This is a genomic window from Calditrichota bacterium (genome assembly GCA_013112635.1).
GTDB lineage: Bacteria > Calditrichota > Calditrichia > Calditrichales > J004 > JABFGF01.
On record JABFGF010000002.1, the window covers coordinates 115,343 to 173,013 of the forward strand.

At 36.5% G+C, this 57,671-nt stretch carries 52 protein-coding genes (2 of these 52 running past the window's edge); 24 read left to right on the forward strand and 28 right to left on the reverse strand.

Annotation, left to right across the window (positions count from 1 at the left end; genetic code table 11):
• Nucleotides 1-893: the 5' portion of a sodium/solute symporter gene (locus HND50_05670; GenBank protein NOG44698.1), read on the reverse strand. 607 nt of this gene lie to the left of the window's left edge; only the first 893 of its 1,500 coding nucleotides appear in the window; it begins with the start codon at nt 891-893; the stop codon falls past the left edge of the window.
• Between the two features lie 206 nt (nt 894-1,099).
• On the opposite strand from HND50_05670, the gene HND50_05675 reads away from it, so the two are divergent.
• A complete protein-coding gene (locus HND50_05675; GenBank protein ID NOG44699.1) occupies nt 1,100-1,462 on the forward strand; it encodes a response regulator in 363 nt (120 codons plus the stop codon).
• A gap of 12 nt (nt 1,463-1,474) precedes the next feature.
• Nucleotides 1,475-1,837: a response regulator gene (locus HND50_05680; GenBank protein NOG44700.1), complete on the forward strand. Its 363-nt coding sequence runs from the start codon at nt 1,475-1,477 to the stop codon at nt 1,835-1,837.
• Nucleotides 1,838-1,936: 99 nt separating this feature from the next.
• On the opposite strand, the gene HND50_05685 is transcribed toward HND50_05680, so the two are convergent.
• The gene (locus tag HND50_05685) at nt 1,937-4,102 is read right to left on the reverse strand and encodes an RNA-binding transcriptional accessory protein (GenBank protein NOG44701.1); all 2,166 of its coding nucleotides are present in this window, start codon (nt 4,100-4,102) and stop codon (nt 1,937-1,939) included.
• Nucleotides 4,103-4,347: 245 nt separating this feature from the next.
• On the opposite strand from HND50_05685, the gene prmC reads away from it, so the two are divergent.
• The 4 genes from prmC to HND50_05705 all read left to right on the forward strand — a co-directional run bounded on the left by prmC (nt 4,348) and on the right by HND50_05705 (nt 10,580).
• On the forward strand, nt 4,348-5,226 hold the full coding sequence (gene prmC, locus HND50_05690; protein NOG44702.1) for a peptide chain release factor N(5)-glutamine methyltransferase: 879 nt from the start codon (nt 4,348-4,350) through the stop codon (nt 5,224-5,226).
• Nucleotides 5,219-5,551, forward strand: coding sequence for a hypothetical protein (locus HND50_05695; GenBank protein NOG44703.1), 333 nt, complete (start codon nt 5,219-5,221; stop codon nt 5,549-5,551). The genes prmC and HND50_05695 overlap by 8 nt, the downstream gene beginning before the upstream one ends.
• Nucleotides 5,552-5,639: 88 nt before the next feature.
• Nucleotides 5,640-7,841: a ribonuclease R gene (gene rnr, locus HND50_05700; protein NOG44704.1), complete on the forward strand. Its 2,202-nt coding sequence runs from the start codon at nt 5,640-5,642 to the stop codon at nt 7,839-7,841.
• Nucleotides 7,842-7,961: 120 nt separating this feature from the next.
• Nucleotides 7,962-10,580, forward strand: coding sequence for an LPS-assembly protein LptD (locus HND50_05705; protein ID NOG44705.1), 2,619 nt, complete (start codon nt 7,962-7,964; stop codon nt 10,578-10,580).
• A 16-nt stretch (nt 10,581-10,596) separates the two neighbouring features.
• On the opposite strand, the gene HND50_05710 is transcribed toward HND50_05705, so the two are convergent.
• The 3 genes from HND50_05710 to HND50_05720 all read right to left on the reverse strand — a co-directional run bounded on the left by HND50_05710 (nt 10,597) and on the right by HND50_05720 (nt 13,280).
• A complete protein-coding gene (locus HND50_05710; protein NOG44706.1) occupies nt 10,597-11,211 on the reverse strand; it encodes a hypothetical protein in 615 nt (204 codons plus the stop codon).
• Between the two features lie 11 nt (nt 11,212-11,222).
• Nucleotides 11,223-11,693, reverse strand: a complete 471-nt coding sequence (locus HND50_05715) for an RNA polymerase sigma factor (protein ID NOG44707.1) — start codon at nt 11,691-11,693, stop codon at nt 11,223-11,225.
• Between the two features lie 336 nt (nt 11,694-12,029).
• Complete coding sequence (locus HND50_05720; protein NOG44708.1) at nt 12,030-13,280, reverse strand: DUF1460 domain-containing protein; 1,251 nt, start codon at nt 13,278-13,280, stop codon at nt 12,030-12,032.
• 146 nt (nt 13,281-13,426) lie between these two features.
• Here HND50_05720 and serC point away from each other — a divergent pair, with 146 nt between their 5' ends.
• Complete coding sequence (gene serC, locus HND50_05725) at nt 13,427-14,509, forward strand: 3-phosphoserine/phosphohydroxythreonine transaminase (protein NOG44709.1); 1,083 nt, start codon at nt 13,427-13,429, stop codon at nt 14,507-14,509.
• A gap of 100 nt (nt 14,510-14,609) precedes the next feature.
• On the opposite strand, the gene HND50_05730 is transcribed toward serC, so the two are convergent.
• The 5 genes from HND50_05730 to HND50_05750 form a co-directional block, all read right to left on the reverse strand.
• A complete protein-coding gene (locus HND50_05730) occupies nt 14,610-15,983 on the reverse strand; it encodes a hypothetical protein (protein NOG44710.1) in 1,374 nt (457 codons plus the stop codon).
• Nucleotides 15,984-16,245: 262 nt separating this feature from the next.
• On the reverse strand, nt 16,246-18,066 hold the full coding sequence (locus HND50_05735; GenBank protein NOG44711.1) for a hypothetical protein: 1,821 nt from the start codon (nt 18,064-18,066) through the stop codon (nt 16,246-16,248).
• A gap of 6 nt (nt 18,067-18,072) precedes the next feature.
• Entirely contained in the window at nt 18,073-18,795 is a 723-nt protein-coding gene (locus HND50_05740; protein ID NOG44712.1) for a hypothetical protein, read from the reverse strand.
• Nucleotides 18,796-18,952: 157 nt separating this feature from the next.
• Nucleotides 18,953-19,510: a GNAT family N-acetyltransferase gene (locus tag HND50_05745; GenBank protein ID NOG44713.1), complete on the reverse strand. Its 558-nt coding sequence runs from the start codon at nt 19,508-19,510 to the stop codon at nt 18,953-18,955.
• Nucleotide 19,511: 1 nt separating this feature from the next.
• The gene (locus HND50_05750; GenBank protein NOG44714.1) at nt 19,512-20,093 is read right to left on the reverse strand and encodes a flavodoxin family protein; all 582 of its coding nucleotides are present in this window, start codon (nt 20,091-20,093) and stop codon (nt 19,512-19,514) included.
• A gap of 134 nt (nt 20,094-20,227) precedes the next feature.
• On the opposite strand from HND50_05750, the gene HND50_05755 reads away from it, so the two are divergent.
• From HND50_05755 to HND50_05765, 3 genes are all read left to right on the forward strand, one after another.
• Complete coding sequence (locus HND50_05755) at nt 20,228-21,709, forward strand: HAMP domain-containing protein (protein NOG44715.1); 1,482 nt, start codon at nt 20,228-20,230, stop codon at nt 21,707-21,709.
• Between the two features lie 28 nt (nt 21,710-21,737).
• The gene (locus HND50_05760; GenBank protein ID NOG44716.1) at nt 21,738-23,066 is read left to right on the forward strand and encodes a sigma-54-dependent Fis family transcriptional regulator; all 1,329 of its coding nucleotides are present in this window, start codon (nt 21,738-21,740) and stop codon (nt 23,064-23,066) included.
• A 249-nt stretch (nt 23,067-23,315) separates the two neighbouring features.
• Complete coding sequence (locus HND50_05765) at nt 23,316-23,942, forward strand: energy transducer TonB (GenBank protein ID NOG44717.1); 627 nt, start codon at nt 23,316-23,318, stop codon at nt 23,940-23,942.
• 104 nt (nt 23,943-24,046) lie between these two features.
• Here the strand turns inward: HND50_05765 and HND50_05770 are convergent, their stop codons facing one another.
• The gene (locus HND50_05770; GenBank protein ID NOG44718.1) at nt 24,047-25,108 is read right to left on the reverse strand and encodes a trypsin-like peptidase domain-containing protein; all 1,062 of its coding nucleotides are present in this window, start codon (nt 25,106-25,108) and stop codon (nt 24,047-24,049) included.
• A gap of 68 nt (nt 25,109-25,176) precedes the next feature.
• On the reverse strand, nt 25,177-25,797 hold the full coding sequence (locus HND50_05775; protein ID NOG44719.1) for an MBL fold metallo-hydrolase: 621 nt from the start codon (nt 25,795-25,797) through the stop codon (nt 25,177-25,179).
• A 146-nt stretch (nt 25,798-25,943) separates the two neighbouring features.
• Here HND50_05775 and HND50_05780 point away from each other — a divergent pair, with 146 nt between their 5' ends.
• Together HND50_05780 and HND50_05785 are read left to right on the forward strand one after the other, a co-directional pair.
• Nucleotides 25,944-27,074, forward strand: coding sequence for a hypothetical protein (locus HND50_05780; GenBank protein NOG44720.1), 1,131 nt, complete (start codon nt 25,944-25,946; stop codon nt 27,072-27,074).
• An 8-nt stretch (nt 27,075-27,082) separates the two neighbouring features.
• Nucleotides 27,083-27,448 (forward strand): cupin domain-containing protein, encoded by a 366-nt coding sequence (locus HND50_05785; protein ID NOG44721.1) that lies wholly within the window; start codon nt 27,083-27,085, stop codon nt 27,446-27,448.
• A 3-nt stretch (nt 27,449-27,451) separates the two neighbouring features.
• On the opposite strand, the gene HND50_05790 is transcribed toward HND50_05785, so the two are convergent.
• Nucleotides 27,452-27,964 carry a DinB family protein gene (locus HND50_05790; GenBank protein NOG44722.1) on the reverse strand — a complete coding sequence of 171 codons (513 nt, stop codon included), beginning with the start codon at nt 27,962-27,964 and terminating at the stop codon, nt 27,452-27,454.
• A gap of 196 nt (nt 27,965-28,160) precedes the next feature.
• Here HND50_05790 and HND50_05795 point away from each other — a divergent pair, with 196 nt between their 5' ends.
• The 4 genes from HND50_05795 (at nt 28,161) to HND50_05810 (ending at nt 31,358) form a co-directional block, all read left to right on the forward strand.
• Nucleotides 28,161-28,706 carry a hypothetical protein gene (locus tag HND50_05795; protein NOG44723.1) on the forward strand — a complete coding sequence of 182 codons (546 nt, stop codon included), beginning with the start codon at nt 28,161-28,163 and terminating at the stop codon, nt 28,704-28,706.
• A 9-nt stretch (nt 28,707-28,715) separates the two neighbouring features.
• A complete protein-coding gene (locus HND50_05800) occupies nt 28,716-29,189 on the forward strand; it encodes a TlpA family protein disulfide reductase (protein NOG44724.1) in 474 nt (157 codons plus the stop codon).
• A gap of 198 nt (nt 29,190-29,387) precedes the next feature.
• Nucleotides 29,388-30,572, forward strand: coding sequence for an anhydro-N-acetylmuramic acid kinase (locus tag HND50_05805; GenBank protein ID NOG44725.1), 1,185 nt, complete (start codon nt 29,388-29,390; stop codon nt 30,570-30,572).
• A gap of 108 nt (nt 30,573-30,680) precedes the next feature.
• Nucleotides 30,681-31,358, forward strand: coding sequence for a hypothetical protein (locus HND50_05810; GenBank protein NOG44726.1), 678 nt, complete (start codon nt 30,681-30,683; stop codon nt 31,356-31,358).
• A 1-nt stretch (nt 31,359) separates the two neighbouring features.
• On the opposite strand, the gene HND50_05815 is transcribed toward HND50_05810, so the two are convergent.
• The 7 genes from HND50_05815 to HND50_05845 form a co-directional block, all read right to left on the reverse strand.
• The gene (locus tag HND50_05815; protein NOG44727.1) at nt 31,360-33,063 is read right to left on the reverse strand and encodes a S8 family serine peptidase; all 1,704 of its coding nucleotides are present in this window, start codon (nt 33,061-33,063) and stop codon (nt 31,360-31,362) included.
• A gap of 204 nt (nt 33,064-33,267) precedes the next feature.
• Complete coding sequence (locus HND50_05820) at nt 33,268-33,642, reverse strand: hypothetical protein (protein ID NOG44728.1); 375 nt, start codon at nt 33,640-33,642, stop codon at nt 33,268-33,270.
• Between the two features lie 22 nt (nt 33,643-33,664).
• Complete coding sequence (locus tag HND50_05825; GenBank protein NOG44729.1) at nt 33,665-34,660, reverse strand: hypothetical protein; 996 nt, start codon at nt 34,658-34,660, stop codon at nt 33,665-33,667.
• A gap of 266 nt (nt 34,661-34,926) precedes the next feature.
• On the reverse strand, nt 34,927-36,663 hold the full coding sequence (locus HND50_05830; GenBank protein NOG44730.1) for an AarF/ABC1/UbiB kinase family protein: 1,737 nt from the start codon (nt 36,661-36,663) through the stop codon (nt 34,927-34,929).
• A 129-nt stretch (nt 36,664-36,792) separates the two neighbouring features.
• Complete coding sequence (locus HND50_05835; GenBank protein ID NOG44731.1) at nt 36,793-37,407, reverse strand: hemolysin III family protein; 615 nt, start codon at nt 37,405-37,407, stop codon at nt 36,793-36,795.
• Nucleotides 37,408-37,508: 101 nt separating this feature from the next.
• Nucleotides 37,509-37,925 carry a hypothetical protein gene (locus HND50_05840; protein NOG44732.1) on the reverse strand — a complete coding sequence of 139 codons (417 nt, stop codon included), beginning with the start codon at nt 37,923-37,925 and terminating at the stop codon, nt 37,509-37,511.
• Between the two features lie 58 nt (nt 37,926-37,983).
• The gene (locus tag HND50_05845) at nt 37,984-38,409 is read right to left on the reverse strand and encodes a hypothetical protein (protein ID NOG44733.1); all 426 of its coding nucleotides are present in this window, start codon (nt 38,407-38,409) and stop codon (nt 37,984-37,986) included.
• A 340-nt stretch (nt 38,410-38,749) separates the two neighbouring features.
• Between HND50_05845 and HND50_05850 the strand changes: the two genes are divergently transcribed.
• A complete protein-coding gene (locus HND50_05850) occupies nt 38,750-39,880 on the forward strand; it encodes a hypothetical protein (GenBank protein ID NOG44734.1) in 1,131 nt (376 codons plus the stop codon).
• On the opposite strand, the gene HND50_05855 is transcribed toward HND50_05850, so the two are convergent.
• The 5 genes from HND50_05855 to HND50_05875 form a co-directional block, all read right to left on the reverse strand.
• Nucleotides 39,881-40,066, reverse strand: coding sequence for a hypothetical protein (locus HND50_05855; GenBank protein ID NOG44735.1), 186 nt, complete (start codon nt 40,064-40,066; stop codon nt 39,881-39,883).
• A 17-nt stretch (nt 40,067-40,083) separates the two neighbouring features.
• On the reverse strand, nt 40,084-41,694 hold the full coding sequence (locus tag HND50_05860; GenBank protein NOG44736.1) for a GMC family oxidoreductase: 1,611 nt from the start codon (nt 41,692-41,694) through the stop codon (nt 40,084-40,086).
• Nucleotides 41,695-41,772: 78 nt separating this feature from the next.
• Nucleotides 41,773-42,477, reverse strand: a complete 705-nt coding sequence (locus HND50_05865) for a hypothetical protein (GenBank protein ID NOG44737.1) — start codon at nt 42,475-42,477, stop codon at nt 41,773-41,775.
• Nucleotides 42,452-43,996 carry a hydroxymethylglutaryl-CoA reductase gene (locus HND50_05870; GenBank protein ID NOG44738.1) on the reverse strand — a complete coding sequence of 515 codons (1,545 nt, stop codon included), beginning with the start codon at nt 43,994-43,996 and terminating at the stop codon, nt 42,452-42,454. The genes HND50_05865 and HND50_05870 overlap by 26 nt, the downstream gene beginning before the upstream one ends.
• A gap of 182 nt (nt 43,997-44,178) precedes the next feature.
• The gene (locus tag HND50_05875; protein ID NOG44739.1) at nt 44,179-45,816 is read right to left on the reverse strand and encodes a T9SS type A sorting domain-containing protein; all 1,638 of its coding nucleotides are present in this window, start codon (nt 45,814-45,816) and stop codon (nt 44,179-44,181) included.
• Nucleotides 45,817-46,087: 271 nt separating this feature from the next.
• Between HND50_05875 and HND50_05880 the strand changes: the two genes are divergently transcribed.
• From HND50_05880 to HND50_05890, 3 genes are all read left to right on the forward strand, one after another.
• The gene (locus tag HND50_05880) at nt 46,088-47,212 is read left to right on the forward strand and encodes a glycerate kinase (GenBank protein NOG44740.1); all 1,125 of its coding nucleotides are present in this window, start codon (nt 46,088-46,090) and stop codon (nt 47,210-47,212) included.
• Nucleotides 47,213-47,407: 195 nt separating this feature from the next.
• On the forward strand, nt 47,408-48,820 hold the full coding sequence (locus HND50_05885) for a hypothetical protein (GenBank protein ID NOG44741.1): 1,413 nt from the start codon (nt 47,408-47,410) through the stop codon (nt 48,818-48,820).
• 314 nt (nt 48,821-49,134) lie between these two features.
• On the forward strand, nt 49,135-49,704 hold the full coding sequence (locus tag HND50_05890) for a DUF3365 domain-containing protein (GenBank protein NOG44742.1): 570 nt from the start codon (nt 49,135-49,137) through the stop codon (nt 49,702-49,704).
• A gap of 3 nt (nt 49,705-49,707) precedes the next feature.
• Here the strand turns inward: HND50_05890 and HND50_05895 are convergent, their stop codons facing one another.
• The 3 genes from HND50_05895 to HND50_05905 all read right to left on the reverse strand — a co-directional run bounded on the left by HND50_05895 (nt 49,708) and on the right by HND50_05905 (nt 54,271).
• A complete protein-coding gene (locus HND50_05895) occupies nt 49,708-51,783 on the reverse strand; it encodes a hypothetical protein (GenBank protein ID NOG44743.1) in 2,076 nt (691 codons plus the stop codon).
• Between the two features lie 72 nt (nt 51,784-51,855).
• Nucleotides 51,856-53,595 carry a chloride channel protein gene (locus HND50_05900; GenBank protein ID NOG44744.1) on the reverse strand — a complete coding sequence of 580 codons (1,740 nt, stop codon included), beginning with the start codon at nt 53,593-53,595 and terminating at the stop codon, nt 51,856-51,858.
• Entirely contained in the window at nt 53,582-54,271 is a 690-nt protein-coding gene (locus HND50_05905) for a PTS transporter subunit EIIA (protein NOG44745.1), read from the reverse strand. The genes HND50_05900 and HND50_05905 overlap by 14 nt, the downstream gene beginning before the upstream one ends.
• Nucleotides 54,272-54,511: 240 nt before the next feature.
• On the opposite strand from HND50_05905, the gene HND50_05910 reads away from it, so the two are divergent.
• From HND50_05910 to HND50_05925, 4 genes are all read left to right on the forward strand, one after another.
• Entirely contained in the window at nt 54,512-55,630 is a 1,119-nt protein-coding gene (locus HND50_05910) for an isocitrate/isopropylmalate dehydrogenase family protein (protein NOG44746.1), read from the forward strand.
• Nucleotides 55,631-55,755: 125 nt separating this feature from the next.
• Nucleotides 55,756-56,130 (forward strand): hypothetical protein, encoded by a 375-nt coding sequence (locus HND50_05915; protein NOG44747.1) that lies wholly within the window; start codon nt 55,756-55,758, stop codon nt 56,128-56,130.
• A gap of 7 nt (nt 56,131-56,137) precedes the next feature.
• Nucleotides 56,138-57,058 carry a hydroxymethylglutaryl-CoA lyase gene (locus HND50_05920; protein ID NOG44748.1) on the forward strand — a complete coding sequence of 307 codons (921 nt, stop codon included), beginning with the start codon at nt 56,138-56,140 and terminating at the stop codon, nt 57,056-57,058.
• 144 nt (nt 57,059-57,202) lie between these two features.
• On the forward strand, nt 57,203-57,671 hold the 5' portion of the coding sequence (locus HND50_05925; GenBank protein ID NOG44749.1) for a CoA transferase. It continues 728 nt past the right edge of the window; only the first 469 of its 1,197 coding nucleotides appear in the window; the start codon lies at nt 57,203-57,205; its stop codon lies beyond the right edge, outside the window.

Genomic DNA, 57,671 nt, shown 5'->3' on the forward strand with positions numbered 1-57,671 from the left:
AATAGCGCAAATTGTAAAAAGACGATTACGCCGCTGGCAACAATTGCTTTCTGGCTGTCACGTAAGGTTTTGGTTGTAAGCAACCGCTGAACTATTAGCTGATCTGTCCCATGAGAAGCCATCGACAAGAATAACCCGCCAATAACAGCGCCAATAAATGTGTATGGTTTACTAAAAAAATCTGAAAAAGTTGATCCAAAATCAAAATTGAAAACAGATAGCTTGCCAGCCTCAGCAGCCGGAGCCAGGGAAACAGATTCCATTCCCATTAAAATCCAAAGTGCCATTAATGCCCCGCCGACATAAATCCCCATTTGAACAACATCCGCCCAAATAACCCCTTTTACACCGCCGGTATATGTATAAACCAGTGAAACAATCCCAATAATAATTATTGCCAAAACATAGATCTCAAAATTTGACCAGGCTTCAAAATACACTGTGGTTTTAAAAATCAAAGCTAATGGGATAGCTGTAGAAAACAATCGCACGCCATCTGCTGCAATACGGGTTAACAAAAAAACAAGGGATGAATAGCGACGGGTTGTTGCCCCGAAGCGTTGCTCAAGAAATGCATAGGCTGTACTTAACTGACCAGTTTTGTAAGCCGGCAAAAAATAAAGGGCAACCAGAATTCGTGCCACAAGATAGCCAATAGTTAATTGTAAAAAATTAAGATTTGTAAGATATGCCAAACCCGGAATGCTAATAAATGTCAGACTGCTTGTTTCAGCGGCAACAATGGAAAATGCGACAGCCCACCACGGTACGCTGCTTCCGCCCATAAAATAATCTTTGGTCGTTTTTTGCTTACCACCTGTTAACGATCCTATTAAAGCAATCACTATTAAATAAACGATAATTATTGTGACATCTATAGCAGAAATTGACATGGCTTCTCCTTATTTTACAAATCAAGCTAATATAAAAACCAGAAATCAAAGATGAAATTAAACGTTCCAATTTATTTTTCAGATGGAGAAATATTTTAATTTGTCTTTTTTTATCTTTTGAAAAATAAAAACATATTTCTTTTTTAATTTTTTTAATTGCTAGACGAAAACTAATTTCTGATTTTAACCAACGAAAGCCCCCGCATATGCCAAAGAAAGCACTAATCATTGACGATGAAGAAGCTCTAACAGAGATCATTGTTGAAGTTTTGAGCACACTCGATTTTGAAAGTTACCCTGCCATCAGTGGTGAAGATGCCATAAAAATAGCAAACCAGAACGATCATTTCGATTTAATTATTATTGATATGAACATGCCCGGTATGAATGGTGAAGAGACCTACAATAATATTAAAACTGGATTTTCGGATACTCCATTGATATTTATGTCGGGATACGATTTAAGTGAAGAGATGGCGGCAATGAATCTTAAATGTCCAAACATATTTTTGAAAAAACCATTTACAATTGCTGACCTGACCAAAACTGTTTCTCAGTTATTGCCATAACAAAAACTTTCCATGAAAAAGCCTCATGTTTTAATTATTGATAATTTGCAAGAAACAGCTGAATTGATTTCTGAAGTTCTCAGTGCACAAGGTTATTTATACTCTGTGGCCGGTAATGAAAAAGAAGCCTTCGAATTAATTAAAAACTTTGACATAAAGCTTGTTATAATTGATTTTCACATCAAAGGGTTAAGTGGAGCTGAATTATTTTTACAATTACAAAAACGGATGTCAGTTCCTGCTGTTTTGTTTCTCAATGTCTTCTCATACAGCGAAGAATATGATCAATTAGAAATATCAAGCCCCAATGCAATTCTAAATAAACCATTTAGTATTGATGAATTTGTTAAAACTGTTTCTGAGTTACTACCTTAAAAATTATTTTATTTGTCATTCCCGAATGTATTAATCGGGAATCTAAAACAATATTCAGATTCCTGCTGGAAAACATGCAGGAATGACAAAACAAAATAACTACCCCTTTTTCATAGATAAACCAATACGCCCACGTTCCAAGTCAATCGATGTAACACGCACATCAACCACATCACCAACTGAAACAATTTCCATAGGATTTTTTACAAATTTATCGGCCATCTGGCTTACATGAACCAGACCATCCTGTTTAACACCAATATCCACAAATGCTCCAAAATCAACCACATTGCGAACTGTGCCTTTTAGCATCATTCCCTCTTTTATATCTTCCATTTTAAGCACATCGCTTTTAAAGATTGGCTTTTGCAACTCATCACGAGGATCAAGACCCGGCTTGGCAAGATTTTCGAGAATGTCGTCAAATGTGGGTCGTCCAATACCCAAATCCTGTAACAAATTTTCCAATTCCTTTTGTGATTCCTTTACTTTTGCAGGCAGGCTTTTTCCATCCTGGGCAATATCTTTTATGCCAAAATTTTCCATAAGTTTTGCAGTTGCCAGATACGATTCCGGGTGGATTGATGTGTTGTCCAATGCTTCATTTCCATCAGGGATACGCAGAAATCCAGCTGCTTGTTCAAAAGCAATCTCCCCGATACCATCCACTTTTTTGAGATCATTACGATTCTTAAAAATGCCATTACTATCTCGGTGGGAAATAATATTTTGTGCGGTCCTGCTGGTTAATCCGGAAATATGTTTTAATAGTGAAGCAGAAGCCGTATTCAAATTAACACCGACACTGTTCACACAGGATTCTACAACATGGCCAAGAGCTTCTACAAGTCTTCGCTGATTAACATCATGCTGGTATAGTCCAACACCGATACTTTTCGGATCAATTTTTACCAGCTCTGCCAACGGATCGAGCAAACGACGGGCGATGGAGATATTTCCGCGCATGCTGGCATCCAAATCCGGAAACTCCTCTCGCGCAACTTTTGAGGCTGAATAAACCGACGCGCCTGCTTCACTTACAATTATATATTCCACTTTATGGTCTGTCTTTATTTCGCCGATTAGCTCTGCGGCCATTTGTTCTGTTTCGCGGCTTGCGGTCCCATTTCCAATTGCAATTATATCAATATCATATTTCTCAACCATTTTGCGGACAATGCCTTTGGCCTCCATATATTTATTTTGCGGTGGATGCGGATAAATTGTTGTCCCCTCAATATATTTTCCGGTGGTATCAATGACTGCCACTTTAGAACCCGTTCTAAATCCGGGATCAATTCCCATAATTTTTTTCCCACGAACAGGTGGCTGTAGTAAAAGGTTTTTTAAGTTGGTAGCAAAAATCTCGATGGCATGGGCGTCTGCTTTTTCTGATAAGCTGGAACGTACTTCGCGGGAAATGGATGGTGCTATCAAGCGGTTATATGAATCGGCAACAGCCAATTGCATTTGTTCAAAAAAAATGGAGTTTTTATTTTTGATATAAACAGCGGCGATTTCCACATTCATCTTTTCAGAATCAACATCAACATTCACTTTTAAAACAGATTCAGACTCCCCACGATTGATTGCTAAAATACGATGTGGAACAATTTTGCTGATTGCTTCGCTGTATTCATAGTATGCTTCAAAATCTGTGCGACCTTCCACTTTTTTTACGTCGCTACGTAAAATACCCTGGGCAAATGTCAACTCGCGTACAGACTTACGTACATCGGCATCTTCACTAATTATCTCTGCAATAATATCGCGTGCACCCTGCAATGCATCTTCAGCTGATGAAACTTCTTTTTCTTCATTTATATATTCACGCGCAAAATCTTCAGGAATTCCATTGGTTTCTTCCTGGGCTAAAATTAATTCGGCCAATGGTTGCAATCCCTTTTCTTTAGCGATTGTTGCTTTGGTACGCTTTTTAGGTTTATAAGGCAAATACAAATCTTCCAACTCTTGCATCTTACTGCATTTTTCAATTTTTGTTTTTAATTCCGGTGTAAGTTTGCCCTGCTCTTCAATAGAATTAAGAATGCTTTCTTTCCGTGTTTCCAAAGCGCGCAGATAATTAATGCGCTCTTCAATATTTCGTATTTCAACTTCATCAGCAGAACCGGTTACTTCTTTACGATAACGTGCTATAAAAGGAACGGTATTACCATCATCAAGAAGCTCGACTGTATTTTTTACCTGGACGAAATTTATTTTTAGTTCATCTGCAATTATTTGGAACATGGTTTGGTCGGTCATATCAATCCTTATAAATGAAAAGAAAGACCTTCGAGATTTTTAAACCTGAAGGCCGTAAAAAGTATTTAAATTGTGTGCAGAAATTTAAGCAATTGGGTTTTTGATGCAAGATATAGCTGTTCTTTATTGCCACTTTTTTAATTATATTGATGGCTTGTAAAATTTGAATCCTTTTTGGAATGAATCGGCTGTGTCGATTCAGCACTGACACAGCCAATACAATCCACAAAAAACAACAAGTGAAAATGCAAAAACAAAAAACCTGGAAAGTAATCGATCTGCTTAAAACCACTGCAGATTTTCTTAAAAAAAAAGGTATTGAAAATCCCCGTTTAAATGCTGAGAGACTGTTGTCCCATGTTTTAGATATGGAGCGAATAAAACTCTATGTGGAATTTGCACGGCCAGTCTCAAATACGGAGCTTAGCGAATATAGAACCCTGGTTTCACGACGGCTGACAAATGAGCCCCTTCAATATATTTTGGGTGAAACTGAGTTTATGGGATTGCCATTTAAGGTATCGACATCTGTATTAATACCACGCCCCGAAACCGAGATTTTAGTCGAAGAAATTTTTAAATTAAATGATCAAAATAAAAACGTAACAACGGTTTTGGATATTGGTACGGGCAGCGGATGTATTCCCATCAGCCTGGCACATTTTTGGCCGGAAGCGCATTTTACAGGGATAGATATTTCTTCTGACGCGTTAGCAATTGCTGAGGAAAATAAATCCCTAAATAAAAAAGAGAATGTTTCTTTTTTAAAAAAAGACATATTTGGCCATTGGCCCGATGAGAATCTATCAAAACAATTTGATCTCATTGTCTCGAATCCACCATACGTAACTGAAGCAGAAATGAGTGGATTACAAAGCGAAGTAAAAGATTTTGAGCCTGATATTGCTTTAACAGATTTTAGCGACGGACTAAAATTTTATAAACATATTTTTACCCTGGTTAGTGATGGAATTTTAAAAACAAAATTTCTTTTTTTGGAAATGAGCGGATCACAACCGGAAAAAATTGTAGATGAAGCAAAAAAATGTAAGTTTAACTCCGTGGAAGTAATAAAAGATTTAACTGGAATTGACCGCGTTCTAAAAATAAAATTAAATGAGTAATAAAGAAGTCGCCAAAAAATACATTGAATTTTTCTGCAGCGGGGAAATTGAAAAGCTATCTGTGCTCCTGTCTCCGGATCTTTTTTTTAGCGGCACTTTTTTTATTTTTCACTCAGCTAAAGAATATTTAGATAATTTAAGAAAAAATCCACCTGAAAAATGCAATCATAAGATAATAAGTATAACTGAAAATGAAGATTCCATTGCTATCTTCTATGAATACCAAAAACCGGAAAAAACATTACCAGTAGCTCAATTGTTTAAAATAAAAAATCAGAAAATACAGGAAGTGTTATTAGTTTTTGATGGAAGAGTATTAACATAACAAGATGTCTGGTGACTGAGCTTGTCAAAGACACAAATATCAAGTTCCCCTTCGACAAGCTCAGGGAACTCTGAACTAAGGAAAAAAAATGAAAAAAACAGAAATCTCACCAAAAATTCAAAAAGCTATTTTAGCTTTATTAAAAGAAAATGCCGGATCAGCTCTGCCACGCAAACAGATCAGTCATTTTTTAAATATTCGAAAAAAAGAATATCATGTTTTTGAAGCCTCATTAACCGATTTGGTAAGAGAAGGTGTTATCAAAAAAACAAATGGCCACAAATATATGTCCCAGCAAGTCTCTCATTTTAAAGGGGAGCTACGAACGGCACGTGCCGGATTTGGCTTTGTGGTTGTTGAAGATATGGAAGACGATATTTTTGTCTCCCGCAGTAACCTGAACACTGCTTTTGACCGCGACACAGTTGAGGTTCAGCTTTATGCTAAAACGCGCGGGAAAAGACAAGAAGGATTTATTACCAAAGTGCATGAACGTTTTAGAAAACAGGTTGTAGGCACCTACCGCCAAACGGAATATTATAGTTTCGTTGTGCCGGATTCACCAAAAATTTACCGCGATATAGTTGTGCCACAAGACAGAACTTTAGATGCCAAAGATGGCCAAAAAGTGCTGGTAAACTTTGATCAGTGGGATAGCGCTCAACACAATCCCGAAGGACATATTGCTGAAGTTTTGGGTGATGCCGATGCACCCGGTGTTGATATAATTTCTGTAGCTTACTCTTATAACCTGCCAGTTCGTTTTACAGATGACCTTGAAGCTGAAGCAAAAAAAGCAACCGGGCGAATCTTAAAAAAAGACTTGCAGGATCGGCTTGATTTGCGGGACATGGTTTGCTTTACAATAGATCCGATTGATGCCAAGGATTTTGATGATGCCGTTTCCCTTGAAAAACTGGACAATGGCAATGTTAAACTTGGTGTACATATCGCAGATGTAAGCCATTATGTAAAACCTGATTCACCAATTGATAAAGAGGCTTATAAGCGTGGGACAAGCATTTATCTTGTTGACCGGGTTATCCCGATGCTGCCTGAACATTTATCCAATGATTTGTGCAGTCTTAAACCAAATGTAGACCGGATGGCATTTAGCTGTTTTATGGAAATTGATGCGGATTTAAAACTGGTTGATTACCAGGTTGCACCTTCAATTATAAACAGTAACAAACGCTATAATTATGAAGAGTTTCAATCTGATTTTGATATGCAAAAGAAGGTTCCATACCTGGAAACCATAAATGATATGTTTGATCTCAGCAAGCGATTGACACGGCAAAGGTTTGAGGATGGCAGCATTGATTTTGAGACACCGGAGGTTCGATTTATCCTGGATGAAAAAGGCCAGCCCACTGAGGTTATTCCTAAAAAACGGCTTGGTGCACACAGGCTGGTGGAAGAGTTTATGCTGATGGCCAACAAAACTGTCGCTGAACATATCATCAAAATTAGCCCCAAGAAATCGGCACCATTTCCTTTTATTTACCGCATTCATGAAAAGCCTGATCCTGAAAAGATGAATAAGTTTTTCAACCTGCTAAAAGCTTTAAAAGTACCATTTAAACCGGCAAAAAAAATCTCATCAAAATATTTTCAAACAGTCCTTGATAAAATAAAAGGCAAACCGGAGGAAGTAATAATTCGCGAGGTAGCTTTAAGGTCGATGATGAAGGCCGTTTATTCAGAAAAAAATATAGGGCACTTTGGATTGTCTTTCAGAGATTACACACATTTTACATCGCCCATACGCCGCTATCCGGATTTGGTGGTACATAGACTTTTAAAAATGTATGCCACAAATGAAATAAAAAATCCTAAAGGGTTGCGCAAAAATATAAAAGAAATGTGTTTGCAAACATCCAAAATGGAGCGCCTTGCTGTGGAAGCTGAGCGCGAATCAATCAAGCTTAAGCAGTGTGAATACATTAATAAACATATTGGCGATCAGTTTCATGGGATAATTTCCGGCGTTACTGCTTACGGCATTTATGTGGAAATTGAGGAAACTTTTATTGAAGGTTTTGTTCAAATGACCAATATGTCTGACGATTTTTATGTTTATGAAGAAGCAAGCTATTCAATGACCGGACGAAATACCGGAAGGCGCATCAGCCTTGGCGACCAGGTGGAAATAAAAGTGGAGTCGGTTAATCTGGAAAAACGCGAAATTGATTTTATTTTATTAGAAGACCCGGATTTTGAACCTTTAGTGCCGGAAGCAATTGAAAAACCTAAAAACAAAAAAAGACGCCCAAGAAGGAAACGGTGAACAGCAATTGATAAAGCATATTCTTTAACACAGAGGCGCAGAGCAAACAGAGAAAACCTTACGTCATTCTGAACTTGTTTCAGAATCTTAGCTCTAAAGAATGAGATTTCAACTGGAATTATGAAAATACTTTTATTTACCCTTCTAACAATTACATATTTATTCAGCCAGGAGAATCAAGTTTTAAACGATTCCCTTTCCACACTAATGCCCGATTCAATTGCGGTAAATGATTTGGAGATTGCAGACTCTTTGGCGCAAAAACCAAAACCTGCTATTACAGATAAAATACCATATAAAGCGGACCATATAAGCATCAGTGTGGATGGTAACAAAATTTACCTGACAGGGAACGCCGAAATCAATTATCAAAGCCTGAAACTGAATGCCGAGAAAATTACAATCGATCAAAAAAATAATAAGCTTTATGCCAGGGGAGTTCTTGATTCAATTGATGAAAAAGGAAACAAGGTTTTTAAGGGTAACCCGGTTTTTTTAGAAAAAGATCAGGAGCCGATGCGCGGAAACATAATCGAATATGATTTTGAAACCAAGCGCGGCAAAATACAAGTTGGTCGTACAAACATGGAACCCGGCTATTATAAAGGAAGTGACATTTATAAAATCGCCGATAGTACCCTTCTTGTTGAAGATGGCTATTTTACTACCTGTGATTTGCCGGAAGATCCGCATTTTTATTTTCGAAGTGACCAGATGCGTTTAAGGGTTAAAGATAAAGTAGTGGCCCGTCCAATCTATTTTTATATTGCAGATATTCCAGTTGCCGCTTTGCCATTTGGTGTTTTCCCAAATAAAGGCGGTCGTCACTCAGGGATTATAATCCCCAGTTATGGAGAAAGCCGGGTCGGTGGCCGATTTCTTGAGGGACTTGGCTATTATTGGGCACCCAATGATTATTTTGATGCTACTCTGCAAACAACTTTTTATGATAAACTAGGATTCACATTTCGCGGAAATGCCAATTATAAAGTTCGCTATCTTTTAGGCGGATCAGTATCCGGATCATATTTCCCAAAAGATCCATCAAGCGGCCAAAGAAGGGAACGCTGGAATTTTAGATTTAACCACCGCCAAACAATTGACCCTACTTTTACAATCAGCGGAAGCGGTAGTTTTTCCAGTGACAAAGATTTTCGGAGGGATACATCTCCAAGTTTTGCAGACAGGACAAGGCAAAATATAACCTCCAGCCTTAACATAAATAAAAGTTTCAAAGGCACAAAAAACAGCATGTCCATGTCTTTTACACACCAAAAAAACCTGCAGACAGATGAAACAGATTACACGCTACCGCGAATAACTTTCAGCCGCAGGCAAACGAGTATTTATGAAACAATAACAGGTAAACCTCTAGGATCAAAACGCTCCTGGTACCAGGATATTTATTTTTCTTACAGCTCCAATACCTTGCGTAAAGGATCACATAAATTACAAATTACCCAAAACGACTCCCTGCCTGATGATACAACATATGTAGACAAGGTTTCATCCGGCATTCAACACAATTTACGATTCAATTCTCCACAAAAAATATTTAAGTATTTTAGCGTAAATCCCTCTGTTAATTATAATGAAGTCTGGGTTGATGAAATTACTGAGGGTACATTAAACGAAGAAACCAATGCCATAGAAACATCACAGAAAAAAAAATTTGGTGTTCGCCGTACTTTTAACGCCAGTGTTGGTTTGCGAACAAAACTTTACGGTATGTTTGAACCCAATATTGGTGAGCTAAAATTCATTCGCCACATTATTGATCCGTCTATCAGCATGACTTATACACCTGATTTTTCAACTGATCAATATGGCTATTTTAATACAGTTTTAGACACAAATGGGAATATAAAAAAAGTTGATAAATTCCAGCGCTCCCCTTTTGGTGGAACTTCCAGTGGTGAATCACAAAGAATGAATATCAGTCTGGGCAACCTGTTTCAGGCAAAGTTTATTGATGAAGAAGGGAAAGAAGATAAGGTCGATTTTTTCAAGGCTAATTTTTCAACCAGCCATAACTTTCTTGCCGATTCTCTAAAATGGGGGCGGATTAGTTCATCTTTCAGTACAAAGATCTTTGGCCAAAATATTTCTGCACGGGCTACGCACAGTTTATACTCCCTAAGCAAAGATGGTACAAAAGAAGTCGATGAGTTTTTTTTCGAACAGGGTAACCTGCCGCGCCTGATCAGTTTCAACACTTCTTTCGGATACACAATTAACAATAAAACCTTTGCCGCAAAAGAAGACAAGGATAAAAATAAATCGCGACGTGATAAAAGAAATGGTGACAATGCTGAGGATAAAACCAAAGCAGAGATTGACTCGCTTGATGAAGAGAATTTTGGACTTGATGGTTCTCTAAAAAAAGAACGGGACCAGACAAAAAAAATCGAACTGCCCTGGTCAACAACATTTAGGGTTAACTACACGCTGAGACCGGAAAATGAAAATGATCCGGAATCAATCAACCTAACTGCCTCAGCAAATTTTAAATTGACAAAAAACTGGAAAATCCGATGGAACGGTAGTTTTGATCTTGTAGAAAAAGACCTGGTCCATCACTCTTTTAATATCTATCGCGATCTGCATTGTTGGGAGATGTCTTTTAACTGGCAACCGACTCAAAAATATTACAGCTTTCAGATCAATATAAAGGCGCCTAGTTTACAGGATATTAAAGTAACTAAGCACCCAAGTGCAAACACATATAATCGCTACTAAAACCAGTCTCAAACTTTTAAATGCTTAATCTGCGGTTAATAAAGTAATAAACTGTCCAAAGTCCCAACCCAATAAGTCCTAAATAAATTGCAAACAAAGGGTTGTGGCTCCATAACCAGCGTACACCATCATAATTATCCCAAGATACACTTCCAAAAGAAAAAGGCAGCGCAGTAAAAAAGATTGCAAATCCTATAATAACCGGGCGTAACCTTGCCATTTTTTTTGTTTTTTGTAATATTAAATATGCGATCCATAATCCTATCCCGACAACTCCAAAAGATATTGCATAAAGTGGATATTCATTAAATAACCAACGGGTTCCGACATTATTATCCCATGGCACTCCGCCAAAAGAAAAGGGGAGCATTGTAAAGAAAATAGCAAATCCCATAATCAGGGAGCGTACTCTAACCAGCTTTTTAGTTTTTTGGAGCGTTACCATTTCTTCCTCCTTATTTATGTTTTTTATTTCGATCGATTCCAAATAAAGGTTTTGCTTTTTTGCCTCTTCTGCAAATTCCGGATGTTTACTGAAATAGCTTTCTATAATTTTTCTACTGTCAGCGCTTACTTCATTTTCAAAATAAAGAGGCAATAAATCTCGGATAACTTCTTTTGTTATTTCCATTTTTTCCTCCATTAATCTTCTAAATTTTTTAATAATTTTATTCGCCCACGATGAATTTTAACTTTTACCAATGCCAAGCTGATATTTAAAGCTTTGCTTATTTCCTGATAACTCATTCCATTAAAAGAGCGCATAGCTATAGCACTTCTTTCCAGTTCCGGTAATATCTGCAGCGCCGTTAATGTTCTTTCCAAATCAGATTTACTTTCTATATTAGTCGCCAAGTCAGAAGGCTCGATAATTGATTCATCAAGCACTGTTTTTCTTTTATCTGCTTTAACTGATTTTAAATACAAATTCCGGGCAATAGTAAAAAGGTAGGCTTTTACAGTTTCTGTTTTTGTCTCTGTTCGTGCGGTCCACATTCGGATAAATGTTTCAGAGGTAATATCCTTTGCTTCATCATAGTTGGCACACAGCCACAGCGAAAACCTGAAAACATCTTCAGAGTATTTATTATAAACCTGTTTGAAATCCGTCATTTTAGCTTTCATGGCTATAATATACTTTCGAAGGAAAAAAGTTACACATTCTTGCAAAATATGTTTTAAAAACTTTGCTTGCTAGTGGGGTAATTCCATGGGGATTTTGTAAGAAACCAGGAAAGATTTAAATACTTATCACCAACATTTTCAGATAATCGTCCACAACCTTGATGATGATGATAGAAATTGAAAGTGGTAGTTATTAATTCTTTGGGATTGCAGTTTTACCTGATAAAGTAGATCAAATTGTTTATGTGGCCGATACCGGTAATGACAGAATTTTGATGTTTAAAAAATCTAATGATTTATAAACAATCTCTATGCTAAATTTGATTATTGTGGCCTTTGATAATCCTCTTTTACCTGCATAAAAATCATACCAACACGGCTTTTTGAGTTTTTTAAATTGTTTACAACATCTTCAAAACGTTCATCCATAACTTCATTTGTTTTTTGCGAACTACTGGCATGGCGAAAAATGACATTGTCCCATTGATCACGAATAATAATCCCCATATGCGCAGAAATAACCACTGGATTAGTTGTCACAATGGATACGATTTCTCCACCTTTTAAATTATTTTGAATTGCCAATAAATTTTTTGTCGGGATATAATCAACCGAAAATTTTTCCTTTTGAGAAGCCAGTTTAATTTCCTTATCCGAAACGCCATTGTTTTTATAAAATTGTGGCCTGTCGATTGTCTTATTCATTTTACTTGTAAAGCCCTGCCCAACCTTCAAAGTCACGTCATCCAAAAGCCAATCATTATTTGGCAACCAGTCAGCAATTGTAAAATGGTTCCGTGACGTATAGCTAATTTCCCCATTATTGTAACGAATTTTCTGCAGATTATCATACATCTCCGGATAATTATCTGAAATTGCCAAGGCAAGGGTATGCTCACAAAATGTCATACAATCTGTGCGTGCAAAATCAATTGTCGGGTCAGGATCGATTTGGCTGCCGGCCCCTTCACCCAGGTTATAAATCAGATATGGTGTGCCCTTTCCAAGCTCTGAATATTTTTGAATGCGTTCATTTACAGAACTATATTTCTTATTTCCATATTGCATCAAATCCGTAAACTCTGCAGCAACCATTTTATAGGTTGGCTTAATTTTTTCATTTGTATATTGAAATTTATATCGCAATCTCAGCGATTTGGCCATTGTACCCAAAACACTAAACACTCTAATATCTTTAGGGTATTCTTGTATAAAAGGATTGGGTTCATTTGCTTCAATAAATAATTTTATTGATCTGTTTTGAGTACCGGCTATTAAGGCATGGGCAAAAAAGTAGCCATCATGGTAAACACCGTTTGGCAACTTGGTGCCTACAAGCTCCGGAATAAACAAAACGCTGCCAGGTAAAATCAATCGAGGATTTACAGCAATTGTTCGAAACGGGATTTTATTATACAAATTATAGTTTTTATCAAATTCAGTATTCTTAGATGAAAAAAATGAAACACTAAAATTTTCACGATCATTATAAATTGAATTTGGATCAAACATTTTTTTATGATCCTGAGCGTTTAAAGAAGCGATAAAAAAAATCGCCAACAAAATATTTTTCATTAATGACTCTCTATTTGTAATTGTGTTATTTCTGTTTAAATCCATGACAAAATATAAATTAAAAATAAAGTATAAACACACTTCTTTTTGTCTATTGCATTTTTTATATTACAATACAATTTAAATTTAACTGCTCGGAGGAAAAAATGGTTCGTAGAATTCACAATTTTAGCGCAGGCCCAGCAGCGCTTCCCCTTTCTGTTCTAGAAGAAGTCCAAAAAGATTTAGTTGATTACAAAGGAGAAGGCCTCTCCGTTATGGAAATGAGCCATCGCGGCAAGACTTTTGATGGAATAATTGTTGAAGCTCAAAACCTGATGAAGGAATTAATGGGAATTCCTGATGGATACAAGGTTCTTTTTATGCAAGGCGGAGCCAGTCTCCAGTTTGCGACCGTTCCAATGAACCTGCTAGGGGAAGGCCAATTTGCAGATTATATCAATACCGGTGCATGGTCAAAAAAGGCTATCGCAGAAGTAAAAAAATTAGGTTTGCAGCACAATGTAATCGCCTCCTCCGAAGATAAAAATTTTAATTATATCCCAACTGATTTTCATCTTGACAAAGATGCGGCTTATCTTCATATGACATCAAACAACACAATATTTGGAACACAATGGCAAGAATATCCGGATACCGGTGTAATACCTTTGGTTTGTGACATGTCTTCTGATATAAACAGCCGCGTTATTGATGTTAGTAAATTTGCAATGATTTACGCCGGGGCTCAAAAAAATATGGGACCATCCGGTGTGACAATCGTAATTATCCGTGAAGACTTGCTAGAGAAAAGCCCGGCCAATTTACCAACTATGTGCAGTTATAAAATAATTGGTGATAAAGATTCCATGTATAACACACCGCCTACTTTTGGCATTTACATTATAAAACTTGTAATGGAATGGATGAAATCTTTGGGCGGAATTAAAGCTGTTGAAGAGATTAACAAAGAAAAAGGTGCGATACTTTATAATGCTATTGACAGCAGCGATTTTTATCGAGGCACTGTAGAAATAAAAAGCCGTTCCTTAATGAATATTCCATTCCGTTTGCCATCTGAAGATTTGGAAAAACAATTTATTGCTGAAGCTTTAGAAAATGATATTAGTGGAGTAAAAGGACACAGGAGTGTTGGTGGAATTAGAGCATCAACCTATAATGCTGTGCCAATGAATTCTGTTAAGGCCTTGGTTGATTTTATGAAAGAATTTGAGCGTAAAAATGGATAAATAATTTTTGATTATCGATTCCATCACTCAAAATGGTGGAATCGGTTCTCTTAATCATAACCGGTGGCATCGGATTTCCTAATAACCACATTTTTAAATTCTATATTCTCTCTCGAAATGTTTTAGGTTCAACTACTATAATTCTACTTCCTTGAAGTATTAAAGTGTATTTACCATTAGGTGTCGTAAGAAATGAAGAAACACCCCAATTGTTATGGTAGAATCTTAGGTCCTTGGATATATATGTATTATCGCTTAAATCAACAACACCCAAATCATAAGCAGAAGAATTTCTGTTGAGGTAATAAACTATATCCTCTTCATTTTCTCTGTGGCTAAAAGAATTAAATCCTCCGCGAAATATTTTATCTGTGTAGGAATTAATATCGCCATTACTATCAATGATATAACCGTCTTTTTTATAAACCCATGTCACAAATTTCTCGCTATTTTTATCAACCGCTATTTCGCCATAGCTTTCTTCACCTTCCAGTATTGTTTTAAATTGATTTGTCTCAGAATTATAGACATAATAGGGTCTTCCAGTAATTACAGCATTTTTTCTTTTATTAAAACTGTATGGACTTGCGGTATTGAAAGCATCAATAGGTGTGCTAAATTTAGGATGTAAATAAAGCTTATCATTATTTTTGGAATCTAAAAAAGGGTAAGCATACGGAGAACTGCTGTAGCTTGTTTTAAGAATTGCAACACCATTTGACAAAAACGTTATTCTACTAGGTTTATAACATGGAGATATTGAATGGCCTACTGTCATAGGATCAATATGTTTTAACTCATGCCCACTTTCGGGGTCAATCACGCTAATTCTGCTCCCTGTAAAACTCGCAATATATAGATATCCATTATATGGGTTAAAATCAGCATGTCTTGGTTCATAACTTAGATCAATGTTTTTTAAGATTTCCCATTTTTCCGTATCCATTACAGTTATTTGATTTGGATCCTTCCTTAGAAGATATAGTTTAGGAGAGTTGTCTTCAAAAAAAGCATAAATAATTCCAAAATCAAAAACTATTTCTTTATAATAAGTTTTAAAATAGATTTTGGTCTCATAAAGGTTTCCGGCAATATCTGAAACAGAAACATCAAGCCACCATTTTTTCCCAACACTCAAATTATTATAAGACATCGTCAGCAGAGCAGAGTCTCCTGAAAATTGAGGGTTCAAATCAACATATGCGTGGCTTTGACCACTAATATGAAAATCATAATTTAAGATAGGTTCGCTAAACTTTACTGAGATTGGTTTTAAAACTTTATATGATATACTATCTTCAATTATGGAGCTATGCTCGATTGATGGTGCGATGTCGTCATGTATAATATGAGTTATCACCGTATCGCTTGTTCTGTTATATTTGTCTTTAGCATACACTAACAGTTTATTTAATTGATTAGGTTTTAATGATACATCAAAATTAAAATAATTATCTTCAATTTTTTGACTCAACTTTGTCTTTCCACCCTCACAGAAAACAGTTTTATGGCCATTTATTACTCCACTTACCCTGATTGTTTCTTGATTAGTATATTTCTCTGAAGGTAACCGCCAACCACCTTGTTGTAGTTTTAGGCTAGATATTGGTGGTTTTTCAGAATCAGTAGATAACTGACAAGAGAAAAAAATGAAAATATAAAAGATGACTAAATTAGTTTTCCAATTCTTTTTACAACACATAAACTAAATCCTTTTAATATTGAAACACGAAAAACTATTCAACCCTGATGCGATAGCCATTTGTAGATAACAAATAACCATTAACATAATAAAATGAAGTTTCAACCGGAATCATTAATTTTACTTTCTTCTCAAGATTTCCAGTTTGCATATTATAGATTTGAAAGTATCCACCTACGCTATAGCCAGCAATGGATTGATTATTGTTCACAACCTGAATATTAGCCAAAGTATATTCCGTTAAAATATTATTAATGATTTGATTTGTTTCTAGGTCGTATTCTTTAACTTCATTATTATTTGAATAAAAATAGCTGGAACGAATTGGATTAAAACAAAAATACTTTGAATTACCGATTGCCTTTTTTTGAATCAAAGTTCCATTTTCATATTTATGCACCCCGGAATTATGCCATCTTAACAATTGAAATCCATCACGAGCATAAGTTGATGTTAGTAATGGCCAAGGATTTGGCCAACCTTCTCCAATTACTGCTAGCGGCTCCGATTCTTCCGGATTAATAACAAAATACTTATCAGAATAAACTGTAGGGGAAGAGTATGTCATAGTGCTGATATAAAGGAGTCCGCTTGAATTACATGCAATAGCTCCAACCAGAGATTGGTAACCTGTGAAATTTGGTAAGTAATAAGATTCTAAGGTATTTAGTGTTAGCGGATCGAGTTCAGAAAATCTATACTGATCTGTCTTAATAAACGCCTTCGAATTATCTAAAGCAATTGAAAATGTCTCATTCCAGCTTCCATTTCTAACTTTTACAACGGAGAAATTATCAGAGTTAATTAGCGAAAGTTCGTCTGATATTAAATAAATCAATTTCGCATTTTCATTGTAATGTAACCTACTAAAAATCCAGCTATCTATACCAAGCGAAATTGTATCTGATGCTGTAGTGAAGGACCCTTTTCCTTTAGGAACATATTGAACCCGATATTTTACTATATTCCCAAAGCCGAAATTGCTATCAACATAACTGGTATCAGAATTATCGTATAAACTTGCTATAGTTTCCCAATCTGAATGAGAAGGGTTTCCGACTTCCCGCATAACTTTATAATAATTAATAGCATTATAGAATATTGGTTTTGGCCATGTAATTTTCGCCAAATTTTCAGTATTGAGTGTTAAGTTAACACTTGCCTTTGGGTATGAAACCAATGTGTCCGGCCCTTGGTTTGTTTGCGTTTTTGCAGTTAAAGCAATACTGTAATAACGTATACCTGCAATGTAGTCCGGAACATGCCAAAAAAGAGAATCCCGGTGATCAAATTCTTTAACTATATTTTCATCTTGCCACGTACCATAATCGATCACTTCAATTAATTCATAGCGATTAAAATCCGGGCCGTTATATCTTTCCCATTCAAGTCTCAATAAACCATTGTTTGAACGGATTGAAACAAGTTTTACTGGATCAGGGAGCCGATTGTATATTTCAATATAACTATTATGCTCAAATTGAAAAGCCTCAGCATCAAGGTTGCTGGCAAGGCTTTTCCCATCTGTTGAAGTAATTACTTTTGCCTTTAACTCATATAGTCCATCCTCAAAGTTTTCTGTTTCTAAAATAAAAGTACTGTCATTAGAAATTGTTAATATTTCTTTTTTGTTTAAATAGACAGTTATCTGGTAAATTTTCCTATTTGAACTAAATGTAAAATGATTTTCACCCCATATCACCATTGTATCTTGTGAACCCTGCAATGACAATAAAACATTAGTTGGAGTTGGTTGTGGTACATCATGAAAAATTGATCCAGTCGGGTTGTATTTAATTTTGTCGCAAGACAAACACAAAAGTGAAATGATCATGATAATTTTTGTAATGTTCATAATATCCTAATTATTAAAAGCTAAACCAAAAGTTAAGCCGATACGGAACCCACTCCAATCAGAGCCAACTTTTGAGCGATTTCGAAAAAGTAGATAAGATTTATTATTATTCTGATGATGCAAATCTGCCTTATTATCTACTAAATAGTTCAATTCAAGGCGGGTAGTCAAGAATTTTAATTTTAATTGATATGCAACGTACGGTGAAAATCCAAATGATTGTGATTGAAAGTGGTTATCTTCCCAAATACTTTCATCCCAAACAGTCAATAAATCAATTATTTCTAAAGATGAATTTATTAGTAGAAATTTGTTGCCAATCAATAAATCAGCATATTCAGATTTATTAAGGTTGATCTCTAAAAATATGCCATATGTTTCAGCCTCAATCCAGTAATCTGTTTTGTACTCTCCAGAATAATCAATATAACCTGATCGCGCTCCCGTTGAAGAATAATTAAATAATATTCCTACATTAACATTTTTAAAAATAGTAGTTCCAGTTTGAAGCTCAAATGAAAAATATGATGGAAAAGATTTGATCTTTGAAATTGGTACATTAAGCGAAGAACTATTGTAATCGGCGATTTCTTTTTGAACATTTTTTAATTCTGACATGCCATAGGAGGAGTAAAATGTTCCAATCCTAATAGATATATCCTGACCATAAGTAACAATTCCATTGGCTAACAATAAAGCAACAAAAATACTGACTTTGTTTATGATCAAAATTCATTCCTCCATGGCCTAATACTATTAATACAAAACTAAATGATAACTTAAACAATTAAAACTGCTTTTTCAAACAGACTTTTGGCTTTTATATATACAATCTAGTGGGTATTAGTCTCAGATAGATGGGGGTTTACTATTCCGTAAAGGTCTTTTACCAAACTTCCGGACCTGATCTCCATTCAATTGAAAGTGGGCGCTTAATATCCAATTGGGGTGTTTTGGGCAATCTATAAATCATAGCTTGCTCATCTTTCGGACTCTCATAGAGCCGGCCATCCTTACGATAATTTAGCGGCCCTTTCCAAAGCTGCCAACCAAGTTTCAGATAAAAATCTACCGGGTCCGGACATAACCCGCCAATTTCAAATAAATCGCTTTTTGCTACCTTTATTGTTTCTTTCATCAAAGCCGTACCAATCCCCATTTTTTGATATTTTGGGTCTGTTGCAACAGCTTCTATGTACGCTGTGCGCATAGCTTTGTTTTCAGCAACCTGAAGCCACCTTTCAATTATGCATGCATGACCGACAATTACACCTTTATCCCAGACAATAAAGTGAAGCGGATTAATAAATGCCTGAAAATAAATCCGAAGATCCTCTCCAAAAGCCCGCTCACATAGCTCAAATACTTCTTCTTGATCTTGCTTCTTTAAATTGTTTGCAGGGATTATCTGAATTGGCCATTCCAAAGTTTTCTCTCTTTGCATTTTATTTCATTTTACGTGCTAAACCAGCAACCCTTTTGCCAAGCGATTCTGCTTTCTCTAAAAACATTTTATCAACCTCAGAATCATTATTTTTTGCTTTAAAGAGTTCTTCGCTTGTGATGGCAGATGCACCAAAAGCAGAGCGCCAACTATCACCACCAACTACGACCATTCCAAAAACCAACATTGAATGAAGAAGGTTAAGCTGCGTCAATTCTTCACCGGCAGAAATACCGCCTCCACTTACAAATGCCGCCCCGATTTTATCTTTTAATGGAGACCCTTTAAATGGCCAGTTGTTAATAAAACTCTGCATTTCCGGCGCAACATTTGCGTTATAAACCGGGCTGCCCAAAATGATGGCATCTGCTTTAAGCAAATCACTTGTTTTGGCCTTTTCAACAGACACAACTTTAACATGCACATTTTCAATCTTTTTTGCTCCCTGCGCAACGTGTTTGGCCATGGATTTTGTATTTCCTGTTTTACTGAAATAAACAATCAGTACATTTGTACTATCTTGTGCAGGTAATTGATACAAAAATAATAGAAGAAAAATGCCAATCTTGATAAGTTTATTCATAGCTTTTCCATTGTTTAAGTTTCATTTATTTAAACAGTTAGGGATTAATACATAACTTATTAAAAATTGTTATTATAAACTTTTAAATTTTATCTTTGCTTTAAAAACCACAAATCGTTTAGGTCTGCTAAACTATGAACAGCTTAAGTTATAAAATTGGCCTTGGCTATTTCATAATTATAATTCTAAATATCTCGATTGCTATCTTTGCCGTTTATCATATTAACCAGCTAAGCGAGCCTATTGATCAGATTTTAAAGGAAAACTATAGAAATATAAAATCTGCTGAACAAATGAAGGAAGCCCTAACAAGCCAGGAAATGATTCAACTAACAATGGTTGAAAGAGGGATGGATTCTTCCTTAGTAAATAATTTCAGGCATCACAAAACAGAGTTTAATAACTGGCACGAAAATGCTGTTAATGGAATTTCACTACCACGGGAACCGGTAATTCTCGATAGCCTGAAACTGCTTTATTCGAATTATCTTCAAAAATCTGATTCTCTGCAAAACTTTATACTCTGTGATATGACCTACAAAGAATCCAAATCGTATCACTTTATAATTATTTTACCGCTGGCCACAGAAATAAATTTACTCTGTGTGCAAATGAAAGAGCTGAACGAGCAGGCCATTTTTAATGCCGATAATAAAGCAAGGGGTATTTCTTTTCAGGCGAATGCTCTAATCGGAACATTTTCTGTATTTGCGATTTTGTTTAGCATAATTGCCGGGATCTATTTTACGCAGAGCATAATTCGGCCGGTTAATAAAACCACAGAGACCGTTCGCAAAATTCGCAGAGGACAATTTAACCAGAAAATCCCCATCACCACCAATGATGAGATCGCGGAATTAGGAATTGAATTTAACCGCATGACAGACCGACTTGACAAACATATCCGGGATGTTAGCGGCCTGAAAAAGCTGGATCAAATGAAGTCTGATTTTATGTCTACAATTTCCCATGAGTTTAAAACGCCCCTCACTTCCATTAATCTGACCATTGATATTTTGCTAAATCAAAAAGCTGAGCAGTTAAGTTCTCAACAAAAAGAACTTTTAATCCTCGCAAAAGAAGATTGCACCCGACTTACAAATTTTGCACGGGAACTCCTTGAGCTTTCAAAACTTGAATCCGGCACAAAACCGATGCATTTTGAAAAAATAAATATTTCGGATTTAATTGATTTTTCCATGCAACCATTTAAAATAATGCGCGAGCAAAAATCAATTACAATTAATGTGAAATTAAATCCGGTTGATATTGAGCTTAAAGGAGATAGAAATAATCTAAGCCGCGTAATCTCTAATATGCTTGATAATGCCATTAATCATTCAAAACAGGGTGGCAGGATTGATATTTCGGCAAGTCAGGAAAATGATAATTTGCGTTTTTCAATTGCAGACCAGGGAGTCGGAATTCCTGCCCAATCAATAGATTTGGTTTTTGATAAATTTATACAGGTTGGATCGGCGAGAAAGAAAGGAAATATTGGACTTGGGCTGGCAATTTGTAAAGAAATTATTTCGATGCACAAAGGTAAAATTTGGGTTGAAAGTGAACTGGGCAAAGGAAGTACATTTATTTTCACAATCCCATTTGGACTATAAAACTTTTTAATAAATTTCAGGACTTCAAATGACTTTAGAAAAAACAAACATCTTAATTGTTGATGATGAGGCAAATATTTTAAATACCATGGAAATATGCCTTAAAGATGCCGGTTATAAAATTACAACCAGCAACGAACCCCAGAAAGCCATAGAGCTGATCCAGGAAAAAAGTTTTGATATCGCTTTTGTAGATTTGAAAATGGAGCCGCTTAACGGACTGGAAGTTTTAAAGGAAATCAAATTTTGTTCACCGGAAACAACCGTCATAATTATGACTGCTCACGGTTCTGTCGACAGCGCAATCGAAGCAATCAAGCAGGGCGCGTATCATTATTTACAAAAGCCGTTCGACTATCTTGAATTACAGGTTTTTACAGAAAAAACTTTGCAATATCACCGGCTGAAAACGGAAGTTGTTTCTCTGCGGCATGAAGTTGCAAACGTTGAATTTCCCGGAAATATAATTACGCGTAGCAGCAAAATGCGCGAAATGATTTCTTTGGCCGAACAAGTTGCCCAAACCAATTTAAGCGTGTTAATCGAAGGCGAAAGTGGCACCGGGAAAGAATTATTTGCCCAGCTAATTTTTAACGGGAGTGAGCGAAACAAAAAACCTTTTGTAAAAATAAACTGCGCAGCTCTTGCCGAAAATTTATTGGAAAACGAATTGTTTGGGCATGTAAAAGGCGCTTTTACTGGCGCAATTAATGACCGGGTTGGCCGATTTGAAATGGCTAATGGCGGCACAATTTTTTTAGATGAAATTGCCGAACTTTCTCCGGCGTTGCAAGCCAAACTTTTAAGGGTTTTACAAAGTAATGAATTTGAGCGCCTTGGCGAATCTGTTACCAAAAAAGTGGATGTCCGCGTTATCGCCGCAACGAATAAAAACCTGGAAGAAGCCATAAAAGAGGGTGTTTTCCGTGAGGATCTTTTTTATCGCCTGAATGCTGTTCGGTTAAAATTAATTCCTTTGCGTGAACGGCCTGAAGATATTACCCTTCTAACTCATTATTTTATAAAAAAATTTTCCGCGCATAAAGAGGTTGAAATATCATTCGAAGCCTTAAAACTTTTAAGATTAAATCGCTGGAGTGGCAACGTTCGTGAACTTGAAAATACTATTGAGCGCACAGTGTTGCTTTCTCAAAATGAAAGTATTGCGGTCAAAGATCTACCTGGTGAGTTAACAAAATCTGCCAAATCAGAAAGTGAAAAACTCTCACTGGAAGAAGTGGAAAAAAATCATATCAAAAAAATCCTGCACATTTCCAAAGACCTTGCAGAGGCTTCAGAAATATTAGGGATCGATCCTGCTACTCTCTGGCGTAAAAGAAAAAAATATGGTTTATAGGCTTAGCCCTCATAGTGAATTTTTTTCAGAGTCTTTTGTTTATCCCTCCATTTTATTAACTGGAAAATTATTGCATAATTCAAGATCAACTTTATACTTTCTTGCAAAGTTCACGATATATATAATTCTCCAAATTCTATTTAACTACTTCTAAGAATAGTAAAAACAATTGTTTATACCACAAATTCAATCATGGCATTATTATTGGATTCTTTCTAAGCAACTTTTTACAAAACTTAGGAGGAAACAATGTCCATACACAAAGATCAAGATGCCGATTTGCGCTATAAGTATAAACGCCGATTGGAGCTTTCTTTTATATTATCGCTTTCACTGGTTACACTATTATTTTATTCATTCAAAGAAAACAATTCCGGCCCACCACCAATTCCTGACATTCCAGATTTCACAATTGAGGTAGTGAAAATTCCGCCAACCATACAGCACAAACGACCACCAAGACCACCACAGCCAACAATACCAATTGCAAGTGACGATGAAGATTTACCGGAAGATGTCCAGCTTGAGAAGCTATTTGATCCCGAAATTGATTTTGATATTGAGCCGCCTGAACCTGAAGAAGATGAAGAACCATTTACTTTGTGGATGGTTTCTGAAAAACCGGTTTTACTATACAAAGAAGTGCCTTATTACCCAGAGCTTGCTCAAAAAGTCGGGATTGAAGGACGGGTTACCGTAATGGTTGTTATTTCAAAAACGGGAACGGTTTTAAGCGCAACTTTAATGGGCGAGAAAAATATGTTAAGTGATGCTGCAATCGCCGCTGCTTTGAAATGTACATTTAAACCAGCCAAACAATTCGACAAATTTGTCAAAGTAAAAATGACTATCCCTTTCGACTTTAGGTTAAGGTAGTTGGTCCATAAAGCAGCCCTTCCACCTCGGGCTGCTTTTTTTAATAACCAGATACTTATTACCAAGGAAAATCAATTAGGATTAAAAGTATATTTTTAAAAAAATTATTCAGTTGAGGCAGGTTTTTCTGTATTCAAAAACAGGGGACTTTCGAAGCCCTTTTCCTCGAAACGCCCGGAGTTTTCTTCAATAAAATCTTCAATTGCTTCAATTGAAACGGCGTAAGTAAGTCCATAAACAACCTGGCGTGTGGAGTTTAAATAAATTTGTCCGTCATAAGGTCTCTGCATGTCAAGTTCAATTGGTTCAGTTTCCTCATCTGGGCCAAGAAAGTTTATCTTTTGCCCGGCGACGGCAAAAACCATCCCAACCATTTCAAAGTTTGGAATACCATCGCGCACTGCTAAAACTAAACCACCGCTTATTCCGTTATGCATTGAAGCATCTAAAATAAATCCGTTGTTTCTATCTTTATTTGCACGGCCGACTATCGCCGTTGAAACCATCCGTTCTCCACGGGGAAAACCGAACAGATAAACAAATGTCCCGGCTTTTAAATCATTGGCAGCACCTTTGGGGTAGTTAAATTCACGGATATTTACGTGCTGCAGTTTACTATATTTTTTGCCTATAATTGCAATATCTGTGTCTTCATCACTGGCTAAAACCTCATAGTCATTTACTTCAGGAAGTCCTGTAACCGTTAATGTTTGACGAACCTTGTAGTAAACACTTTGCACAAATGGCGTTTTTTTGCCATATCTGTCTAAATAAAATGTTACGATCGTATCCGGGTAATTTACAATATGGGCACAAGTTAACAGAGCAACCTTTTGCTGATCATGAAATATAACCGTTGCTGTTCCTGTTGCAGGGCTATTAAGAAATTTTTCGCGGATTGCTTTTTGCCTTACTAAATCACCATTCAATTCTGATCTGATTAACCCATTTTTCAATGGCAAATCGTAACCTTTGTAACCAGCCATGGCATTAACTAGTTTTACATATTGAGTAATTTCTTCCAAATAACCGGTAGTCGGAATATGTGGAAATTCCGAATCATACTCTCCATCTATTATACGCGTGTTATCACTAACAAAAACAGTTTTTGAGCAACTTAAAACGAAGATTAGCAGCAGCGATAATAATATAAATATATTTTTCATTTAATGATCACCATGCGATTGATTGAGATGTTATACGCAACATGCATCGAAAGTTACTTGCTTAATAACTATTTTAAAAAAGGATTGAATTGTTTTTCACGCCCAATCGTAGTTGAAGGTCCATGCCCAGGATATACAACTGTTTCGTCAGGAAGTGGCATTAGTTTCATTTTGATCGATTCAATTAACTGATCATAATTCCCCATATACAAATCGGTACGGCCAATTGAATCATAAAAAAGCACATCACCAACAATAATGTCTTTTTCAAACAAAAAACAGATGCTGCCAGGGCTATGACCCGGTGCATGTAGTGTTGAAAAAGATAAACCGGCTACATCGTATTTTTGTCCACCTTCAAGAGTATGAGTTACTTTTGGAGGAGATGCAGTATCAATCCCAAACATTTCTCCCTGTTTTTCCAAAGACTCGAGCAAAGGCAAATCTTCTTTTGCAAGATAAAACGGTAAATTGTATTTCTCTTGAACCTGGCTTAAGAATCGAACATGATCAATATGTGCGTGGGTATTAAAAATTGCCTTTGGGGTTAATTTATTTTGATCAAGATACGCGTATATTTTTTCAAGCTCATCGCTTGGATCAATAAGAATACATTCGTTTGAATTTTCCTTGTGAACAATAAAAGTGTTCATTTGGAATGGGCCGATCGTTATAACTTCAATATTCATTTTTTATCCTGTTTCATACTTGTTAAAATATACAAAAAAATCTTAACAATAATCTGTTTAAGATAATTTGAAACGAAATATATTATGGTTTTTTGTAGATTGTCTGCAGAAATAAAAAATTTGCCAATTTGATTCCCGGAGATATTTTGCATTTTATTTTGAAACACAGAATCTTTGCTGTTTTTTTTGTCCTTTTCACTTATTCATTTGTCTCAATTTCAAACCTTTATGCAGATGTAATTGAGCTTGAAGATCAAAAAAAACTATATGGGCAATTGATTTCCATTACCGACGAAATGATTCTTATTGAAACATTCAATAAAGAAAATGCTTTCATAAAAAGTATCTTTCTACCAAGAAACAAAGTTATCAAAATAACAGATGAGTCCGGTACAATTTTGTTTAGTGATAACAAACAAAACATTCTCATCCTGAAGCGTTATTACTCTTCAATAACCAGTAATTGGGAAGAATTAAAAGACCGCATAAAAGGTTCAGCAAACGATACTTTATATTTTAAAGATGGATCAAAAGCAGCTGGTAAAGTTTTAAGCATTACAGATGAATATGTTTTCTCACAAAAAACATCTGATGGAAACTCTGTAGACCCAAAAATTCAAGTGAATAAGTTTCGTCTGAATAAGATAAATAAAATTAACAAGATCAAAGTATTTTTTATTGATGCCCAAAAATCTCACCCAATATTTACAAACAAAGTAAAATATCCTGTTTACAGCATTTCCGGTGGAATTGTTTTGGCCCAAACAAATTACAATCAGTTGCAGGATTTATTTCAGGAGTTCTATGACAAATCGGCTATTTCGTATGAGGCAGAAAAAAGGTTAAGCGCATATTTCGGAGGTCAAATCCAATTTGAAATATTTGTAAAACCCTATCTCTCCATTGGCTATAGCGGATTTTTTTATAGAAATGATGCTATTAATTCTCTCGGAATGAGTATGGCCAATATAAAATACACATTTCACCAAACACTTTTTAGACCATGGTTAAGCTTAGGATTTGCAGGGCATGATTTTAGCAGCGCTGAAAAACCCGGTGAGACAAAATACATTTGGGATACAAGTAAAGGAGCGCCAAGTATGGGGCTTGGTATTGATTTAGGAGATGAACTTGGAAAAGGCTATTATCTCGCGGCACATTATCTGCCATTTGGGAAAGGCACAACCAAAATTAAAGATTCCGATATTACTGTAAACAAAGAGATAGATTTCGCAATTCTTTTATTTTCAATTGGAATGCGATTTAATTTTAACTAAGGGATTTTATGAAAATCGAAAAAGTAAATTTAAATGAAAAACTCAAACAATTTTCAGATTATTGGAATCCAAGGATTGTTGGTGAATTAAATGGACATCAGGTAAAACTGGCAAAATTTCAGGGCGAATTTATTTGGCACACACACGAAAATGAAGACGAGTTATTTATGGTTCTAAAAGGTTCTTTTAAAATGGAATTCCGTGATAAAACCGTTCAACTTAATGAGGGTGAATTTCTAATTGTCCCAAAGGGAGTTGAACACAGGCCCGTGGCAAAAAATGAAGTTTCAGTATTGCTTTTTGAACCCGGCTCAACAATTAATACTGGAAATAACCCGAGTGATTTAACAAGAAATAATTTGGAGAAAATTTAAAAATTAAGACAAATATTTTGAGTGAATTACTTTCATATGGTGAATTACATGACCAATCATAACATGTGCTATTGCCCTTACAGATGCAGGAAAGCCATTTGCCGTTCCGATATTTTGCCACATATCCGGAGAAAATGACCTTAACAGAGCTATTGAAGCTTTGCGCATGTGATAAAATTGTTCTACAAGCTCACTGAGTGTTAAATGGGATTGGTCACTGTTTTTAATATAGTCGTCCTGTTCAAACCCGGGAATCGGTGTGCTGTCTTTTCGGCTGATACGTAAAGCACGATACATAAAAACCAGCTCAACATCTATCAAATGGGCAATAACTTGTTTAATACTCCACTTTCCCTCAGCATAACGATAATTCGCTTTTTCTTCGTCTACCTGTGCTAAAAACTCACAGAACTGATCATTTTGTTTTTCCAATATTTGGAGTATATCCCCATTCGGTACAAGGTCAATATAACCCTGATAGTACTTTGCATATTCTGTTGATGCCGGACGTTCCATGTATTATCTCCCGATTTTATAATTCTTTCCTTTTATAACCTTTTCAATACTCGTGCCAAAAATCATTTAATAAAATAATCACTGCTAATTTTTACAAAAATGAACAGAAATAATATTTTTAAAAACTCATCAACATCTATTTGATGTTTATCCGGCTAATTTTATATCTTCACTTTTAATTTTTTTGGAGCTTTTTTTGTTAGTTCTTACAATATTTTTTGCAGGAACATCCGCCTTCTTTACAGCTTTATTGGAAACAAATATTTGGCTTTCTGCAAATCAGCCTTTGCCTAAGCAGGGTATCAAGCAAGTATTCCCATCACTTCTGGGACCGGTTCTTTTTTCAGTTATATATCTGCACAATCATTTTGTAATACAACTGATATCCGGATTACTTTTTATTTTTATCAGCTTTGCCCAACTTGGAATAATTAAATTTAAAAAGGAATTCGCCTATTATTTTACAGTACATTTTTTACTGATCTGTGCGATCTCAGCGTTAAACGGATTGGCATGGCAACAAGCAGTATGGGGGCCTATAAGTTTTTTATTTCTCACGCCGCCTCTTATTTTTATTAGCAGAAAGCTGTCAAAATTTAGCGGAAAAAGCCGAGAAAATGTGAATGAATTGTTAGAACTTACAGGGATCGTAAATAGTATATTCATTTTCATAATTGGTCTGGTGATTGCTTCAGATCGTGTTAGATTTTTAAAGAAAATTGTAAATTGGATATTTAATTAAGGAGAAAGAATGCGTCGCAAATTTCAAGTTACTGCAATCCTGATATTAAGTTTATTTTTAATTAGCCCATTGTTTGCCGCAAAAGCCAAGGACTTTAAATTTAAAGATTTGAATGGTAAAGAAATTTCATTATCAGATTATAAAGGCAAAGTTGTTTTGGTCAATTTTTGGGCAACCTGGTGCGGTCCATGTATTCATGAAATGCCATCATTGGAAAAACTTAACAAAACTTATAAAGATCAGGGATTCCAGGTTTTAGGATTGACAGTTAGCTCAAAAGAAAAACAAATACCGGCAATTGTTAAAAAAACCGGAGTAACATATCCAATCCTTCTCGATGCCGAGCCTGCTGTTTCTAACTTTGGCGGATTTAATTCAATCCCGCAAACCTTTATAATTAACCGTGAAGGTGAAATTGTAAAAAGAATCGAAGGACCACGTCCATTTGAAGTTTTTGAGAAAGAAATAAAAAAACTGCTCTAAAAAAATGAGAGCTGTCATTCAGAGCAGCCATTTCAATGCAATGAGTCCCATAAAAAAAAATGTATAATCATTTTTGGGGTGCATCACTACCATTTTGCTTGAAAACTTCCAAAATAAAAACCGGATCAAATATTTGATACCGGTTTTTTTATTGCCCCAAAAAACCTAAATTGTGGATTCACAAAAATTAATAATATCATGTCTGCCTTAAAAAACCTACAAAATAAAAAGTGTTTAAATATTTTAGGATTAATGTCTGGTACATCCTGCGATGGTCTGGATATTGCCCTCTTGGAAGTTTGCGGTTCTGCTCAGCAAACCCATTTTAGACTTAAGAAATCCTGCAATGTGTCTTATTCTCGCACAAGAAAAAAAGAGCTGCTGCAGTTCATTTCAAAAAATGAACACACCTTAAAAGAAATAAGCCAATTCAATTTTTATATGGCAGAAGTTTGGTCAGAGCAAATTAAACAATTCCTGAAAAATGAAAATCTTACAGAAAAAGATATTGACCTTGTGGCTAGTCACGGTCAAACAATTTGGCATGAACCTCAGCCAGAAAACTTTTTAGGAGAATCAATTTCGTCAACACTACAAATGGGTGATCCTGGTGTCCTTGCAGCTTTGTTAAAAATTCCGGTAGTTGGTGATTTCCGGGTTGCGGATGTTGCATTGGGCGGACAAGGCGCACCTCTTATTCCTTACTTTGACTGGGTTTTCTTTTCGCAGTTCAAGAAAAACATCCTGGCATTAAATATAGGCGGCATTTCAAATATTACCATTATCCCGGCTAATGGGGATTTTGAAAAAGTGACTGCATTTGATTGTGGTCCTGGAAATATGTTGATCGATTCTGTTTGCCAGAAATTGCTTAACATCCCTTTTGATGAAAATGGCAAGATTGCTGCTTCCGGGAAAAACAACCCGTCCCTGTTTGAATACCTTCAAGAGTTGGATACTTTCGCTAAAATCAAGCCACCAAAATCTACAGGCCGGGAATTATACAATCAGCAGTATGTAAATAAATTAATCGGTTTTGCAGAAACAAGAAAAATTAGCACAAAAGATTTTGTCCATACTTTAACAAAGTACACAGCCTACGCAATTTTTAACAGCAGCCAACAATTTATAAATGGCTCGATTGAGGAATTGGCCATTGCGGGTGGTGGGGCAAAAAATGGATTTCTAGTCAAGTTATTAAAGCAATTTTTTACGGATGTCAAAATAAAACCAACTTCTTTTTATGGCCTGGATGAAGAGTTTAAAGAAGCTATCGGATTTGCCATATTAGCCAATGAAACAATCCGCGGAAAATCATCAAATGTTCCATCGGCAACGGGTGCGAAACACGCAGCTGTTCTTGGTAAAATCTGTTTGGTTTAAACAAAAACATTTCCCACGGATTGCACGAATTGGCACAAAAAAAAATACTTAATAAAACTTCTAAATAAAATCCGTGTTAATTCGTGTAATCCGTAGATTAAAATACATATGAAAACCATTCATTTTTCAGATTCGATAAAAACAAAAATACAATCTTTGCAATTTGGATTGATTGAGGCGAATGGAGTAAAAGTCGGTCCTGCCGGTGAAGGCTTTGAAACTGAGCTTGAAAAGCTGATCGCTGAGTTAAAGGAAAAATTTGCCAACAAGGCTCCTTCCGAAGATCTGATTGTTTCGGCCATTAGGCGCATGTATCGCGAAGTGGGTTGGGAGCCAACCAAATACCGACCTTCCTCAGAAGCTCTGATTCGCCGTCTGATACAAGGCAAAGGATTATACAGCATTAACAATCTTGTGGATTATGGCAATCTTGTTTCGGCACGGTTTCACGTCCCAATGGGTTTGTATGATCTTGATAAGGTACAGGGCGATATTTTTATCGATACGGGGAAAGAAGGGGAAAGCTACGCAGGTATTAGCAAGCCCCAAATTCGGGCAACAGGCAAGATTATTTTAAGGGATGATTTAGGCGTTTTTGGTAACCCGACAGCAGACTCTGCACGGACATCAATTCGGGAAGATACAAAACATGTGTTGGCGGTTTTCTTTTGCCCGGCAACATTGCAGACAAGTTATATCAAAGAAACGATTCAACAATTAGCCAGCTTTTATACAAGGTTTACCACAGAACAAAATGTAACTACACATATCCAAATTGTAGAATAAACTATTTTAAATAAACCAGTTTGCCACTTTTATTTATTTTTCTACCGGTAGCCATATTTTTGCCATCAATGTGATAAAAATAAATCCCACTGGCTTTGAGTAAATTCCCACTAATAATTTCAAACTCCCCGGCGTTGACAAACTTTTGTGGAAATGAATAAACGCGCCTGCCCAAAGCATCATAAACTGTAATCTTTGCACGGCTCAAATTGCTTACATCATAATGTATTTTTGTAGAGCTGGTGAAAAGGCGATTTAGAGATTTTGGAGTTGGTGCTGGAGGTTTAGGCAAAGAATCATTTAGAATATATTCATAAGCCGCCTCAATATTTAAAACACCGTATCCCAAAAGGTTATCCGGATCATTTGCCTGGCTGGCTGTTTTACGTATTGCATCTCGAACTTCAGGCGGTGTAATATCAGGAAATGCCTCAACAAGTAATGCAATTGCACCTGCCGTCAACGGACTTGAAAATGAGGTTCCAGAACCACTTGAAAAAGTTTCATCGTTAGAATATGAAGCCCTGTAAACACCAGTTCCCTGAGCACATACGTCTGGTTTAATGCGCCCATCGGCTGTTGGCCCAAAAGAAGATTGACCCCAATAAGAATCATCTTTATAAACACCGCCAACAGTAATTACAAATTCGCCATCAGCGGGTGCATTTAAAGAATTTGGTACATCAGAACCACCATTATTTCCTGCTGAGTTTACAACGATCATTCCCTTTGCTTCTGCTGTAATTGTTGCCAAGGTAGTTACTGCTGTTTTGCCATCCATATCTTCCCAGGTATACCAGTCACTGTATCCCAAAGAGCTATTTACAATATCGGCACCCATAGCTTCTGCTCTTTCTAATCCAGCCACCCAATTATCTTCTTCAATTTGAATTTCATCAGCATCAATTTCCGTTTTATAAAGCAAGAAAGAGGCATTGTATGCCGCACCAATTAGCATTCCCGGACTGTTTCCACCGACAACAGAAAGTGTCATTGTACCATGCCATCCTTCAGTTGGTTTTGCCGCCGCATCAGCGACATCCGTATCAAGATTTATAAAATCCCATGTATCTAAAACAGTCAAGGAATCAAAAACTTTGTGCGTATTATAGCGGTTAAAACCATCATCTAACATAGCTATAACTACACCCTTACCTGTAAACCCTTTTTCATGCAAAACAGTTACCCCAATTTGTTCAACCTGAGGTTTTGACTTTCCATAATTTAAAGTGTCCTCAGAAAATGCTATTGCAGGTTTTTCGAGAATACTGTTTTCCTCTTTTTTATACTTTTTCTTGTAAGTCTTAACAAGACGGATATTGTCGACAAAATCCAATCCCTTAATTTGCTCAATTTGCTCAGGTTTGATTTTTACACTGACGGCATTTAACCAACGCGAAGTGCTGTTAAATTTTAATGCATAATTTTTTATTTGATCGATATAATCCGGATAAACAGGATAATCGCTAAAAGATACGAAAGGAAAATTTTGCATTTTGCTTCTGCGCTTCACAGCCCTTTCACTCAAATATTCATTTACCTCATAAACAGACAAATCCTTTTCCGGGCCTTTGTCTTTAAAGAAAATCCAAATATTTACACTTCTCCCGGGATTATCATTTATATAATTTATGATAGATCTTTCAACTTCTGCTGAAAAGAGGCTTGCTGTAAATATAAAAATTAAGATCAAAATTGAACGCATCATTATCCTTTTAATTATTGGCGCTTATTTTAAGCAAAAATGATTATAAATCCATAACAAATGAGTAAAGGGTATAAAACAAAAAAAGTTCTGTTAAGTTGAATGCTTTTTCAGAACGGCTTAAAAATAAATAGTATTATGTCACAATGAAAATACATTGTTTCCAAATCAAAATCTGTAATCAGCACATCGGAAGTATAATATTTAGTATGTGCCCAGCCAGGTTATTAAAGAAAGAATAAAAAATATTATCCAGACAAGATGCCTACCATGAGACATAAAAACGGATAAAATTCCACTGAACAAATAGAAGTTTGACATTACCCTGCCAACTATAATAATTGAATCATCAAGAGGACGAAAAGCAAAAACAATCAATAAAACGGCAGAGCTCCAGCTGGCAAGTGTGGCCAGGTGCCAGGCTCCTCGTAGTGTCCGGTTTACAAATTTTTCTGTACCAATATCTGTTTTTAATTCCTTTTGGCGTAAACGTGGCAGAAAAAATCGTTCCCCTAAAAGTGAGTGCGCAAAACCAACAATAAACGCCAGGATTCCTGAGATAAAGAAATATGTGTTCATTATAAATTCGTCCTTTTAAAAATTAAGCCAGCTTATAAACATCTTTCGCAATTTTTAAATAAACATTTTTAATTATCTCTTCATGTTTATTTTTATCATGCAAAGCTGCCATGTTCCACCAACCCGCTTTGTGAAAATCATTCAGGTTCCACCAGCCAATCTGATCCATATGGTCTGCATCAATGGGAAATCTTTTTTGGCGGATTTGCTTAACCTTGTTTTTGGATTTTAGCTGTTTTGTCCACTTTTGTGAGGTGACACAAACAAGTCCATCATTCTCACCTTCAGATTCATTAATCAATTTCCAGGATGGCTGAAATGGTATAAAAGTCTGTTCATAATCCTTTTTTGTATAATAAACCTGGTAGATTACATCATTGCCAGCTTCATAATCTTTGGCATAAAGGTTAAAGTTTTCGCATTCTCTGGTTGTTAAACTATTAATTCCCTCGAGATTCATAAAGTTTCCCACTAACCCAAGAATCTTATCCACACCTTTTTCAACCACGTAGTCAGCCAGTACAGATCCTAAGTGCGGAGTACCGATCGTGCTTAAACTGAAAACAGAATCCGCCATTTTTTGATTTATAATCATATAGCGTGCATCCAGGCCACCCATACTGTGTGCAATAATATGAACCTTATCTTTGCCTGTTTCTTTTAAAACACGTTTTACTTCAACCGTCAAATCTTTCGCCCGGGTTTTTACATCCGCCGCCCAGCTAACACGGGAATGATGCACATCAAAGCCATTTTTTTTGAGATGGCTGGCTATTCCTTTAAAATAGTGAAAGCGGTCGGAGACAAAGCTGAAATCGTAAATAGAAAGGTTTAGAGTAGTAAAAACAGAATCGATCAAAAAATCGGGGCGGGCAAAACCATGTGCAAGTATAATCGGATAATCATTTGATCTGCCGTTTTCTGATTCTCCTGGCGGCCTGAAAGGTTCAAATAGTTGCTGCAGATCTTCATCTTCAAATTCGAAATTAAAATCCAGTATTCCTTTTTTCTTACTCATATGAGTTTAATTTCTAAAATCTTTATTCGTTAATCCTTGTTCGATATTTGTTTGGTTATGATTTTAGAACAAAAGACCAATCAAAGGTTTTTAAATTGGCTCTTTAAATCAAGATTGCCTTGTGCCGTTTCGACACTTTTAACAAAAATCGATATTAGTTCGTTATTCTCTTTATTTGCGGCACTTCAACACTTATTTTTTATTAGCAATTAAATCCAATTTTGATTTAAGAACAAGGAACACCGATCAACGATTTATGATTTTTATTATGATTTTCCAAATATTGAAAGGCCGATTCCAAAAGCAAATAACATAATCCATAAATACGGATCTGATCCCTGGACCAATGCAATTACGCCGCCAACAATGCAAGATCCTGCAATTAGCCCACTGCGAATTCCGGCCATAGGATTTGAATTATTTGTATCATCAATGGTCGATTCCCAAAAGCGTGTGGTGTTATGGATAATTTCCGGCAAGCGCATAACAAGATCAACCATTTCCGGTACAGCCTGTAAAACATGTTCGCCTAAAAGTTTTGGGTTATAGCGCTCTTTGTAAATTTGCTGGATGTGTTTTTTGGAAAGTCCCGGTATATCTAAATGTGGATCAAGAAAAAGCCCAACCCCTTCAAATGTGACAAGGGCCTTAACCATCAATGTCATTTCAACGGGAAAAAAGACATGATATTTTGCGCCTATGGAAAGCGATTCCAAAATAAGTTTTGCAATGCTAAAATTCCCATAAGCTGCCTGAAGACGAAATCTGTTAGAAAGATCGATTACTGCTCTCTTAAAACCTGCGCCGTCACCATTTTTTGCCATTGTTGCCATGGAAAAAAGATATTTTGCAGAATTATCGATATCACCATTTACCAGGTAGTAAAAATAGTAAAGCATGTTATGCTTGATTTTATCATCAAAACGGCCAACCATTCCCACATCAATAAAGCCGACTTTTGGCCCTGGCAAAACAATCAGGTTACCGGCATGTAAATCCGCATGAAAAAAACCATCCTGGTAAAGCATTTTTATAATTGAACCGGTACCAAGATCCACAACTTTGTGGATTTCCTTTTCACTGTATTTTTCAAAAACAGCCGGATCATTAGGTTTTACTCCATCAAAAAATTCCATACACAAAACATCTTCAGAGCTAAACTCGCGATAGATTTTCGGGAAAACGACATCTTCATATTTGGCAAAATTTGCGTTGAACATATCCGAGTGATCTGCTTCATAGGTTAGGTTTACTTCTTTTTCCGTATAACGGCAAAATTCCTCAATTATTGTTTTTGGCTGGTACTGAGGAATTATTAATGCAAGCAGGTTACCAAGAATTTTAAGCAGTTTTATGTCTGAAAGAATTATTTCACGGATATGGGGCTTTATAACTTTTAAAACAACTTTTTGGCCTTCAACTGTTGTTGCCATATGTACTTGCGCGATTGACGCTGTACCGACCGGATGTTCTTCAATATGGATAAAAGAATCAGAAATTGGCCCTTTCAAACTATTTTCAATTATCGGCGCAATAAATTCAAAAGGAATTTCCGGTAATTTATCCAACAATTGTTTTAATTCATCTGTGATTATTTGAGGTAAAATATCTTCGCGAATGGCCATGATCTGGCCAAGTTTTATATAAGTAGGGCCAAGAATTTCCAACCTTCTGCGAAGCTGAACCTCAAATGGTTTTTTACGGAATTCTTTTTTTATAAATATTTTAAGAAAAAAAGCATAAGTGCGGGAAAACGGAGATCTTAAACCTTTGCGCTTATGTGCTGGCATTCCAGTCACCTGCGCAACTTGTCCACCAATAATTAAGCCAAGTACATGCCGGTATAAAAGAAGGAAACGTTTAAAAACACCTTTATAAGATGCGAGCGGATTAAAGGAGAGTTTTGGCCGGTCATTATTTTTTGGAGTATCCAGCATTTTATTACCAGGTTTAATATCGCCGGTACCGGTTGCCTCTTTTTTTTGCTTTTCAGTTTCAATCATAAAACTTATTAATCCTACAAAATCTTTCAGTTAAGCTAAAAAGGCGAATTCAAATTTACAAACAAAGTATACACAAAATATTGCTTACCCAAAAGCACAATTTTTAAGATTTGAAAGTATACTTTGAACTCAAACAAACTTAAATATCATCCAAAAATGTGCAAAACTACCAAACATTATAAACACATGAAAAATCTCGTGAAAGCCGAAGAACCCTGGCATTGGATCAGGTTTTTTTAAAGCGTAGATTATCGCCCCGGTTGTATAAAACAATCCTCCTATAAACATCCAAACCAATCCACTAAATTCTATCGCCTGAGAAAGCGGCCAAATGCCAATTATAATAATCCAACCCATTGCCAGATAAATTGCCGTATATAATTTTCTCGGAGCATTGAGCCAGAAAATTTTTAAAAACAGGCCTGCAATAGTCAAACCCCAAACCGTTCCAAATATTGACCAGCCCCAACCACCACGTAATGAAATAAGACAAATAGGTGTATATGATGCAGCAATAAATACAAAAATCATTACATGATCAATCTTACGAAAAAGCTCCAGCTTTTTACCGGAAATGGGCAACCAGTGATACAGAGTACTGGCGGTATAAAGCAAAATCATTGCCCCGCCAAAAATGGAAAATGAAAGGGTGTGCCAAATTGTTGAGGCATCTCCATGTACCAACAAAACAATGAGGCCGGTAACGGCAAGTAATATTCCAATAAAATGTGTTAGGCCATTCATCGGTTCACGGAAAATTTTATTCACTTTAATATCCCATCAGTTTAAACTAAAAACGGAGAGCACAAAGTGCTTCTCCGTTATCTATTCTTCTACAAAAAAAATTATGCTTTCTTAGCAGGGGCTGGTTTAGAATCTAATTTTTTTGCCAGGACTGCAACGATTTCAGTTAGCTTATCAACCTTTTCGGTTAACTCGTGCATTTCTTTGTGAGAAGCAACACCAACTTTTTCGAAAGCTGTTGTCATTGCATCTTCAACATAAGAAAGCACATTTGGTAATTCATCAAACTTGGCTTTGGCTTTTTTCTCAAGTTTTTCACCTTTTCCTTCAAGTTCTTCACCTTTTTCTTTCAATTTGTTGAAAAACTCTTCGCCTTTTCCTTCCAGCTCTTTGCTCTGATCTTTTACTTTATTGAAAAGAGCTTCGCCTTCTTCTTCGATCATTGAAAATGCGCCAAGACCAGCCAACCAAATTTCTCTTGCTTTGTCTGATACTTTACTTCCATTTACTGCTGCCATGATATTTCTCCTATTAAAATTATACTTTTGTTAAATTTTCCTTTATGTGCCTGAAATGTCAGGCTCCTTTTTCGTTTGCTTTTTTACTAAATGAATCGATTGCCTTTTCAAGTGATTCAATACGATCTTTAAGTTCGCCCATATCACTTTTTTTATTTTTATCAAAAATTTTGGTTAATGAATCCGGCATTAAATGATCAATACTATCTCGAACCTGCTTAATTCCATCATCAATCATATTATTACCCCAGCGGATTACATCGTGCAACATTTCATTAGAAAGCGGGTTGCGTCCTTTTTTACCTTCTTCAAAAATTACCTGGGTTAATGTATGCGTTGTAATATCTTTTCCTGTAACATTATCCAAAACTTGAATGTCTTCACCATTTCGGATCAATTCTGCAATTGCTTCCAGAGAAATATAGGTGCGTTTTTCAGTATCATACATTTTTCGATTTTCATACCGCTTAATAACTCGTGCCATTTTTTTCCTTTTTGTTGTATTGCCTGAGAAGAATATAACACGCTGCGTCAAACATGTCAACTATTTTTGACACGGTGTGTTATTTTTAATATTGATTAATTAATTCTAAATTTTAACCGTTGATTTTTTTGAACTTAGGCAGGTTTACTTTTTTACACATTGCGTAATACTTTATGGAATACTGCGTCATTTTCTTTATTTCGCCAAATACTTCGACTTCTACAAAAGCTAATCTTCAATAAAAGTTCAGGCGTTTTTCATTTGGTTTTCCTCTTGTTTTATACACCGGAAATAATTATTCTATTCTATCGCTTCTTTTTCACCATCCCTGGAAAACATTATGGCAAAGAAAGCTCCTATTACCAAAGAGCAAATCGAGAATAATAAACACATTTATTACGAGGTTTTTAACGCGCATTATGCAGATGGCCTTGTAAGAAACTTGTTAGAGAATATGGACAACCTGTATTTTCGCTCGCGCTTTATCGGCTTTGAAGATTACCCGGAAAGAAATAATGGGGACCGTCCTTTACTATTTGCCAGTAATCATTCCGGTATGGCTTTTCCTTGGGATGCTATAATGTTTACATCCGGAATTTACCGTCTTAATAATTATCAAATGAAAAACTCTGTAAGGGCTTTAACAGCACCAATGCTCTCAGAATCTACATTAATGAATCCTTTCTTGGTGCCTGATTTCTGGAAAAAGGCCGGAGGAGTTGATGCCACATTTCTAAATTTTGAAACGATGATGCATTATAAAGAAGCCAATCTGATGATGTATCCTGAGGGCGTTCCCGGTATAGGGAAAGGTTTCCCAAGAAGGTATCAGCTTCAGCGGTTTGCCACTTCATTTGTACGGATAAGCATCAAATACAAAACTGATGTAATTCCCATATCAACTGTAAATGGCGAATACATAAATCCATATGCATTAAAATCTGAGCTTCTTAATAAAATATCGCGCCTTATTGGTATTCCTTTTATTCCAATTGGAATTATGACTTTATTAATCCCATTTCAACCATGGCTATTTTATTTTGGCTTCCCTGCAAAACTTGTGTTTGTAAAGGGAAAAAGAATTAAACCTTATGAAATGATTGATAAACCATACGAGGAAATTACTGATGAAGAGTTCCGTGAAATTGCTGACAAAATAAAAAGCCAAATGCAAATGGAGCTTACTGATGCCGTTGAGAAATATGGCAAAATCCATTATAAACCAGCGGAACTTCTCTCGCTATGGGCAAAAAACGTAAAAAAATTTCCATACTTTTTGCCATGCTGCTGGGCATCTATTTTTTCGGAATATGATCTGCTCTTTAAAGCTAAAGGAAAGATTGAGGCTTTTAAACTACGTTTTATAAGTATAATTACAATTATTAAACACAACCCACTTGTAATAGCTTTTTTTATACCGCTTTTAGGCTGGATCCCGATTTTAATTCGTGGGATGAAAAAACCAAAATAACTACTCTTTTTCTATCACAATAGAGGCTTTTATATTTTTTGTCATAAACACTTCTTCAAGCTGCTTGACTATCGTTTCTTCCACTTTGCGTTCCACATCAACTACAAAAGGTGCTACTTTTGAAACAAGCCAGTTTTTTTCCTGCTCAACAATTTCATGTATATTATGAATTTTAATTTTGATCATTTTCCATCCATGATTATTTAATTTACAAGTTCCTCTTTAAGCAAAGCAGCTTTACTTTCTTTATCAGGAATTTTACTCATTGCGCGTTCAGACAGGGCCAGAATTGTTAAAGACGGATTTACACCTGGATTTGCTGAAATAGCTGAACCATCACAGATGTACATATTTTCGTATCCAAAAACTTGATTATTTTTATCTATCACACCTTCCGATTTATCTTTGCCCATTACCGCGCCACCCAAAATATGAGCGGTTGTTGGAATACCAAGCATCGTTTCAGTTAATAAAGATGTTGCTTTGCCGTTTACAATTTTTGCATATTTATGGGCAAGGTCTTCTGCCTCGGGTATAAATGATGTTGGTCTTTTTCCTGTTGTAAGGGAGGTCTTGACACCAAACAGGCCTTTAGAAAAACGCAGTGTACTGTTAATGGTTTGCATAAAAAGCAGGATTTGTGTGTGCTTAGCCCAATCGGATACAAAATAAGCACGAAGGTTATCCCACGGATGCAGAATGTAATCCTTGGCTATTTTAAATAGGCGTGTAAAAATAGAATCCCCAAAAACCAAAGGGGTCATCAAAACCCGCCAAAAACCAGACCCTGCCGGATAGCGAACCGGCTCCAAATGGCTATGGTCATCTGTATGAACGATGGAGCCGATAGCCACCCCTTCGGAGAAAACATTTTTCTTGTCAAAAGTTGTAATTCCAATCAAACTCTCAGAATTTGTCCTAATATCCATACCAAGATGACCGGACAAATCTGGCAATGATTTTTTCTTTAATCCAAGCAAAAGTTTTATCGTACCCAAAGCTCCACCTGCAAAAATCACATTTCGGGTTTTAAAAGTTCCCTTCTTCTTAAATAATTTTGTCGATGATTTCCATTCAACATTGTAGCCAGATTCTCCATTGCTTCCATTAATAGGTTTTACATCATGAACTAAAGATTCTGCTTGAATTTCTGCTCCGTTTTTTTGAGCAAAATATAAATAATTCTTATCGAGAGTATTTTTGGCATTAAAGCGGCAGCCTATCATACAACCTGCACATAAAGTACAGCCTGCCCTTTCCGGCCCGTCTCCATCAAAATATGGATCGGGAACAGTTACTTCCGGTTCACCAAAAAACACAGCCACATTGGTCCGGGAATATGTTTCGCTTTTACCAATTTCATCTGCCAGTTCCTGTAAAGCCAGATCACCTCTTTTTAGCTCAGGGTTTTCTACTGCTCCCATCATTTTTAGAGCTGTTTTATAGAATGGCATCAACTCAGTTTCCCAATCAGCCAAATGTGCCCATGTATCACTTTTGAAAAATGCAGATTTTGGTACAGGCAAAGTGTTTGCGTAAACCAACGAACCACCGCCTACACCAACACCAGATAAGGTTGCAACATGCCGAAAAAAAGTAATTTTGAAAAAACCATAAAACTTTACAAAAGGCATCCATAACCAGCGTTTAAGGTTCCAATTGCTTTTTGGGAAATCTTCCGCTTTATACCATTTGCCTTTTTCAATCACTAAAACTTTATAACCTTTTTCAGAAAGTCTAAGTGCCGATACCGATCCACCAAAACCTGAACCAACAATTATAAAATCATAGTCATATTTTTGTGAGGCGCTCATTTTCCTATCCTTAATTATAGCTAGATATGTGTAGCGAAGTTAATGGTTGAAACTGGCTAAAACAATCTTTTTAGAAATTCATTTTGCCGGATTTCCCATACTGAATAAAGAATTGTTCAGCTCATTTTCCTTTTGGAAAATTGCATCCGTAAATGGTTTTATGTCGCTCACCTTATGAAACGCCTGGTAACCATCATATAAAAAATTCATAATCTTGCCAATACCAAGCAATTCGGTAAAAGAATGCAATGCAGTAAGTGAAGCGCCAATCATCCAAACATGGCTTAACTTAAATACCTGCTGTGTAGCATTGATCATTAGCTCAATCTGGTAACAGCGTTGTTTATAGTTATCACACTTTTTATAAGCAACAGCATATACCTCAGAATCAAGATCATATATTCCCAGTTTTAATAATTGTTTTGTAAGTAATTCATCCATTTCATCGGACAAGTCATTTAGCTCGATTACGTTTTCAACAGCTTTAACAATATCTTTTCTTAAAAAAGGGTGTGATTTATTAAACAGGGTTTTGATACTGTCGTTTCGGAAACCAAAATCCTGGGGGCCATATATTTGATTGAAAAAAAAGGAAGTCAATTCTTTAAATTCAGAAGAATTTGAAAAATCAGAATAGGTGTTTTTTATTCTATTTAGCTGATAACTTTGCAAAGCTGATTTTAATTGAAGAAAATTTGGTTCGATTTTCAAATCATCCATATGCAACAAATCGGGTATTCTATTTTTATCAAAATGTTTAGCGGTTTCTCCCATACTGCTCATGGCTGGAAACCCAATCCAACGATGAGATTGCCGAAGCAAGTGAAATTTCACCGGCTAAAACAACACCGGCAACAATTTCGGCAAATTTATTAACAGTGCCGCGTCCCGTACAACCTAACAAATCCAGACATTCCCTCTGTGTTGCCAAATGGGTTCCACCACCATGTGTAGCAACAATCAAAGATGGGATTGTAATTGAAATATAAAGATCCTTTTCATCTGTTAATTCTGTGTAGATGACACCGGCTGAGCTTTCAGATACGTTGGCTACATCCTGACCAGTGGCGATAAACATAGCAGTTATTCCATTGGCCGAATGCAGGCCATTATTGTTTGCCCCGGAAAGAAAAGAACCTACATTTGAAATATTTGCATGATGTGCCAATCCTTCCGGTTTTACACGCATTTGTTGGATTAAAACATCCCTGGGAATGGTAACTTCTGCTGTCACCCTTTTTCCTCGGGTGCGCATAATATTTATTTGGGAAGCTTTTTTATCAGTCGCAAAATTTGATTCTAAAAAGAAATGATCAATGGTTTTATTGTGTTCCATAATCCAGCTACAAGCAGCGAATGTTGCACGGCCAACCATATTTTGCCCGGCTGCATCGCCTGTAGAAAAGTTAAAACGAAGGTAAGCAAATTTATTAGCCAGATAGTGTTGTATATAAAGCAATTTAGCCACGCTTGATGTCGCTTCTGCCTCTTCACGAATCTTATCCATATTCTCATCTATCCAGGTCACAAATTCCCTGGCACCACGAGCATCATCAAAAACAAAAACAGGCGCTCGTTGCATGGCATCACCAACAACCGAACAGCGTACTCCACCGGACAAATTCAATACTTTTATTCCACGATTATAGGAGGCCACCAATGTTCCTTCGGCAGTGGCCATAGGAATTAAAAAATCACCTTTGGCATGTTCCCCATCCATCATAAGCGGACCTGCAAATCCAATTGGGACTTGTGCTACACCTGTAAAATGTTCACAATTTCCCTGGGTAATATGCGGATCAAAAGAATAATGGCGTATATGATTTAATTTAGATCCGGTAAATTCTTCTACAAAATTTTGACGTTTCTCTATAATCTCATCGTTATAATCATCTTCATTATCACGTGGTAAACGAATGATATGTTCGGTAGGTTCAGATACAGAATCTTTCACATCAATTTTAAGTTTGTCACCAAAAGGATCAGCCGCAAAAATAATTTCAATTGTATGTTTTCCATGATCCAGTTCATCTGTTGAAATATGGAAATTTAAAATAGTTTTTAACGGAAAATTCAATGTCGAGTCTTTGGCAATACTTTTTGCTTCAAACAAATCGCCATCATTTACATCCATTTTAATTTTATCTATGGGAATACTTTTCCCATTAATTTCCAAAGATGTTAACCCTGTTATACTAGCATCACTTAACCGGTTTTTTATTGAAAACTGAATACCGCTGTTTCCATTTTGTAAACTTCCAAATGTATACAAACGTTTTAAAAGAAGGCTAGGTATTTTCATTGAATGTCTCCAATATTAAAAGTTATTGTGTGGTGGGAATAATAAAGATATAAAAAAAACAAGGGTTTGCAAATAGAAGAAAGTGATTTTTCTAATTTTTAGGTCAAACGTATCTTAAAATGTAAAGCGCCGGAAAAAATCCATATATATTTCCCGGCGCTGGGGGGAGGTGTCGATTAATATCAAGGAATAAGCAGCATCTTTTTTGTTTGAGATTTTCCGGCCGAATCCAGACGATAATGATACATACCACCAGCAACTTTGTTACCAAAAATATTTTTGCCATCCCATTTAACTGAATATACCCCTGGTAAAAAAGAACTATTTATCAGTCTTCTCACAAGTTGGCCTGTTGAAGAGTAAATGGCCAGCGTAACCGCTCCCGGTGTGGCTATATTAAACTCTATGGTAGTTTCAGGATTGAAAGGGTTTGGATAGTTTTGTTTTAGTGAAATTTCTTCAGGACCAATAAATCCATCAGCGCTGATCAATGTTGGTTCACCTTCAAATTCATATGCACCAATATCATATCCTTTTCCCTGTGGTCTCAGGGTGCCGTCACGGTCAGTCTGCACAAGGGCAACTTCAATACCCTGATCAATTAAAGATGAGCCTTCTGAAAGTTGATATTCATTGCCATCGCTGTTTTCAAAATCAGAAGGTAATGCTTCTTTGTTGCTGCTATGTTGTGCCTCAGCTGGTTTTGGGGCCAAAAAGGCATTATTAAGAATCTCCCATGTTTCTCTATTATTCTCGCTGTCAGCTTCTTTGAAAAACTCATCTATATTTGCACCAAAAGTTGAATTATATAGTTTTAAATTAGCCACATCATTCTCTACACGAAATGCTTTTTCGCACTCATAAACAACTGTATTCATGATTGTGACATTGGCATTTCCACGTGTACCACGCAGGCGGAAAGCGATTTCGCAATCATAAACCGTAACCCCGTCCAACGTGGCTTCAATTTTTTCTTTAAGGTTAAATGCCGCCATATTACTGATATTTCCATCTTTCCAGCCATGTGCAATTGTATTTTTTATGGTAATCTGCATGCGGTCAATAGCGTCCCAATCGTCCTTTACAAGTTTCGTATCAAGCGCATTTTCACCAGGGATGTCCCCTGTTTTCCAGCCGCTGTTAAAATCTTCTATTAATGGCCCTGTCCAAAAATGACAATTTTCAATCCATAAACTATCAGGTGTAGGTAGTGTATCACGATCTGGATCAGTCTGGACACAATCTCCGGAAACCTGGTAAATTTCTGTATTCAAGATGGTCATGCCAATAGTATTTGTCAAAACAATACCATGTGCATCTGCTTGACTTGAAAAAGAACCGTTCAAAAAATGGCGTATTGTGCACCCTTCAATTAATATATTATCTGCTCGATTACCATCAATACCATCGCGGAGACCATTTTGAATTGTGAGGTTGCGTAAAATCAGATTTTCAGATCGTGATAATTCAACACAGTCACTGTCATCTTTTTTATGATCGATAAGCAAATTTTCAACAATAATGTAATCGCCGCTTATATCCATGCCGTAAATCTCAGGTTTTTCACCGCTACCATATGCACCAAATATTATTGGCTGGCCATCTTCACCATCTGAAGAAATATTTAAAACATCATCCCAACTCTGGCCTCTTTTTAAAAGAACCTGATCACCGGGATCTAAACTTTTATTTTTTATCAAGCTGACATTTTTCCAGGCAGCTCCCTCGCTTGTTCCATTGTTATCGTCATTGCCAGCTTCTTTATCTAAATAATATGTTTCTGCCGTCAGAACAGTGAAGCTGAATAATAAAGTTATCATGATATATTTCATAGCTAAACCTTTTCTAAAATCCTTTTTCAGAGATTATATGCAAGCTTTGTACCAATCCTGTGAAACCACTGGTATCGGCGTTTTATAAAAAAAACCTTAATCGCAAAAAGACTTTGCGTTTAATAACTGTGAAGAAATTTATCACTCATTTGTGCTTTGATTACATGAAACTGGCATGCGGAGTGGATTTTGTTTTAAAACTTTGTGAAATGTGAAAATTAACTAGTAAATTACAATTCTAAAAAGTAAGTAGCCCACTATGAATATTCTAATTTCGCCGGATAAATTTAAGGGATCATTAACAGCTTCCCAGGTTTGTGATGCTGTTGAAAAAGGTATCTTAGAAAAGATGCCATCAGCTCTGATCACAAAGATTCCCCTGGCCGATGGTGGAGAAGGTTCACTGGATGCTTTGGAAAAAACGCTTCACTTTGAAAAGATAGATTTAAAAGTCAATAACCCCCTATTTAAACCAATAGATTCCTTTTATGGTTTGTCAAAGGATGCGGCCTATATTGAAATGGCTTCGGCCTCCGGACTACAATTAATAAACGAATCTGAGCGGAACCCGCTTTTTACATCCTCTGTTGGAACCGGTGAAATGATTTCGGACGCTATTAAAAGAGGTGCAAAAAAAATCTATCTCTTTGTAGGTGGTAGTGCAACCAATGATGCCGGTATTGGAATCGCCTCGGCTTTGGGATACATTTTTCTGGATGAGAATAAACAGAAGCTTGCACCCACTGGATCCAATCTAAAAAAAATAAAATCAATTAATCAAAGGAGTGCTGTTTCTTTTGAAGGCATTGAGGTAAATGTGCTTACAGATGTTAAAAATCCACTGCATGGAAAAAATGGTGCTGCTCATGTTTTTGCAGCCCAAAAAGGAGCTTCTACAAGCCAAATAAAAGAACTTGATTCTGGTTTAAAAAATATTGCTAAAGTTATCCAATCCACTTTTGGGGTTAATGTTTCTGGTTTGCCCGGAAGTGGAGCAGCCGGCGGAGTTGGTGCCGGAGCCGTAACATTTTGCAATGCAAAAATTCAAAGTGGTATAGAGAGTATTTTAGACTTATTACATTTTGACAAGATGCTTCAAGCGGCCGATTGGGTTATCACAGGTGAAGGCCTGCTTGATAAACAAACGCTGGAAGGCAAGGTCGTTAAAGGAGTTGCTGATCGCTGTGAAAAAGCTGGGAAACAAGTTGCGATTGTCTGTGGTGATTCAAAATTATCCGAAGCAGATTTAGTTAAACTTCACACTAAATACATCAAATCCATTAGAACAAAAAATATTTCAAAAACAATAGCAATGAAAAATGCAGCTGCATTTCTAACAGATCGATCACAAGAATTGATTGAGTTAATTAAATTGGGAAAATAAAATGCTTATTAAAAAATCTACACAAACTGATAACAAACCCGGCAATTAAACAGAACTTTTTAAGCAAACCAGACGAATGATTTTACTGCGCTAAGTCAAAGTTCGCTACATTTCACATTTAATACCCAATTACTTTTTCGCTCAATAACAAAATATTTAATCAAGGATTTTTGATTATTTAACGATAATGATATTATGAGAAATTCAAATGGGATTACAAAACCTGTTATAGTTTCGGTTCGGCATTATTTCCCAATTGTTGGTGTCTTGTTAGTTGGCGTTATCCTTTCTGTCGTTGTTTATTGGTTTGTACTCACCTGGGAAAACAAAAATCTTAATAACGATTTCGAATCCTGGGCTAAGGCATATGCAAATGATGTAGAGAATACCCTAAATAAATATGTTGGTGCATTATATTTTTTAGGTGATTTTTTTGATAATTCCACATTTGTAACACGACAGGAGTTTAAAGGGGTAGTAGAAAGTTTTATACTACGCTACCCAGGGATTCAGGCTTTAGGATGGGACCCGCTGGTAAAAGACTCTGAACGGGCTCTTTATGAATCGGAAGCAAAAAAAGCAGGCTATAAAGATTTTCAATTTACTGAACGTGATGAGAATAATAAACTTGTAAAATCAGCCAAGCGCGAAGAGTATATTATTGTATATTATATTGAACCTCTGGACGGAAATGAACCCGCCTTTGGATTTAACCTCGCATCTAATAAAACAAGGTTAAATGCTATTAATCAAAGTTTTAAAAGCGGTAAGTTAACAGCAACAAGCAGGATCACACTTGTTCAAGAAACCGGTAACCAATTTGGAATTCTGCTTCTCCTTCCTATTTATGAAAAAAATGTTCCTTTAAATACCCCGGAAGAACGTTGGAAATATCGCAAAGGTTTTGTAGTAGAAGTTTTACGTATTGGAAAAGCAATCGAAACTGCTCTTAGCGGTTTTTCGGATGAAGGAATAAATATAACCTTACATGATATGTCAGCAGATGAAGAGAACAGTTTTCTATATCACCGCCCTTCAAAAATGTCCACAACTGTAGTTCACCAATTTTCTGGTGATGAATCTAAAGAAACACTTTTCTGGAGTAAAACTATTAACATTGGCGAAAGAGTATGGAAAATTACTATAAGTCCATCTGATTTTTTCTTTCAATCTCGCAAAACATGGCAAGCGTCAATAACACTAATGGCTTCATTAATTCTTACGATTTTTGTTTCCTTCTACATGCTACGCAAAACTAAGCATACTATTGAAATTGAGCAGCGTGTAAAAAAGCAAACTGAAACAAACCAGCAACTCAAAACAGAAATTCAAGAGCGAAACTTGGCCGAATTGGAACGTGATAAAACCATTTTAAGTTTAGAAAAAGCGTTGGAAGAAGTGAAAGCATTAAGGGGAATTGTACCAATTTGCTCATTTTGTAAAAAAGTCCGGGACGATAAAGGATTTTGGGAACAAGTGGACGTTTATATCAGCAAACATTCTCAAGCTGATATATCTCATGGTGTTTGCCCGGAATGTGCCAAAGAAAACTATCCTGAATATTACGAAGAAGGAGATTTAAACAAAGATAAGCCTACTAAGAAATAGCTGGTTAATTGAATATATACCTTTATTGTGGCTCTACTCAAAAGAGTACCAAAATAGGTATAAAACCTTTCTCTGATACAAATATTCTATTTTAATACCCATCCTCTTTTATACAATAACATTATATATGCGGCCAAATAAAACATTGCGTCAAGTAACAAACCTGTGTTAAATCAATAAGAAATCACAACTAAAGACGTTCGACCCCGCTTAGTTTAAATTCTTCCCCATACAAAGCCAATTTGGGTTTTGTTTTGAGGAGCTTCCTTTCTAAATTTTGAATTAAATTATTGAATCTTAATCCGGAGAAAAAGATGCGTTGGAAATTAGTAATTACATTTCTGTTTGTATTAAACACTTTTATTTTGTGGCAATGTCAATCCAAAAATGGCCAAAAAGAAAAATTAAATGCAGAAGCCCTAAGTATTACAAAAAAATTTGGAGGCACGTTAAAACCACAACTAAAAAAGGCTTTGGAAGCCGGAGGACCGATAAATGCAATTGATGTATGCTCCTTCGAAGCCCCGAAAATAGCCATGGAACTAAGCAAAGAAACGGGATGGGAAATTAAACGGGTGAGTTTAAAAACCCGCAATGCAAAATTGGCTAAGCCTGATGAATGGGAAAAAACTATCCTTGAGCAATTTAAAGAACGACAGGCAAAAGGAGAATCCCCGGAGAAAATGGCTTTTAGTGAAATTGTTGATGGTCAATTCAGGTTTATGAAAGCCCAGGGCGTTGAAGCCGTTTGCTTAACTTGTCATGGAGAAACAATTGCCCCGGAAGTTAAAGATACATTAAAAAAATACTATCCGGATGACAAGGCAACCGATTATTCTTTAGGCCAGATCCGAGGAGCTTTTAGCTTGTCGAAAAAACTATAATATCTATTCTTTATTCAATCGCTCAATCTTATCCTGCGGACCAAAGACCAGCAAGACATCATTCATCTCAATCTTGGTTTTACCGCCGGGTTGAATATAATTTGTTTTTTTGCCTTTATCCCTACGTATCAACAAAAGTTCTAAATCGTATTTATTACGCAGCGTTATTCCCTGCAATGTTTTACCAATAAAAGTTGTCGGGGCCTCAATCTCAGATAAATGGTAACTCTCCACGATATGCACACTTTTCATTTTTTTAAGATTCTTATAACTCTGGCCAAGTTCACCGGACATATCCCGCAAAAATATTTGGTGATTATAAGCTTCTATTACATCCCGCTGCCAAACTGTACCTATAATTTCTTCTTTGCCATCGCGCTTGGCAATAACGGGTAATTCATCCATCCCGGTTCGGCCAAATTCTTTCATTACAAAATCAAGATTATCTTTCTCACTGATAATGTGCACATTGGGGTTGGCAACATCAGATGCAATAAGCAGGTCCTTAAGATTATCAAAATCGAGCAATGTACGCCTAATTTCCTGCATAGATATTGAGCCGCATAAATGACCTTTTGCGTCTTTTACATAAATAAAATTATGGTTTGAAGCGGAGACTTTTTCAAGAATTTTTTTAAAACTATCATTTTGACCGATGATATCAATTCCCTGTTTCGCAATATCCTGTACTTTTAGAGATCGCAAAACATTTGATTCTCGCCCACCAAAAATATTTATGCCTCGCCTAACCAGTTTTAGAGTATAAATAGATTCTTTATGCATTCTCTGGGCAACAATGGTGGCAATAATCGTGGTGATCATTAAAGGTAAAATAATTTTGTAATCATTCGTGAGTTCAAAAATAATTAAAATCGCAGCGATTGGCCCGTGGGTTGCAGCACCGACAACACCGCCCATTGCAACAAGCGCATATGCCCCTGCATCGGCTGTCCAGGTTGGAAAAAGCTGATGAACAACTTCACCAAATCCTGCACCAAGCATGGCGCCCAAAAACAGTGAAGGTGCGAAAATACCACCGGAACCTCCGGAACCTAAACTGATTGATGTGGCAATAATTTTTACCAGGACCAGAACCAGTGCGATTTGCCAAACCATCGAACTACCAAGTGCTGAGTCCATGGCATCATATCCGACACCAAAAATTTCTGGGAAAAGAATCCCGATACCTCCTATCGCTGCTCCACCAATTGCGCCTTTTACATAATCCGGCCACTTGATATTGTCAAAAAAGTCTTCTGAGAAATAGAGTATTTTTATAAATGAAACAGCGACTGCACCCGCCAGGAAACCAAGAATCACATAATTCACAAGTTCCAGGGGAGATTCCAAAGAATAAGAGGGAACAGCAAATGCGGGGTAATCACCCAAATGATGCCGGGAAACGACCGTAGCGGTTACAGAAGAAATCACGATTGGGCTAAATTGGGCTACTGCAAAATCACCCAAAATAATTTCCAGAGCAAATAATGCTCCTGCGATTGGTGCATTGAAAGCTGCAGCAATTCCGGAGGCAGCACCACAAGCAACAAAGGTTCTCATTCGCTTTGGATTGGCTTTTATAAACTGACCAATAGTGGAGCCAACCGCTGAACCAATCTGAATAACAGGCCCTTCGCGACCTACCGAACCTCCGGAAGCTATATAAAAAGCTGAAGCGAAAAGTTTGGCAATTACAACGCGTGGGCGGATAATACCATTTCGTAGGGCAATTGCTTCCATTACCTCCGGAACGCCGTGCCCTTTTGCTTCTTTTGCAACAAAACGAATAACCAGCCCGGTAACAATTCCACCAAGAAGTGGAATGGCAACTTTCCAATACCAGGGCGTTGCGAGCAGCGTTTCCAGATTAAACTTTCCACCCCACAGTATTTCTTGAAAACTATGAATTGCCCATTGAATTAGCACTGCGCCATAACCACCAATTAGGCCAATAACAACGGCAATAAGCAGAACAAATGTGTGCTCAGAAAGTTTTGCCCTTTCAAGCATTGATAAAACTATGCGGGAGGATCGTGCGGATATTTTTTTGTAAAAGGAGATTTTTTCTTGTTCAGGCATTTAGCATTTTTTCATATAAAAGAATGCTGCGAAAGTAAGTATAAGGTGAGACATTATCAATATCAGCAGGAATTATATTTCAGTTTGAACTTTCAATTCTTTCCGATAAAGATCGAGCATAGTTGCTTTAGAGATAAGCCCTTTATATTTCTGATTTTCAACAACCGGTAAACTCCATGAATTGGTCTGTTCAAATTTCTTTTGAATATCCGTTAAACTGTCAGATGTAGAAATTGTTGTTAAATCTGTATGCATAACTTCTTCAACAAGTATTGAATTGATGAGCGTATTATCAAAAATAAAATCTTTTATATCATTAAAATATACCATTCCTAAAAGATTACCACTTTCACGATCTACAACCGGGAAATAGTTTCTGTTGGATTTTTTTATTTTAGGGATCAGATCGCTTAACAGAATATCCGGATAAACAATTGATAAATCTTTTTCCAATAATTCCCGTGGACTTATCTCTGCCAGGATTTTTCCATCTGTACGTGGCCGGTGCAGATGACCCTTTTTAACTAATTCATAATGATAAATAGAATGGGGCTCAAATTGCTTCACAATTGCCGATGTCAGAAAAGAGACCAGCATAAGTGGCAAGATCGCATCATAACCATTGCTGATTTCAATAATTAGGAACATACCTGTTAATGGGGCATTTAGAGTTCCGCTTAAAACGCCGGCCATACCAACTAAGGCATACAAAGCCGCCTCGTTTATTGCCAGTTCCGGAAAAAGGCTGCGAATTGCCATGTAAAAAAAGAGACCTGTTGAGCTTCCAATTACAAGTGAGGGCGCAAATACGCCACCGGACCCACCGGCGCCAAGAGTTATTGAAGTAGCGACTATTTTAAGAACAATTATTAGCAGTACAAAAAGAAGACCGTTTGTAAAATGTCCGGTTATTATATCCTGAACAAACTTATATCCTTCACCTTTAACATAAGGAATATTTAAAGAAATCAGGCCGATAATAAGTCCTCCAACCAACGCCTTTATCAGGATATTTTTAAAATACTTATCCATAAATTTTGAACTGTTTCTAACTGTCCTGATAAATAGAATTGAAAAAAACGCACAAACAAGCGCCAAAAAAACTGATAAAAAAATATCGTTCACATTCACTTTAATAAGTTCATGAGAAAACTGAATTTGATTTCCATTTAATAAACGGCTTATTTCAGTTCCCGTAACTGAAGCAATTACTATTGGTAAAAGAAAAATTGGTGTCCATTCGCCAATAATAACTTCCATTGTAAAAATTATTCCGGCAATTGGTGCATTAAAAATAGAAGCAATTGCTGCTGCTGCGCCAGAACCTGCAACTGCAATCCTAATCTTTTCATTAGCCCTGAATAATCTCGCAACATTTGAGCCTATCGCCGCACCACTGACAACAATCGGTGCTTCCGGACCGGCAGAACCACCAAACGAAATAGTAATTAAACTGCCCAATAATTTAGAATAGGCGGAGCGGAACTTTATAATACCGCCTTTTAAACTGATACTATGAATAACTTCCGGGAGTCCGTGTCCGCCAAAATCATTAATAACATATTTTAATAGAATAACTGTTAGCAGAAGCCCAATAGCTGGGAGGAAAATTGTAATAAGCGGGTTTTCAATTTGACCAAAAAAATGATGAAAGAAACCTAGACCTTTGGTTAAACCTACAGCTGCCAAACTGCTTGTTACCCCGACAATTATACCGATAAAACCGAGCTTAAACCTTTCATCAGAGTTTATAAGAAAATGTTTTAAGCGAAATCCCTTTTTGATCTTTTTTCCAAACTTAAACTTGTTCATTTTCAACTTCTTTTATTTCATCAATCAGATCAAGACCGGTATTTCTTTCATTTAGGATGTTCATGATTTTATCTTGTTGAAGAACAAAACTCAACTTTGAAAGCATTTTAAGATGCTCTTTTACATCTGTTGTAAAAATCATAAATAGTACAAAAACCGGATGGCTATCAATAGCATTAAATGGAATTGGCTCTTTCAAAAATATGACAGGTATATGGGCCGAATCCAGATTGAGCTGTATCCTGCTTCTAGTGTGCGGGATGGCGATTCCATTACCAATTCCGGTCGAAGCAAGTTCTTCACGATTAATCAATCCATTTAAAATATTTTTTTTGTCCTCGTTCATTAAAAATGAAAGTTTGGTTAAGGAGTTCTCAAACGCCGAATATACATCCTGGGCTTCGATATTATAAAAGATTCCACCCTTTTCTAATGCGCTTGAGAGTAAAAAAGTGTTGTTAGAAGCAGTCTCTTTGGAGGTTTTATTTTGTTTAATATCAAGATCGTGAGCCTTGGCCCAGGTAATTATTTCACTATGTTTTAAAACTGTTTTTTTATTTAGAATTTTAGTTGGGATTTTGCCTTGATGAATCCATCGCTGAACTGTCACCTCAGGTAATCCCAAAAGATTGGCAACTTCTTTTTGGGACATATATTTCCCAAATTTGTCTTTCATATTTATAATCTTTTTCGTTTCAAATTGGCTGGCAAAGGTAAGGGATAAACTCAATTATTACAAAAATAACAAAACTAAGACTTAACTTTGGACACATCACATTTATAATGTTTAAAAATAATAATTGTGATCGAGAATCCGAACGATTTTTATTGATAATCTGATATTTTTTTTTTGTATATTAGACCTCACTATTATTAAAAATTAATAATACTTAAAAAATTTTAGGAGATTTAAGAAATGGCAAAATATAAAGTTGCATGGTTACCGGGAGATGGTGTTGGCAATGACGTAATGGAAGCAACGCGCATCGTTCTTGATAAGCTAAATTTCGATGCTGAGTACATTCATGGTGATATCGGCTGGGAATTTTGGAAACACGAAGGAGAGCCCCTTCCTTCACGAACTGTGGAAATGATGAAAGATACAGATTGTGCCCTTTTTGGCGCGATTACTTCTTTGCCAAAAGAAGAAGCACAGGATGCTTTAGATGAAAATCTTAAAGATAAAGGTCTAGTATATTTTTCTCCAATTGTTCGTCTTCGCCAGGAGTTTAACCTGCACACAAACTTGCGTCCATGTAAAGCTTATCCGGGTAATCCGCTTAATCTAAAAGAAGGCATCGACCTGGTTGTATTTCGTGAAAATACAGAAGGTATGTATGGTGGCGTTGAGTTTCATCCAATCCCACAGGAAGTCTTTGATGTATTGGACAAGCATCACCCCAAAATGAAAAAATTCGCACAGTATGGTCTTGAAAACATGGCTATGTCCACAAGACTAATGAGCCGCCAGAAATGCCGCAATATTGTTACCCAGGCGTTTGAATACGCAAAAACTCATAACTATAAATCCGTAACTGTGGTAGACAAACCAAATGTTATTCGCGAGACAGGTGGTTTAATGATCCGTACAGCACGAGAAGTTGCTAAAAACTATCCTGGAATTGAGTTATGGGAAACAAACATTGATGCTCAAGCTATGTGGCTTGTAAAAAATCCAATGGACTATGGTGTAATGGTTGCTGAAAATATGTTCGGCGATATTTTATCTGACTTGGCAGCTCAATTGGTTGGTGGTCTTGGTTTTGCATCCAGCGGAAATATGGGTGATGATTACGCGGTATTTGAGCCAACTCATGGTTCTGCGCCAAAGTATCATGGTAAATACAAAGTAAATCCAATGGCTATGTTCTTAACTGCAAAATTGATGCTGGATTGGTTAAAAGAAACGGATAAGGCAGATCGTTTGGAAAAAGCCATTGCCAAAGTTATAAAAGATGGTAAAGCAAAAACTTATGATATGGGTGGAAACACAACTACTCTTGAAATGGCAGAAGCTGTAGCAGCGGAGCTGTAATAAATCCTTGAGTTGTCATTCAGAGCGAAACAGAGTGTAGTGAAGAATCCTTCCCCGGATAGGATACTTCGCTGCGCTCAGTATGACACTAATGTACAGACAGTGAATATTATAATAGGAAAACTATGTCTTTTTGTACAGCAATAACATGTATGGATGGGCGCATTCAACAGCCTGTATTTGTCTATCTGCAAAACTATTTTAATGTAGATTATGTGGATACAATTACAGAGCCTGGCCCAAATAAGGTTTTAGCGGAACGAAATAATTTGGCAACTGTCCGTTCGATTATTAAGAGATCCGATATTTCACTTAATGTGCATCAATCCAAAGGAATTGCAGTTGTTGGCCACCATGATTGCGCTGGAAATCCCGTTGCCAAAGAAAAACAGGTTGAGCAAATTAAGGACAGTATCAGCTTTCTACAGCAAACATATTCAAAAATTGATATTATCGGATTGTGGGTAGACAACAATTGGGATGTAACTTTAATAAAGTGAGTTTATTATGAATACAATCAAAATCCATGAAGTTGGTTTGCGTGACGGACTTCAAATGGAAGAACAGGTAATCCCGAGCGAAACAAAAATAAAATGGGGGCATCAATTAATTGATGCCGGTCTGGATATTATCCAGGTTGGTTCATTTGTGCATCCAAAATATGTACCGCAAATGGCCGATACGGATGAGTTGTTCCGTTACTTTGCAACCGATGCTGAAAAACCCTGGACAGATCTTCTTTCCGGTCTTGTATTAAATGAAAAGGGCCTGGAAAGGGCTTTGGATTGTGGTGTTGAAATGATTTGCGCCGGTGTTTCTGCAAGTGAAACCCACAGTCAAAAAAACACTAAAATGGGCATAGATGAAGCTGTAGATCGTATTACAAAAATTGCTAAACAAGCACGTGATGCAAACAAGGTTGTACAGCTTTCAGTTCAATCGGCGTTTGGTTGTGGTTATGAAGGCCCCATCGCAGAAGACCAGGTGTTAAAAATTATCGGCAAATATCTGGATGCAGGGTTTACATATTTCAGCCTGGCTGATACTGCCGGTCATGCAGATCCAAATCAAGTAAAAAGGCTTGTGGAAAAAGTGCTAAATCTAGATAGCCACATCCAGTTAACCGGGCATTTTCATAATACGTATGCTATGGCGCTTGCAAATTGTATCGCCGCCGTACAAGCTGGTGTTGAAATATTGGAATCCTCTTTTGCAGGATTGGGTGGTTGTCCATTTACATCAGTGGCCGGTGGAAATGTTTGTACAGAGGATCTGGTTCACATGCTTCAACGTATGGGTTATAAAATTGATATCGATCTTGATTTGATCATTGCTACTGCCCGTGATGCAGCCAAGGTTTTAAACAAAGATTTACCGGGGATGATTTATAAATCGGGTTCAATAGACAAGCAGTTTGAGAGCAAATAGTAAAACTGGGTTTCAGGTTGCAAGTTACGAGTTGCAGGTTTTTTTTGGCTTTGAAAACATGTAACCTGAAACCCGCAACAAAATTATGATAAATATAAAGACTATTTTAAAGAAAATGGTAACTCCAAGGATGATTAAAAATATATGAAGAAGCTTCTTGAAAATATCCGTGTGTTGGATTTAACCAATGTTCTATCCGGCCCGTTTGCAACAGTACATTTAGCGCTTGCCGGTGCCGAGGTAATTAAAGTTGAAAATCCAAAAGGTGGGGATTTGGCGCGCAAGCTTGGTAATAAACCGGAATTTAATCAAAAACTGATGGGTACAAGTTTCCTTGCCCAAAACGCTAATAAAAAATCTCTTACCTTAAACCTGAAAAGTGAATCGGGAAAAGAAATTTTCCGCAAACTAGTAAAAGATGCCGATGTTGTAATCGAAAATTTTCGACCGGGTGTAATGAAACGCCTTGGCCTTTCCTATGATGATCTTACCAAAATAAATCCAAAAATAATTTATTGTGCAATTTCCGGTTTTGGGCAGGAAGGGCCGGATTCTCAAAAACCTGCATACGACCAAATTATGCAGGGGCTTAGCGGTGTGATGGCTATAAACG

Bases quoted from the DNA above. Each gene is read 5' to 3' on its own strand.
- HND50_05675 (NOG44699.1), top strand. From the start codon at position 1,100: ATGCCAAAGAAAGCACTAATCATTGACGATGAAGAAGCTCTAACAGAG.
- HND50_05680 (NOG44700.1), top strand. From the start codon at position 1,475: ATGAAAAAGCCTCATGTTTTAATTATTGATAATTTGCAAGAAACAGCT.
- HND50_05685 (NOG44701.1), bottom strand. From the start codon at position 4,102: ATGACCGACCAAACCATGTTCCAAATAATTGCAGATGAACTAAAAATA.
- prmC (NOG44702.1), top strand. From the start codon at position 4,348: ATGCAAAAACAAAAAACCTGGAAAGTAATCGATCTGCTTAAAACCACT.
- HND50_05695 (NOG44703.1), top strand. From the start codon at position 5,219: ATGAGTAATAAAGAAGTCGCCAAAAAATACATTGAATTTTTCTGCAGC.
- rnr (NOG44704.1), top strand. From the start codon at position 5,640: ATGAAAAAAACAGAAATCTCACCAAAAATTCAAAAAGCTATTTTAGCT.
- HND50_05705 (NOG44705.1), top strand. From the start codon at position 7,962: ATGAAAATACTTTTATTTACCCTTCTAACAATTACATATTTATTCAGC.
- HND50_05710 (NOG44706.1), bottom strand. From the start codon at position 11,211: ATGGAAATAACAAAAGAAGTTATCCGAGATTTATTGCCTCTTTATTTT.
- HND50_05715 (NOG44707.1), bottom strand. From the start codon at position 11,693: ATGACGGATTTCAAACAGGTTTATAATAAATACTCTGAAGATGTTTTC.
- HND50_05720 (NOG44708.1), bottom strand. From the start codon at position 13,280: ATGAAAAATATTTTGTTGGCGATTTTTTTTATCGCTTCTTTAAACGCT.
- serC (NOG44709.1), top strand. From the start codon at position 13,427: ATGGTTCGTAGAATTCACAATTTTAGCGCAGGCCCAGCAGCGCTTCCC.
- HND50_05735 (NOG44711.1), bottom strand. From the start codon at position 18,066: ATGAACATTACAAAAATTATCATGATCATTTCACTTTTGTGTTTGTCT.
- HND50_05745 (NOG44713.1), bottom strand. From the start codon at position 19,510: ATGCAAAGAGAGAAAACTTTGGAATGGCCAATTCAGATAATCCCTGCA.
- HND50_05750 (NOG44714.1), bottom strand. From the start codon at position 20,093: ATGAATAAACTTATCAAGATTGGCATTTTTCTTCTATTATTTTTGTAT.
- HND50_05755 (NOG44715.1), top strand. From the start codon at position 20,228: ATGAACAGCTTAAGTTATAAAATTGGCCTTGGCTATTTCATAATTATA.
- HND50_05760 (NOG44716.1), top strand. From the start codon at position 21,738: ATGACTTTAGAAAAAACAAACATCTTAATTGTTGATGATGAGGCAAAT.
- HND50_05765 (NOG44717.1), top strand. From the start codon at position 23,316: ATGTCCATACACAAAGATCAAGATGCCGATTTGCGCTATAAGTATAAA.
- HND50_05770 (NOG44718.1), bottom strand. From the start codon at position 25,108: ATGAAAAATATATTTATATTATTATCGCTGCTGCTAATCTTCGTTTTA.
- HND50_05775 (NOG44719.1), bottom strand. From the start codon at position 25,797: ATGAATATTGAAGTTATAACGATCGGCCCATTCCAAATGAACACTTTT.
- HND50_05785 (NOG44721.1), top strand. From the start codon at position 27,083: ATGAAAATCGAAAAAGTAAATTTAAATGAAAAACTCAAACAATTTTCA.
- HND50_05790 (NOG44722.1), bottom strand. From the start codon at position 27,964: ATGGAACGTCCGGCATCAACAGAATATGCAAAGTACTATCAGGGTTAT.
- HND50_05800 (NOG44724.1), top strand. From the start codon at position 28,716: ATGCGTCGCAAATTTCAAGTTACTGCAATCCTGATATTAAGTTTATTT.
- HND50_05805 (NOG44725.1), top strand. From the start codon at position 29,388: ATGTCTGCCTTAAAAAACCTACAAAATAAAAAGTGTTTAAATATTTTA.
- HND50_05810 (NOG44726.1), top strand. From the start codon at position 30,681: ATGAAAACCATTCATTTTTCAGATTCGATAAAAACAAAAATACAATCT.
- HND50_05815 (NOG44727.1), bottom strand. From the start codon at position 33,063: ATGCGTTCAATTTTGATCTTAATTTTTATATTTACAGCAAGCCTCTTT.
- HND50_05820 (NOG44728.1), bottom strand. From the start codon at position 33,642: ATGAACACATATTTCTTTATCTCAGGAATCCTGGCGTTTATTGTTGGT.
- HND50_05825 (NOG44729.1), bottom strand. From the start codon at position 34,660: ATGAGTAAGAAAAAAGGAATACTGGATTTTAATTTCGAATTTGAAGAT.
- HND50_05830 (NOG44730.1), bottom strand. From the start codon at position 36,663: ATGATTGAAACTGAAAAGCAAAAAAAAGAGGCAACCGGTACCGGCGAT.
- HND50_05835 (NOG44731.1), bottom strand. From the start codon at position 37,407: ATGAATGGCCTAACACATTTTATTGGAATATTACTTGCCGTTACCGGC.
- HND50_05840 (NOG44732.1), bottom strand. From the start codon at position 37,925: ATGGCAGCAGTAAATGGAAGTAAAGTATCAGACAAAGCAAGAGAAATT.
- HND50_05845 (NOG44733.1), bottom strand. From the start codon at position 38,409: ATGGCACGAGTTATTAAGCGGTATGAAAATCGAAAAATGTATGATACT.
- HND50_05850 (NOG44734.1), top strand. From the start codon at position 38,750: ATGGCAAAGAAAGCTCCTATTACCAAAGAGCAAATCGAGAATAATAAA.
- HND50_05855 (NOG44735.1), bottom strand. From the start codon at position 40,066: ATGATCAAAATTAAAATTCATAATATACATGAAATTGTTGAGCAGGAA.
- HND50_05860 (NOG44736.1), bottom strand. From the start codon at position 41,694: ATGAGCGCCTCACAAAAATATGACTATGATTTTATAATTGTTGGTTCA.
- HND50_05865 (NOG44737.1), bottom strand. From the start codon at position 42,477: ATGAGCAGTATGGGAGAAACCGCTAAACATTTTGATAAAAATAGAATA.
- HND50_05870 (NOG44738.1), bottom strand. From the start codon at position 43,996: ATGAAAATACCTAGCCTTCTTTTAAAACGTTTGTATACATTTGGAAGT.
- HND50_05875 (NOG44739.1), bottom strand. From the start codon at position 45,816: ATGATAACTTTATTATTCAGCTTCACTGTTCTGACGGCAGAAACATAT.
- HND50_05880 (NOG44740.1), top strand. From the start codon at position 46,088: ATGAATATTCTAATTTCGCCGGATAAATTTAAGGGATCATTAACAGCT.
- HND50_05885 (NOG44741.1), top strand. From the start codon at position 47,408: ATGAGAAATTCAAATGGGATTACAAAACCTGTTATAGTTTCGGTTCGG.
- HND50_05890 (NOG44742.1), top strand. From the start codon at position 49,135: ATGCGTTGGAAATTAGTAATTACATTTCTGTTTGTATTAAACACTTTT.
- HND50_05895 (NOG44743.1), bottom strand. From the start codon at position 51,783: ATGCCTGAACAAGAAAAAATCTCCTTTTACAAAAAAATATCCGCACGA.
- HND50_05900 (NOG44744.1), bottom strand. From the start codon at position 53,595: ATGAACAAGTTTAAGTTTGGAAAAAAGATCAAAAAGGGATTTCGCTTA.
- HND50_05905 (NOG44745.1), bottom strand. From the start codon at position 54,271: ATGAAAGACAAATTTGGGAAATATATGTCCCAAAAAGAAGTTGCCAAT.
- HND50_05910 (NOG44746.1), top strand. From the start codon at position 54,512: ATGGCAAAATATAAAGTTGCATGGTTACCGGGAGATGGTGTTGGCAAT.
- HND50_05915 (NOG44747.1), top strand. From the start codon at position 55,756: ATGTCTTTTTGTACAGCAATAACATGTATGGATGGGCGCATTCAACAG.
- HND50_05920 (NOG44748.1), top strand. From the start codon at position 56,138: ATGAATACAATCAAAATCCATGAAGTTGGTTTGCGTGACGGACTTCAA.